Origin of the sequence: Paenibacillus sp. FSL R5-0378 (assembly GCF_038009285.1) — a bacterium.
In the GTDB taxonomy this organism is placed as follows: domain Bacteria; phylum Bacillota; class Bacilli; order Paenibacillales; family Paenibacillaceae; genus Paenibacillus_AQ; species Paenibacillus_AQ favisporus.
In genome coordinates this window covers 2,898,114-2,955,784 of record NZ_JBBPAY010000001.1, presented here as the reverse complement: position 1 = coordinate 2,955,784, position 57,671 = coordinate 2,898,114, and the positions used below count along the sequence as shown (strand labels likewise).

Annotated in this window: 54 protein-coding genes (2 of these 54 cut by a window edge); 8 read left to right on the top strand and 46 right to left on the bottom strand. The window is 54.3% G+C overall.

The window, feature by feature from the left end:
* The 15 genes from MKY74_RS13825 to MKY74_RS13755 all read right to left on the bottom strand — a co-directional run.
* Positions 1 to 455 carry the 5' portion of an OsmC family protein gene (locus tag MKY74_RS13825; RefSeq protein WP_076168781.1) on the bottom strand. 91 nt of this gene lie to the left of the window's left edge, so only the first 455 of its 546 coding nucleotides appear in the window; its start codon is at positions 453 to 455; its stop codon lies off the left edge, out of view.
* Positions 456 to 714: 259 nt separating this feature from the next.
* Entirely contained in the window at positions 715 to 903 is a 189-nt protein-coding gene (locus MKY74_RS13820; protein ID WP_076168783.1) for a hypothetical protein, read from the bottom strand.
* A 229-nt stretch (positions 904 to 1,132) separates the two neighbouring features.
* Positions 1,133 to 1,537, bottom strand: a complete 405-nt coding sequence (gene ndk / locus MKY74_RS13815) for a nucleoside-diphosphate kinase (RefSeq protein ID WP_076168785.1) — start codon at positions 1,535 to 1,537, stop codon at positions 1,133 to 1,135.
* A gap of 62 nt (positions 1,538 to 1,599) precedes the next feature.
* The gene (locus MKY74_RS13810) at positions 1,600 to 2,721 is read right to left on the bottom strand and encodes a sensor histidine kinase (RefSeq protein ID WP_076168787.1); all 1,122 of its coding nucleotides are present in this window, start codon (positions 2,719 to 2,721) and stop codon (positions 1,600 to 1,602) included.
* Positions 2,714 to 3,367, bottom strand: a complete 654-nt coding sequence (locus MKY74_RS13805; protein ID WP_076168789.1) for a response regulator transcription factor — start codon at positions 3,365 to 3,367, stop codon at positions 2,714 to 2,716. The genes MKY74_RS13810 and MKY74_RS13805 overlap by 8 nt, the downstream gene beginning before the upstream one ends.
* A gap of 34 nt (positions 3,368 to 3,401) precedes the next feature.
* Positions 3,402 to 3,848 (bottom strand): hypothetical protein, encoded by a 447-nt coding sequence (locus MKY74_RS13800; protein WP_076168791.1) that lies wholly within the window; start codon positions 3,846 to 3,848, stop codon positions 3,402 to 3,404.
* 369 nt (positions 3,849 to 4,217) lie between these two features.
* Positions 4,218 to 4,946, bottom strand: a complete 729-nt coding sequence (locus MKY74_RS13795; RefSeq protein ID WP_076168793.1) for a Crp/Fnr family transcriptional regulator — start codon at positions 4,944 to 4,946, stop codon at positions 4,218 to 4,220.
* 294 nt (positions 4,947 to 5,240) lie between these two features.
* The gene (gene pflA, locus MKY74_RS13790; protein ID WP_076168795.1) at positions 5,241 to 5,978 is read right to left on the bottom strand and encodes a pyruvate formate-lyase-activating protein; all 738 of its coding nucleotides are present in this window, start codon (positions 5,976 to 5,978) and stop codon (positions 5,241 to 5,243) included.
* A 73-nt stretch (positions 5,979 to 6,051) separates the two neighbouring features.
* Positions 6,052 to 8,322, bottom strand: coding sequence for a formate C-acetyltransferase (gene pflB / locus MKY74_RS13785; RefSeq protein WP_076168797.1), 2,271 nt, complete (start codon positions 8,320 to 8,322; stop codon positions 6,052 to 6,054).
* 109 nt (positions 8,323 to 8,431) lie between these two features.
* On the bottom strand, positions 8,432 to 9,055 hold the full coding sequence (mobA, locus tag MKY74_RS13780) for a molybdenum cofactor guanylyltransferase (protein WP_076168799.1): 624 nt from the start codon (positions 9,053 to 9,055) through the stop codon (positions 8,432 to 8,434).
* Between the two features lie 104 nt (positions 9,056 to 9,159).
* A complete protein-coding gene (gene adhE, locus MKY74_RS13775) occupies positions 9,160 to 11,766 on the bottom strand; it encodes a bifunctional acetaldehyde-CoA/alcohol dehydrogenase (protein ID WP_076168801.1) in 2,607 nt (868 codons plus the stop codon).
* Positions 11,767 to 12,026: 260 nt separating this feature from the next.
* Positions 12,027 to 12,572, bottom strand: a complete 546-nt coding sequence (gene hpf / locus MKY74_RS13770; protein WP_076168804.1) for a ribosome hibernation-promoting factor, HPF/YfiA family — start codon at positions 12,570 to 12,572, stop codon at positions 12,027 to 12,029.
* A gap of 145 nt (positions 12,573 to 12,717) precedes the next feature.
* Positions 12,718 to 13,116: a DUF3147 family protein gene (locus MKY74_RS13765; protein ID WP_076168807.1), complete on the bottom strand. Its 399-nt coding sequence runs from the start codon at positions 13,114 to 13,116 to the stop codon at positions 12,718 to 12,720.
* 15 nt (positions 13,117 to 13,131) lie between these two features.
* Entirely contained in the window at positions 13,132 to 13,494 is a 363-nt protein-coding gene (locus tag MKY74_RS13760) for a DUF3147 family protein (RefSeq protein WP_089550108.1), read from the bottom strand.
* A gap of 97 nt (positions 13,495 to 13,591) precedes the next feature.
* Positions 13,592 to 13,909 (bottom strand): hypothetical protein, encoded by a 318-nt coding sequence (locus MKY74_RS13755; protein ID WP_076168811.1) that lies wholly within the window; start codon positions 13,907 to 13,909, stop codon positions 13,592 to 13,594.
* Positions 13,910 to 14,240: 331 nt separating this feature from the next.
* On the opposite strand from MKY74_RS13755, the gene MKY74_RS13750 reads away from it, so the two are divergent.
* Entirely contained in the window at positions 14,241 to 14,519 is a 279-nt protein-coding gene (locus tag MKY74_RS13750) for a hypothetical protein (protein ID WP_076168814.1), read from the top strand.
* A gap of 24 nt (positions 14,520 to 14,543) precedes the next feature.
* Here MKY74_RS13750 and MKY74_RS13745 read toward each other — a convergent pair whose 3' ends face one another.
* Genes MKY74_RS13745 through MKY74_RS13735 form a run of 3 tightly spaced genes read right to left on the bottom strand, consistent with a single transcriptional unit; the run spans position 14,544 to position 15,398 of the window.
* Positions 14,544 to 14,723 carry a hypothetical protein gene (locus MKY74_RS13745; RefSeq protein ID WP_076168817.1) on the bottom strand — a complete coding sequence of 60 codons (180 nt, stop codon included), beginning with the start codon at positions 14,721 to 14,723 and terminating at the stop codon, positions 14,544 to 14,546.
* Positions 14,720 to 15,112: an NIPSNAP family protein gene (locus MKY74_RS13740; protein WP_076168820.1), complete on the bottom strand. Its 393-nt coding sequence runs from the start codon at positions 15,110 to 15,112 to the stop codon at positions 14,720 to 14,722. Before MKY74_RS13740 ends, MKY74_RS13745 begins: the two co-directional genes overlap by 4 nt.
* Before the next feature lie 19 nt (positions 15,113 to 15,131).
* Positions 15,132 to 15,398, bottom strand: a complete 267-nt coding sequence (locus MKY74_RS13735; RefSeq protein ID WP_076168823.1) for a hypothetical protein — start codon at positions 15,396 to 15,398, stop codon at positions 15,132 to 15,134.
* 261 nt (positions 15,399 to 15,659) lie between these two features.
* Between MKY74_RS13735 and ant(6) the strand changes: the two genes are divergently transcribed.
* Positions 15,660 to 16,514, top strand: coding sequence for an aminoglycoside 6-adenylyltransferase (ant(6), locus tag MKY74_RS13730; protein ID WP_076168826.1), 855 nt, complete (start codon positions 15,660 to 15,662; stop codon positions 16,512 to 16,514).
* Between the two features lie 70 nt (positions 16,515 to 16,584).
* On the opposite strand, the gene mmsB is transcribed toward ant(6), so the two are convergent.
* The 6 genes from mmsB to MKY74_RS13700 form a co-directional block, all read right to left on the bottom strand.
* On the bottom strand, positions 16,585 to 17,754 hold the full coding sequence (mmsB, locus tag MKY74_RS13725; RefSeq protein WP_076168828.1) for a multiple monosaccharide ABC transporter permease: 1,170 nt from the start codon (positions 17,752 to 17,754) through the stop codon (positions 16,585 to 16,587).
* Complete coding sequence (gene mmsA / locus MKY74_RS13720) at positions 17,738 to 19,288, bottom strand: multiple monosaccharide ABC transporter ATP-binding protein (RefSeq protein ID WP_076168831.1); 1,551 nt, start codon at positions 19,286 to 19,288, stop codon at positions 17,738 to 17,740. Before mmsA ends, mmsB begins: the two co-directional genes overlap by 17 nt.
* 50 nt (positions 19,289 to 19,338) lie before the next feature.
* Positions 19,339 to 20,424: a multiple monosaccharide ABC transporter substrate-binding protein gene (gene chvE, locus MKY74_RS13715; RefSeq protein WP_076168834.1), complete on the bottom strand. Its 1,086-nt coding sequence runs from the start codon at positions 20,422 to 20,424 to the stop codon at positions 19,339 to 19,341.
* A 282-nt stretch (positions 20,425 to 20,706) separates the two neighbouring features.
* Entirely contained in the window at positions 20,707 to 21,921 is a 1,215-nt protein-coding gene (locus tag MKY74_RS13710; RefSeq protein ID WP_076168836.1) for a response regulator, read from the bottom strand.
* On the bottom strand, positions 21,921 to 23,843 hold the full coding sequence (locus MKY74_RS13705; protein ID WP_076168838.1) for a cache domain-containing sensor histidine kinase: 1,923 nt from the start codon (positions 23,841 to 23,843) through the stop codon (positions 21,921 to 21,923). Before MKY74_RS13705 ends, MKY74_RS13710 begins: the two co-directional genes overlap by 1 nt.
* Positions 23,833 to 24,840: a substrate-binding domain-containing protein gene (locus tag MKY74_RS13700; RefSeq protein WP_076168841.1), complete on the bottom strand. Its 1,008-nt coding sequence runs from the start codon at positions 24,838 to 24,840 to the stop codon at positions 23,833 to 23,835. Before MKY74_RS13700 ends, MKY74_RS13705 begins: the two co-directional genes overlap by 11 nt.
* A 399-nt stretch (positions 24,841 to 25,239) precedes the next feature.
* Between MKY74_RS13700 and MKY74_RS13695 the strand changes: the two genes are divergently transcribed.
* Positions 25,240 to 25,629, top strand: a complete 390-nt coding sequence (locus tag MKY74_RS13695) for a hypothetical protein (RefSeq protein WP_076168843.1) — start codon at positions 25,240 to 25,242, stop codon at positions 25,627 to 25,629.
* Between the two features lie 504 nt (positions 25,630 to 26,133).
* Here MKY74_RS13695 and MKY74_RS13690 read toward each other — a convergent pair.
* The 11 genes from MKY74_RS13690 to MKY74_RS13640 form a co-directional block, all read right to left on the bottom strand.
* Entirely contained in the window at positions 26,134 to 26,745 is a 612-nt protein-coding gene (locus MKY74_RS13690) for a DL-endopeptidase inhibitor IseA family protein (RefSeq protein ID WP_076168846.1), read from the bottom strand.
* Positions 26,746 to 26,814: 69 nt separating this feature from the next.
* A complete protein-coding gene (gene melA / locus MKY74_RS13685; protein WP_076168848.1) occupies positions 26,815 to 28,137 on the bottom strand; it encodes an alpha-galactosidase in 1,323 nt (440 codons plus the stop codon).
* Between the two features lie 58 nt (positions 28,138 to 28,195).
* The gene (locus MKY74_RS13680; RefSeq protein ID WP_144025365.1) at positions 28,196 to 29,065 is read right to left on the bottom strand and encodes an ABC transporter permease subunit; all 870 of its coding nucleotides are present in this window, start codon (positions 29,063 to 29,065) and stop codon (positions 28,196 to 28,198) included.
* Between the two features lie 81 nt (positions 29,066 to 29,146).
* Positions 29,147 to 30,529 carry an ABC transporter substrate-binding protein gene (locus tag MKY74_RS13675; protein WP_076168850.1) on the bottom strand — a complete coding sequence of 461 codons (1,383 nt, stop codon included), beginning with the start codon at positions 30,527 to 30,529 and terminating at the stop codon, positions 29,147 to 29,149.
* Between the two features lie 22 nt (positions 30,530 to 30,551).
* Positions 30,552 to 31,496: a carbohydrate ABC transporter permease gene (locus tag MKY74_RS13670; protein ID WP_244169210.1), complete on the bottom strand. Its 945-nt coding sequence runs from the start codon at positions 31,494 to 31,496 to the stop codon at positions 30,552 to 30,554.
* Between the two features lie 172 nt (positions 31,497 to 31,668).
* Positions 31,669 to 32,457, bottom strand: coding sequence for a helix-turn-helix domain-containing protein (locus tag MKY74_RS13665; protein ID WP_076168852.1), 789 nt, complete (start codon positions 32,455 to 32,457; stop codon positions 31,669 to 31,671).
* A 186-nt stretch (positions 32,458 to 32,643) separates the two neighbouring features.
* Positions 32,644 to 34,071 carry an alpha-L-fucosidase gene (locus MKY74_RS13660; protein WP_076168854.1) on the bottom strand — a complete coding sequence of 476 codons (1,428 nt, stop codon included), beginning with the start codon at positions 34,069 to 34,071 and terminating at the stop codon, positions 32,644 to 32,646.
* Positions 34,072 to 34,173: 102 nt separating this feature from the next.
* A complete protein-coding gene (locus MKY74_RS13655) occupies positions 34,174 to 35,838 on the bottom strand; it encodes an ABC transporter substrate-binding protein (protein WP_432206595.1) in 1,665 nt (554 codons plus the stop codon).
* An 88-nt stretch (positions 35,839 to 35,926) separates the two neighbouring features.
* On the bottom strand, positions 35,927 to 36,841 hold the full coding sequence (locus MKY74_RS13650) for a carbohydrate ABC transporter permease (RefSeq protein WP_076168856.1): 915 nt from the start codon (positions 36,839 to 36,841) through the stop codon (positions 35,927 to 35,929).
* Positions 36,835 to 37,809, bottom strand: a complete 975-nt coding sequence (locus MKY74_RS13645; RefSeq protein ID WP_084203793.1) for an ABC transporter permease — start codon at positions 37,807 to 37,809, stop codon at positions 36,835 to 36,837. The genes MKY74_RS13650 and MKY74_RS13645 overlap by 7 nt, the downstream gene beginning before the upstream one ends.
* A gap of 258 nt (positions 37,810 to 38,067) precedes the next feature.
* Positions 38,068 to 40,320 carry a helix-turn-helix domain-containing protein gene (locus tag MKY74_RS13640; RefSeq protein ID WP_076168858.1) on the bottom strand — a complete coding sequence of 751 codons (2,253 nt, stop codon included), beginning with the start codon at positions 40,318 to 40,320 and terminating at the stop codon, positions 38,068 to 38,070.
* 276 nt (positions 40,321 to 40,596) lie between these two features.
* Here MKY74_RS13640 and MKY74_RS13635 point away from each other — a divergent pair, with 276 nt between their 5' ends.
* Entirely contained in the window at positions 40,597 to 41,250 is a 654-nt protein-coding gene (locus tag MKY74_RS13635) for a cell wall hydrolase (protein WP_076168860.1), read from the top strand.
* 113 nt (positions 41,251 to 41,363) lie between these two features.
* On the opposite strand, the gene MKY74_RS13630 is transcribed toward MKY74_RS13635, so the two are convergent.
* The 3 genes from MKY74_RS13630 to MKY74_RS13620 all read right to left on the bottom strand — a co-directional run bounded on the left by MKY74_RS13630 (position 41,364) and on the right by MKY74_RS13620 (position 43,249).
* On the bottom strand, positions 41,364 to 41,816 hold the full coding sequence (locus MKY74_RS13630) for an SRPBCC family protein (protein WP_076168862.1): 453 nt from the start codon (positions 41,814 to 41,816) through the stop codon (positions 41,364 to 41,366).
* Positions 41,817 to 41,964: 148 nt separating this feature from the next.
* Positions 41,965 to 42,609, bottom strand: coding sequence for an alpha/beta hydrolase (locus MKY74_RS13625; protein ID WP_076168864.1), 645 nt, complete (start codon positions 42,607 to 42,609; stop codon positions 41,965 to 41,967).
* A gap of 55 nt (positions 42,610 to 42,664) precedes the next feature.
* Positions 42,665 to 43,249, bottom strand: a complete 585-nt coding sequence (locus tag MKY74_RS13620) for a TetR family transcriptional regulator (RefSeq protein WP_076168866.1) — start codon at positions 43,247 to 43,249, stop codon at positions 42,665 to 42,667.
* 149 nt (positions 43,250 to 43,398) lie between these two features.
* Here MKY74_RS13620 and MKY74_RS13615 point away from each other — a divergent pair, with 149 nt between their 5' ends.
* Positions 43,399 to 44,169: an SDR family NAD(P)-dependent oxidoreductase gene (locus MKY74_RS13615; RefSeq protein ID WP_076168868.1), complete on the top strand. Its 771-nt coding sequence runs from the start codon at positions 43,399 to 43,401 to the stop codon at positions 44,167 to 44,169.
* A 72-nt stretch (positions 44,170 to 44,241) separates the two neighbouring features.
* Here the strand turns inward: MKY74_RS13615 and MKY74_RS13610 are convergent, their stop codons facing one another.
* The 4 genes from MKY74_RS13610 to MKY74_RS13595 form a co-directional block, all read right to left on the bottom strand.
* Positions 44,242 to 45,336 carry a Gfo/Idh/MocA family protein gene (locus MKY74_RS13610; RefSeq protein WP_076168870.1) on the bottom strand — a complete coding sequence of 365 codons (1,095 nt, stop codon included), beginning with the start codon at positions 45,334 to 45,336 and terminating at the stop codon, positions 44,242 to 44,244.
* Between the two features lie 40 nt (positions 45,337 to 45,376).
* A complete protein-coding gene (locus tag MKY74_RS13605; RefSeq protein WP_076168872.1) occupies positions 45,377 to 46,222 on the bottom strand; it encodes a sugar phosphate isomerase/epimerase family protein in 846 nt (281 codons plus the stop codon).
* A 23-nt stretch (positions 46,223 to 46,245) separates the two neighbouring features.
* Entirely contained in the window at positions 46,246 to 47,604 is a 1,359-nt protein-coding gene (locus tag MKY74_RS13600) for an MFS transporter (RefSeq protein WP_076168874.1), read from the bottom strand.
* 327 nt (positions 47,605 to 47,931) lie between these two features.
* The gene (locus MKY74_RS13595; protein WP_076168876.1) at positions 47,932 to 48,933 is read right to left on the bottom strand and encodes a LacI family DNA-binding transcriptional regulator; all 1,002 of its coding nucleotides are present in this window, start codon (positions 48,931 to 48,933) and stop codon (positions 47,932 to 47,934) included.
* Between the two features lie 257 nt (positions 48,934 to 49,190).
* Between MKY74_RS13595 and MKY74_RS13590 the strand changes: the two genes are divergently transcribed.
* Positions 49,191 to 50,168 (top strand): bile acid:sodium symporter family protein, encoded by a 978-nt coding sequence (locus MKY74_RS13590; RefSeq protein ID WP_076168878.1) that lies wholly within the window; start codon positions 49,191 to 49,193, stop codon positions 50,166 to 50,168.
* Between the two features lie 319 nt (positions 50,169 to 50,487).
* Here the strand turns inward: MKY74_RS13590 and katA are convergent, their stop codons facing one another.
* Entirely contained in the window at positions 50,488 to 51,948 is a 1,461-nt protein-coding gene (katA, locus tag MKY74_RS13585; protein ID WP_076168880.1) for a catalase KatA, read from the bottom strand.
* A 171-nt stretch (positions 51,949 to 52,119) separates the two neighbouring features.
* Here katA and MKY74_RS13580 point away from each other — a divergent pair, with 171 nt between their 5' ends.
* Complete coding sequence (locus MKY74_RS13580) at positions 52,120 to 52,665, top strand: sigma-70 family RNA polymerase sigma factor (RefSeq protein WP_244169211.1); 546 nt, start codon at positions 52,120 to 52,122, stop codon at positions 52,663 to 52,665.
* The gene (locus tag MKY74_RS13575) at positions 52,662 to 53,783 is read left to right on the top strand and encodes a DUF4179 domain-containing protein (RefSeq protein WP_076168882.1); all 1,122 of its coding nucleotides are present in this window, start codon (positions 52,662 to 52,664) and stop codon (positions 53,781 to 53,783) included. Before MKY74_RS13580 ends, MKY74_RS13575 begins: the two co-directional genes overlap by 4 nt.
* Before the next feature lie 90 nt (positions 53,784 to 53,873).
* Here the strand turns inward: MKY74_RS13575 and MKY74_RS13570 are convergent, their stop codons facing one another.
* The 3 genes from MKY74_RS13570 to MKY74_RS13560 all read right to left on the bottom strand — a co-directional run.
* Complete coding sequence (locus MKY74_RS13570; protein WP_076168884.1) at positions 53,874 to 54,962, bottom strand: Gfo/Idh/MocA family protein; 1,089 nt, start codon at positions 54,960 to 54,962, stop codon at positions 53,874 to 53,876.
* A gap of 215 nt (positions 54,963 to 55,177) precedes the next feature.
* Positions 55,178 to 56,821 (bottom strand): extracellular solute-binding protein, encoded by a 1,644-nt coding sequence (locus MKY74_RS13565; RefSeq protein ID WP_244169212.1) that lies wholly within the window; start codon positions 56,819 to 56,821, stop codon positions 55,178 to 55,180.
* A 38-nt stretch (positions 56,822 to 56,859) separates the two neighbouring features.
* Positions 56,860 to 57,671, bottom strand: partial view of a carbohydrate ABC transporter permease gene (locus MKY74_RS13560; RefSeq protein WP_076168887.1) — the 3' portion only. 70 nt of this gene lie beyond the right edge of the window; the window shows 812 of its 882 coding nt (coding positions 71-882); its start codon lies off the right edge, out of view; it ends in the stop codon at positions 56,860 to 56,862.

Below are 57,671 nucleotides of genomic sequence, written 5' to 3'. Positions count from 1 at the left end.
TCGACAGCCTCGTGCAGCGCCTGCAGCGTCTCCTCGCTTTCGTCTGATTCAATGATCAGCCGGTAGCGGATGTCATGCGGGTAGATAGGAATATGCTCGTATCCGGGTCTTCCCGCCAGCGGATGCATCTGCGCCTCCACTTCAACTTCCAGGCTGTGCAGGGACACCTCGCGTTCCGCGGCTTGAATGAGCGTAATATGCGTCAGGCAGCTGCCGAGCACGCCGAGCTGAAGTTCAGGTGACGAAGGCCCCAGGTCATAGCCGGCAAAGTCAGGCGGACTGTCGCTGATCACCCGGTAATCCCGGATCCGGATTTCGCGCACCCCGCTTCTTCCCTTGGCCGACACTTTGGCACGCAGCGTGTTGACGGCCTGCGCCGGCTCCGCTTCGGCCTTTGCTCGCCGGAGCAGCAGCGCATTCCTCTTTTGCTTCAAATACTCATTCAGATCAGCCATATTGGACTTCGCCTCCCACTGATTTTTTCCGCCATGCCACCAACGGAATTTTCTATAAATCCTATAAGAAAAGTAGTAATTATAAATATAGGGGAACTCCAGCGGCTTGTGTAATAGAAAAATCCAATTCGCGCATGCAAAATTTAAATCCAAACAAAAAAGGCCGCCGTAAACGACGACCCAATGATCTAGCCTATTTGGGACAAACCTTAATTTTGTAGCGATAGCTTTCTCACGGTGTTCACCCGCCATGCTTGGCCTAAAGTGCGTATTCCTTCAAAAGCTTTTCCGTCGTTTCCGCATCCGGCTGCTCTTCAACACCTGTATGCTGCGCCTTCCAGCAGGCCAGGCATTGCTCCTCGGTCGTGCACTCGTAAGCTTTCGGACAGGTATAGCAGCAGTGGATCATAAATGTCGTCAGGTCGCGGAGTTGATTGATCTCGGTCATCACCGTTCACCTCTTCTCGTGATAGGACTGCTCATCCAGGTCATGATGCGAAAGACTGCCAGAGTTGTGAAACACTTCACATCATCAGGCGGAAGAGGGCCGGGCCTCCAAAGTTATAATGCTTGAAAGTCCGGCATGCATGCTCTTTTCGGCTTCCCCCTGCAGTTTCATTATATATCCGAACACAAACTGAAACTGTGACCTATTTTACACTTGCGGCGTTCAAACGCTATTTTTCGAAAAATAACCGGATTTCCCTGCGCGCATGCTCCGGCGAATCGGATCCGTGGATGACATTCTCTTCAACGGCCAGCCCGAAGTCGCCACGGATCGTGCCGGGAGGCGCCTCAGCCGGATTGGTGGGACCGATGAGGGAACGCGCGTTAGCCACCGCTTCCTTCCCTTCCACGATCATGGCAAATACCGGTCCGGACGTAATGTAATCGACCAGTTCTTCAAAGAACGGCTTGTCCTGAAGATGGCCGTAATGCACGCGCGCCGTTTCCCGGGAAATTTCCATGATCTCGCCGCGCAGCAGGCGGAGTCCCTTCTTCTTAAAGCGGCTGACGATTTCGCCGACCAGCCCCCGCCGGACGCCGTCGGGTTTAATCATGACGAATGCTTTTTCGCTCATCGTTGTCATCTCCTTCTTGCCCCCATCTTACGGGTTAAGCCGGAAAAAAGAAGTGAGCTTTCTCACAGTTTCGCCGTTGATTTCGGCAGCGTCAACGTTACTGTCGTTCCGCTTCCCGGCGCGGAGTCGATCCGGAGACGGCCGCCGGCAATCCGGGCCCGCTCCGCCATACTGAAGCGTCCCACCCCTTGGGTTGGCAGAGACGGCTCGAAACCGGCCCCCTGGTCGCTGATGCGCACGGCAACCTCCTCTTCTTGCTCCCAGATCTCCACCTCAGCCTCGGAAACGTCGGCATACTTGGCGATATTGGTCAGCGCCTCCTGAATGACCCGGTAGATCACGGTTTCCTTCTGGATATCCAGACGCTTGCGCAAATTGCATTCAAAAGCAACCTTGATCCCATAATGGGATGCATAGTTTTCGATATAAGTCCGGATCGCAGGGACGATGCCGAGATCATCCAAAACGGACGGCCGCAGTTCCCAGGCGAGCCCCCGGACTTCCTCGATGACCCCCGCGACGTGCTCGCGGATCCCGCGAAGGTCTTCTTTCTCAGGCTCAGGGGAGGCAATGGCCCGGTCCAGCTGGATCAGCAGGGAAAACAAGCTCTGCCCGATGCCGTCATGGAGCTCGCGCGAAAATTTGCGCCGCTCTTCTTCCTGAATGGTCATGACCTTGGCCAGCGTTTCCTGCAGCTCTTCCTCCACCTTTTTCAGACGGGTGACTTCGTTGCGGATGGCCAAATATTGATAAGGCTTCCCGTCCTCGCCTATGAACGGGACGATCGTCGTGTTCACCCAATAGTAAGTCCCGTCTTTGGCCCGGTTCCGGATATCTCCGGTCCAGACCTGCCCGGAGGAGATGGTGCTCCACAAGTCGCGCATAAACGCTTTGGAATGCGTCCCCGAGTTGATGATCCGGTGGTCCTGGCCCAAGAGCTCGGAGCGGTCGTATTTCGAGATTTCGCAAAATTTATCGTTGACGTATTGGATCTTCCCCCGGCGGTCGGTCACCGCCACGATCGACGACTCGTCCAGGGCGAATTTGACATCCGCCAGCTGTTTCAGCGATTCCCGCAAGTCCGTGCGGAACCGGGATTCCGGGAGCTGCTCATCGAGCTGGGACAGAAGCGACTCGACATGCTCGGCGATAATCTTCCCGCCGGGTTCCGGTAGTTTACTCAAATTGCAGCAGCCCCTTCTTCATGGCGTATTTAATCAGCTCCGGACGGGTTTTCAGCCCCAGCTTCTCCATTAGATTGCTCTTATGCGTCTCGACGGTCTTGACGCTGATCACGAGCTGTTCGGCGATTTCTTTGTTGGCATAGCCCATGGCCGTCAGCGACAAGACCTCCTTCTCGCGTTCCGAGAGGCCGTCGAACAAATCGGTGCTCTCGCCCCTCCGCATCTGCTCCACATATTCGTTCATCAGCCGCTTCGTCGCCGTCGGGTACAAATAGGCGTCGCCTCCGGCGACCGTGCGGATCGCGGTAAGCAGCTCTTCATGGGGCGCGCTCTTGAGCACATAGCCCGCGGCGCCGGCATGAATCGCCCGGAACAAGTATTCGTCGTCGTCATGCATGGTCAGAATGAGAACCGCCACGTCCGGCAGCTGCTGCTTCAGCTCGGTCGCCGCCGTTAACCCGTCCTTCCCGTGAGGCATGCTTAAGTCCATCAGGACAACGTTCGGCTGATGCTCAAGGGCCATGCGGATGCCTTCATCCCCCTCGGATGCTTCAGCCGCCACTTCAATGTCGGGCGCCGCGCTCAGCAGCATGCGAAGCCCGGACCGGACCATGGCATGGTCGTCCACAATGATAATGTTGATCATGGCGTCCTCCTTTTGCTTTAATGATCTAATCATATCATTTCTTGCCGGGTTCAAAGGCGCTTCTTCCGGATAACGCGGACTTGATCCACGCCGTCTCCGTCTTGGCATATGCCCTGCCATCCCGTCTCCCTAGCAATAGAATACCGCTGCTGGCAGTGGAATGGCCAGTGGTTACCGGAAAAGCCATGCCGGAGAGCAGCTTTTCGGCGAGCATGACTGGACATTCTTCACGCATGAACGGATTCTCCCCTTCGTGAGCCGTATATACCGTCCCATGGCGCATCACCATGCCGCCCAAACCAACGCCGGGCTTGATCGTCATCTGCCGCACCCGGACATTGCTGCCCCCCAGGATGCGGTCCCATCCCATCCTGCGGGAGCTGCCGGCCGGCTGCGCGTAAGCGATGAAATCGCTTCCACTTTTCAGGCGAATCCATTCCAGCCGGCGGTCAAATTCGTCGTCTGTCCCTGCCCTTTCCATGCATATCCCCCTCTATCGAGTCGTGCGCTTCATGAACATCGATATTCCTATTTTCCCAATAGTTCTAGTTCTATTGAAAATAGAAACGTCTAGCGACATACATTCTATGAATCCAGACCGTGTTTAGTTGAAGTTTTTTTGCGAGATCAGGATGCTTAGCCTCGTCAGTTTATATTTTCTGATTTCTAATAAAAAGCCCGCTTGTTTGTATGTAAGGGGACCCCCGATTCCCGCTCAGGGAGCTGCCACCTACATATGCAAAACGTCCAGCTTGGTTTGTAATGTGGGCTCACTCCGTACGGAATGCCTGCTGCGCAGCAAAAGGAAGACCAGGCAGCAGCTGCCCGGTCTTCCCCACGCCGGTCCGGATTACATACGGCATATTTCTTTCGGACAGTTCTCGCAGCGGCAAATATCCCGCAGATAGTGAAGGTCCTTGATGATGATATGGCCATCCTCGGTTTCGATCACGTCTTCCTTTTTCAAATCGCTCAGCATCCGGTTCACGCTTTCGCGCGTGGCCCCGATCATGTCGGCCATTTCGGAATTGTTGATTTTCAAATCGATATAGACGCCTTCTTCCCGCTCCGTTCCATACGAATTCCCTAGCCGAATCAACAGCGAACAGAGCGCTCCCGTCTTGCCGAACATCATGAGATCGCGGAATTTGGTTTGCGTCAAACGATGCATCAGACCCATCCATTTCATGAACTCAACGGCCAGATCGCCGTGCTGCCAGAGCAGAACCTCCAGGTCTTTGCGCTGAATGACCCCGACCTTGGCATCCTCCATGACCTCGGCGCTGAAGCTGTGCACCGAATCCTGAAACGGATCCATCTGTCCGACCAGATCCCCTTCATGATGCAGGTACAGTGTCAAAGCCCGCCCGCTGTCCGAGGTCTTCGTCGTTCTCACCCGGCCCTCGATGATGAAATACAGCTTGTCGGCTGGATCGCCTTCCCAGAACAGGCAGCTGCCCTTTTCCGCGCTGCGCTTATACATGATGCTTTCCAGCTTCTCGAAGCTCTCTTGCGACAGCAGCGGCTCCAAGCCCTCCCGGCAATGCTTCGCCTGTGTCCCCGTCACGGTCTGCCCCATCGTTCATTTCCCCTTCCGCACATCTTTGCCTTTATCATAACCCCTCAGGATGGATTAACCTATCGGGGGATGCACTGATTTTTCATAGGGGTGACCCCCTGGTCCTATGAGGAAAATCACACCTACCGTGGTAAATCCCTTAGGTCAGTCCCTTAAACGGAACGAAGCAGCGCTCAGAAAATACTCGGACGGATTCGGATGGAACCGAGAGGCAGAGAGGATTCCGGCGAACGATTCGGAAATAGGATCGGGGGTAAGGGCTGCCGCATCCTGTTCCGGACTCTCTGCTCCCTATTATGGCCGGGACGCCGCCACCCTCCGCGCCGCCTCGATCAGCTCTCTTGCGCGCTCCACCTCGCGGTCCGTTGGCGTAGGCACGCCGTCCAACGCGTACGGGCGGCCTAACTGCTGCCATTTGTATACGCCCATCCGGTGATAGGGCAGCAGCTCGACTTTCTCCACATTGCGCAAGTGTCCGATAAATTCCCCCAGCAGCGTCAGATCTCCTGCCTGATCGGTGATGCCCGGAATCAGCACGTGCCTGATCCATACCGGTTTTCCGATGGCGGACAGCCATGCCGCAAATTTCAGAATCCGGTCATTCGGCTGGGAGGTCAGCCGCTCATGCTTCTCGTTGTTCAACTGTTTCAGATCGAGCAGGACCAGATCCGTATACTGCATCAGCTCGCCTGCATGAGACGGTTCGCAGAAACCCGAGCTGTCGAGCGCCGTATGCAGGCCGAACCGCTCCTTGCAAGCCTTGAACAGCTGCGCCACAAAAGGCGCCTGAAGCGTCGGTTCGCCTCCTGTCACCGTGATGCCGCCACCCGAGCTTTTATAGTAAGGCACATAGGGCTCGATTTCCCGGAGAACCTCCTCGACGGTAACCTGGCGTCCTCCCTTCGTATCCCATGTATCGGGGTTATGGCAAAATTGGCACTGCAGCGCGCAGCCCTGCATGAACAGGACGAAGCGGATGCCCGGTCCGTCCACCGTACCGAAGGTGTCCATGGAATGTATTCTGCCTTTCATGCGGGCCACGCTCCTCTCTTGATGACAACTTTTGATTTCATTGCTTTATTGCTCTGCGAATCGTAACGGCCGTTCAGATCTCTCCGTGGAACGTGCGGCTGATGACATCCAGCTGCTGCTCCCGCGTCAGCTTGATGAAGTTGACCGCATACCCGGATACCCGGATGGTTAGCTGCGGATAGTTCTCCGGATGCTCCATTGCATCCAGCAGCTGCTCGCGGTTAAAGACGTTGACATTCAGATGATGTCCGCCGCTTGCGGTATAGCCATCCAGCAGCGCCGCCAGGTTGCTGTGTCTGGCTGCGTCCTCTTTGCCGAGCGCCTTCGGAATGATCGAGAATGTATTGGAAATGCCGTCCAGGCTGTGCTCGTAAGGGATTTTGGCGACCGAAGCCAGCGAAGCGAGCGCCCCTTTGCGGTCGCGTCCGTGCATCGGGTTCGCGCCCGGTGCAAACGGCTGTCCGGCCTTGCGGCCGTCCGGTGTGCTGCCTGTCTTCTTGCCGTATACGACGTTTGACGTAATCGTCAGAACCGACATGGTCGGAATGGCGCCGCGGTACGTCTTATGCTTGCGCAGCCGGTTCATGAACCCTTCCGCCAGCTCCACGGCGAGCTGGTCGACCCGGTCGTCGTTGTTGCCGTATTGCGGATACTCGCCTTCGATTTCAAAATCGACCGCGATCCCTTTTTCGTTGCGAATCGGGCGAACCTTCGCGTAACGAATGGCGCTCAGGCTGTCGGCTACGACCGACAGGCCGGCAATACCGCAGGCCATCGTCCGGACAATATCCCGGTCATGGAGGGCCATTTCGATGCGCTCGTAGCAGTATTTGTCATGCATATAATGGATCACGTTCAGCGTGTTGATGTACAATTTCGCCAGCCAATCCTGGATGACGCCGAACTTCGCTTTCACTTCCTCATAGTCCAGCACCTCGGACGTGATCGGCGCGATGGCCGGTCCGACCTGGGCGCCGCTCTTCTCGTCCACACCGCCGTTGACGGCGTACAGGAGCGCCTTGGCCAGATTGGCCCGGGCTCCGAAGAACTGCATCTGTTTGCCGATCCGCATCGCGGATACGCAGCAGGCGATGCCGTAATCGTCGCCGAAGTGCGGACGCATCAGGTCGTCGTTTTCGTACTGGATCGAACTGGTCTCGGCCGACACTTTGGCGCAGAACTTCTTGAAGTTCTCCGGCAGCTGCGCCGACCACAGCACCGTCAGGTTCGGCTCCGGCGCAGGTCCCAGGTTGTAGAGGGTATGCAGGAAGCGGAAGGAGTTCCGCGTCACGCGCGTTTTGCCGTCAAGCCCCATGCCGCCGACCGATTCGGTCACCCATGTCGGATCGCCGCTGAACAGCTCGTTGTAGTCCGGCGTGCGCAAAAATTTGACGATCCGCAGCTTCATGACGAAATGGTCGATGATCTCCTGCGCCAGGCTCTCCGTCAGCGTGCCTTCCGCGAGGTCGCGTTCGATATATATGTCCAGGAAGCTGGATACCCGGCCAAGGCTCATCGCCGCTCCGTTCTGCTCCTTAATGGCTGCCAGATAAGCGAAGTAGAGCCACTGCACCGCCTCTTTGGCATTCATCGCGGGTCTCGAGATATCATGTCCGTAAGATGCGGCCATCGCCTTCAGCTCGACGAGGCTTCGGATCTGTTCGGACAGCTCTTCGCGCAGCCGGATCACGTCTTCGCTCATCGCATCGACTTCGAGCTGGAGCAGCTCCTCCTTCTTGCCTTGGAAGAGGCGGTCGACACCGTACAGCGCCACGCGGCGGTAGTCGCCGATAATCCGGCCCCGTCCGTAGGCATCCGGAAGGCCCGTGATAATGCCGGCCTTGCGGGCTGCGCGCATCTCGGACGTATAGGCGTCAAACACGCCTTGGTTATGCGTCTTGCGCAGATCGGTAAAAATGCGCTCCAGCTCCGGGTTCAATTGATAGCCATACGCATTGCAGGCATCGACGACCATCCGGATGCCGCCAAAAGGCTGAACGGCACGCTTAAGCGGTGCGTCGGTCTGCAATCCGACGATAGTTTCCTTGTCCTGGTCGATGTATCCCGGTGCATGCGAGGTGATGGTAGAGACCGTGTTCACGTCCACGTCGTGAATGCCGCCCCGCTCCCGTTCTTCCTTTAACAGCTGGCTGACCTGCTTCCACAGCTCCAGCGTGTTCTCCGTTGGCGGCGCAAGGAACTGCTCATCGCCCTCATACGGTGTGAGATTGCGCCCGATAAATGAATTGACGTCAATATTTTTCTGCCAGCTGCCTCCCGCAAAACCGCGCCATGCCTCCTCGAATCCAGCCCGGTTCTTTACTTCGCTTTCTTTCATCGCCATGATCAAGCACCTCCGTTTTCTATGCTTTCATGTTACTTTTTTCACAGGTTAAAGACAGTGATTTTTCTCACTCTTTTTACTTTTCTCACCATCTTCGCTGCCGTTATTTTTATTTGAACGATCTAGATGCTTTCCCTTCGTCAGCCAAAAATTCGGTCAGCGCATCTCCCCAAGCATCTTCGAGTGTGCGAACAAAGCCGCTGTCCATGCCTTGATACCCGAAATCTGTTTCCGCAACCGTCAGATAACGAAGCTGGCGAACCAGACCATCAGCTTCCGTATGGCCGCTCTCCAGAAACTGCCCAAAATACACGGCGCAGGAGCGATCATAAATACCGTGAAGCGGATGGAGCCTGCCTCCGATCATCGGCAGGACGGCGTCGAGCCCGTCCTCCAGCCTCAGCGCCATCAGCTCAGCGGCGTCGGCCGAGGGATACGGCATGTGGCAGCCGATAATCCACACGGCCCGGTGTTTAGATAGGGAGAGGCCCGCATGCATGCCGCCAAGCATTCCTTTTCCGACATAATAATCCGTAATGATCCGGATGTCCCGATCAACCTTGCGAAGCAGCGGCCGGGGATCGTCCGTCACGATCGTAATCTCGCCACAGCATTTCCGCATTTCACGGATCTGCCGCTGCAGCAGCGTTTCTCCTTGAATCATCCGGAATAGGGTAGGTTCGCCTTTCGTAGAACCATGATTGCCGCCTGCCAAAATAACGCCGGACAGCATATGAATCACTCCTTTCCACTGCCATCAACGCACATCACGATTCTGAGACAAGAAGGCTGCCGACGCTTTCGGTCGGCAGCCGGCTGGATCATGCGGTGCAGCTCCTAGAATTTGCCGTAGAAGGCGTTCCGGTAAACGTCCGCCAGTTCACTGACCAGCGGCATCCGCGGGTTGGCCGTCGTGCACTGGTCTTCGAACGCACGGTCGGCCAAATAATCCACTTTGGCCTCGAAATCGGCCGGGTCAAAGCCGAGATCCTGGAATTTCTCCGGAATGCCCAGCGACTGGTTCAACTTGCGCACCGCCTCGATCAGGCTGTTGACGCCTTCCTCCGTATTCCGGGACGGCAGGCCAAGCATACGGGCGATTTCCGCATAGCGAAGGTCGGCCACGAAATGGTTGTATTTCGGGAAGGACGCGAACTTCGTCGGTTTCTGCGCATTGTACCGGATGACATGCGGCATCAGGATCGCATTCGTCCGCCCGTGGGCCGTATGGTACTGGCCGCCCCACTTGTGGGCCAGGCTGTGGTTGATGCCGAGGAAGGCGTTGGCAAACGCCATGCCGGCAATCGTCGACGCGTTATGCATCTTCTCCCTGGCCAGCGGATCCGCCGTGTGGAAGGACTTTTCCAGATTTTCAAACACCAGCCGGATCGCATGAAGCGCAAGCCCGTCGGTGTAATCGCTCGCCATGACGGAAACGTACGCCTCGATGGCATGCGTGAGGACATCCATACCGGTGTCGGCCACCGCCGTTTTTGGCAGGCTGTACACGAATTCCGGGTCGATGATCGCCACGTCCGGCGTCAGCTCGTAATCGGCGAGCGGATACTTCGTATTCCCTTCCTTCTTGTCCGTGATGACCGCAAAAGAAGTCACTTCCGAGCCGGTGCCCGAAGTGGTCGGGATCGCGACAAACTGAGCTTTTTCGCCAAGGCGCGGGTATTTATAGACCCGCTTGCGGATATCCATGAACTTCTGCTTCAGCGAGTGGAAGCTGGTGCCCGGATATTCGTAGAAGAGCCACATCGCCTTGGCCGCATCCATCGGGGAGCCGCCGCCAAGTGCGATAATGCAGTCGGGCTTAAAGCTCTCCATCAGCCTCGTGCCGCGCTCTACCGTCTCGACGGACGGATCCGGCTCCACGTCGGAGAACACTTCGACTGCTACCGGGTTGACGCGTTTGCGCAGGTAGTACTCCACCTTTTCGACGTATCCCAGCTTGACCATCATCTCGTCGGTGACGACCAGCACACGGGAAATGTTCGGCATTTTCTCAAGGTACTGCGTCGCGCCCTTCTCAAAATAGACCTTCGGCGGAACCTTGAACCACTGCATGTTGACCGTCCGGTAGGCCACGCGCTTCACGTTAATCAGGTTCACCGACGTGACGTTGGACGTCGTCGAGTTGTGTCCGTACGAACCGCAGCCGAGCGTAAGCGACGGCAGGTTTGTGTTGTAGATGTCGCCGATCGCCCCGTGCGTCGAAGGCGAGTTGACGATCACGCGCCCGGTCTGCAGGCGGTTGGCGAACGCCTGGATGACGGCGTCATCGGTCGAATGGATGACGGACGAGTGTCCCATACCGCCGAATTGGACCACTTCGGCCGCGCGCTCGATGCCCTGCGCCGCCGTCTTGACCTTATAGCAAGCAAGCACCGGGCTCAGCTTCTCTGCAGACAGCGGGAAGGCCGGACCGACGCCCGCCAGCTCGGCCACGAGGATTTTGGTGTCCTGCGGCACCTGAATGCCGGACATTTCGGCGATTTTTACCGCCGGCTGGCCGACGATGACCCCGTTTACCGCGCACTTCTCGCTGTTGATGACCAGCTTGGACACGGCCTCGGTTTCAGCCTTGTTCAGGAAGTAGCAGCCGCTGTCCTTCATCAGCTTCCGGACTTGGTCGTACACCGGCTCCTCGATAATGACCGCCTGCTCGGAAGCGCAGATCATGCCGTTGTCGAACGTCTTTGAAAGAATCAAGTCGGTCACGGCCTGCTTCAAATCCGCAGACTGCTCAATGAAGCAGGGAACGTTGCCCGGTCCGACGCCAAGCGCGGGTTTGCCCGTGCTGTAAGCGGATTTCACCATCGCCGAGCCTCCGGTTGCCAGCACGAGCGCCACGTCGGGGTGGTTCATCAGCAGCTGCGTCGCTTCCAGGGACGGCGTTTCAATCCACTGCACGCAGTGCTCCGGCGCGCCGGCCGCGATTCCGGCGTCACGCAGCGTGCGGGCCGCTTCTGCGCTGCACTTTTGGGCGGAAGGGTGGAAGGCAAAGATGATCGGATTGCGCGTCTTCGTTGCGATCAGCGTCTTGAACATGGTCGTGGACGTCGGGTTCGTCACCGGGGTAACACCGGCGATGATGCCGACCGGCTCGGCGACCTTCTTGTAGCTCTCAAACGCGTTCTCCTCGATAACGCCGACCGTCTTGTCATGCTTGATGCTGTGATAGATGTATTCCGTCGCGAATATATTCTTGGTGATTTTGTCCTCGTAGACGCCCCGGCCGGTCTCCTCGACCGCCATCTTCGCGAGCGGCATGTGCCGGTCCAAACCGGCCAGCGCCATCGCCTGTACGATTTCGTCAATTTCCTCTTGATTCATGTTCAGGTACGCTTCCTGCGCCTTCCTGGCGCGGGCAACCAATCGGTTCACTTCTTCTTGGGCGGAGTTCTTTGTTTCCAGCTTGCTTTCTTTAACAGCCATCGTTTTCTCCTCCTTGGAGACCTTTGCCGGTCCCTCATCTCCTTGATGAGTTCATCCTACTGGAACCCCAGGGGGGCTAACTATGACATTACTCACATCGATCTATAAATTTTTTAAGGTCCGAAAAATGCGGTGCTTAGGCGCTTTTTGCGAAATTCTATCGTCTAAACAAAAAAATACCGAATGGAGCTATGGCTCTCCATTCGGCGCAAAGGAATAGCAGTTAGGAGTCATCAAGACTTGAAGACAACAAACCTGGCTTAATCAGCAAAGAGGTGCCCGTAAGTGCCGTCCGCCCTGCGGTAAACGACTTCCTCACGGTTGGTATCCCGGTTCAAGAACAAATGGAAGCTGTGGTCCAGCAAATTCATCTGCAGCACGGCCTCCTGCAGATCCACCGGCTTCATCACGAGCCGCTTTTCTTTTGCAATGACAAAGGCTTCCTCCGGCGCTTCCGGTTCCGGCTGTCCGCCGTCCTGAATGCCGGGGCCGACCGCGCGTCCGTGGCTGCGCAGCTTGCGGCGCGCCCGCTCCTTGTACTTGCGGAGCTTGCGGTCCAGCTTATCCGCGGCCTGGTCAATGGCGGCATACATGTCCGCATCCTTCACTTCGACCCGAAAGACCATGCCGTGATAGGGAATGGTAGCTTCAACGACATGCTCCTGTTTCCGGGCCTGCAGCAGCAGGGTGACGTGAATGGTCACCGTCTCGTCAAACCAGGATTGAGCCGAACCGATCTTCTGCTCGGCATACGCCTGGAGTGCCGGTGTCACTTCAAAATGTTTGCCATGAATGTGTGTAGCCATGGGATCTGCCTCCTTCAACGGGAAAGGACTCTTGCATGACTATATTGTAAAACGGCTGGGCACCCTGCGCTGTGAAAAATGTCACACCAACACGGAAACGTCATGCATCCCTGCGCATGACTGATCCATGACGCAGTTCGGCCATTTACACATGCTTGGTCTGTTTTCGCGGCAGCCGGTGCATGTGCTGGTTTTTTTGCACTTTCTCCCTCACCTTCAGCAGCGCAAACGAGCCGGCAAACCAGCCTATAAGTCCCAGCATCAGGCTGGGCCACCAGGCGCCGGTTATTTTCAGGGCATACCAGACCGTCACGACGCAGACAGCACAGCCGGTCATCCCGTATACCGAACCTCTGGCCACCGCGGCCGCCTTTTCCGAGCCCTGGCTTAGGCCCACCATCAGCACGGCGACGACCATCACCGCGGGAAACGCCGCAAAAATACCGCCAAGGGCCTTCCACGGCAGCAAGACCGACGCCACATAGCTCAATACGACCGCCAGGCCGCCCAACACGAACCGAAGCAGCAGCTCCCGTAATTTCATTTCCTGTTTCCCCCTTTACAAGCTGAATAGCACATAGGATATCGTGAACGAAACGAGCAGCCAGCCGCCTACGGACAAGGTCAGCCCCTTCTTCCATCCTTTGCTGGTGCACAAGTAGCCTGCCGCCGCGGCGCACGCCACATTAATCGCCATCCCGATCAAAGCGCCTTGGGACAGATCGATGGAATGGGCGACCAGTTCACGGGAACCGTAATCGAACCTCATCGTCAGCAGCGCTGCCAGAAAAACGGCGGGAAACGCGGCAAAAATGCCGCCGACAGCTCCTCCCGCGCGTTTGGCAATAAGCGATGCCGCCACCACGGCTGCGCCTCCCAGAAGGAACCGCAGCAAAATGCCTATCAGCGATAGATGAGCCAGAGCCATATCCAATCTCCCCCGTCTGTTTTGTGAAAATAATCACTAACTTAACCAAACCCATCATAGCACAGGGCTGGATCAGGTTCTGTAATCTGCATCACAGCCGTGCCCAGGACAGGAATAAACTGCATATCCATGCCAGCAGCTCTTGAATACGGAAGCTGGCGCCGAAATCGCCGATGCTCTGCCGTGACTCCGTTCCGGGCTGCTCGAGACCGTAGGCCTCTCTTAATCGCTTCGTTTCATCATCCGAAAGCTTGGGGGATACAGCCGGGCTTGTGACGACGGATACGGGTACGTGTTTCGTAAGGATCGCCCCTTCCCAGGACGATAAACCCGAAGCTTGAACTACACCCGAGTTTGCCGGTAACCAAAGGGCGCAAATCAGCAACAAGGCAAAGATTTTTGGGATCATGACAACTCTCCATTTACACAAGGTTAACGTCAGTGACGGCTGCAAGCCGCCATCTTGAAACTATTATAATCGTAGTCGGGCTCTGTGGCACACGGAATCTATGAAAAACATCGAACCCATCAGCTTTACCCCGAACGACCGCCGTATTGCCGACATAAACACTAAAAAAGATCCTTGGCATCATCGCCAGGATCTTTTAATCCACTGCTCCCTCAGGGTTTTCACAGGTTCAGCAAATTTTTGCTTGTTAAAGGCTTATCGAACTAGAGACAATCCTCATTTCATTGTGGTAACATTTAACAAAAATAGAATCGGAGGAACTCACTAATCTATGCTAAAGTACATCGCTTTACCTATCATCTTTGCTGTTTGTTTTGTTCTGATCCAAACCGGCATCCAGACAGGCCTCGGCATGTATACGACCCAAAAACATACAGCGAACATGATGGCCGTCTATGATCCAAACGGTGCGGAACCCCTGCCGTCCACAGTTAAATTCGAGGCCGACCGGCCGTGGATTACACCGCAAAAAATAACGGTGTGGTTGATCTCTCTCGTGATTTCGGCCGCCGCTGCGTTCCTGTTTCACCGGCTTGTGTTCAAAACATGATGGCGGCCTCGGCCGCGATGACGTTCAGGATCGCGCAATAGAATCGGCAAGCTGATCCTTCATCAAACGCAGCTCTTCATCGTCCGGATCCAGCGCTAACGCCAAATCAACGATGGCCGCGGCTCCGTCCGGTTCCCTCTGATTACAGGCGAGCAGGAAACCGAATAACAACATCGATGCCATCGTTAATGGAACTTTCCTCATGTCGCACTTTCCTGCTGACGCCCGGCCGATTCCGAATCCGCCAATCCGTCATGTTCAACCGTAGATAACAGCTCTTCATTTCGGACCTCTAATAGATACTCCTTATACACGCGGTCCCTTCCGCCATGCTGTTCGTACCAGTTCTGTATCCGCTGTACATGTTCCTTGTCGCTTCTTATTTTAGCCTCAATTTCCTCATACTGATCGCGGCTGTCATATTCCCAAATCGCAAAAATTTCGGTTGTGAATTCATCACGAGGCACCATCCATCTTCCGATCAGGCGAGTGCCGTGCTTCATTTGATTCGGTAAATTGGTTTCATTAAAATGACGGTTGAAAACGTCCACGAATTCATTTTTCACAATGTAAAATTTTCTGCGGTAAAACATCCGTTCACTTCCTTCCAGATTATTCAACCCATAATGCAGCCCAGATAAACAAGGTATACAACGTGACCATAACGGAAATGACACTGACCGGAATCACCCAAATCGTGTGCGTTCTAAAAGGCTGCAGCATGTCAAACAGCTTCTCTTTCCTTGATAACAGCTTGAACTCTACTTCGTTTAAAAGGGCCTCTACTTTTCGATCCTCCATATGCTGAAATTCGATCCAAAGCCGATCATACCGCTCTTTTAGCTCTTCTCGCTGCAAACTGTCTCGTAATAAGGCCATTCTCCCGCCTCCTTCGACTCGTCTAATATTATAAACGCCTCCCGAAGTGCAAACGTTATGTTTTTTTGCTGGGGCATGCCTTTTATATATGGTAAAATAAAACATTATCGTTCAAGAAACGGAGGGCCATGACTTATGGAAAAGCGGCTGGATAAGTTATAACGTGCCTCAGGCCGAGAGCGCTGTTCCCTTCGGATTCGCGGACCGCCTTCCTTCAAGGATGACAATGCAGAACTAGAATATAGGGAGGTTGAGGGCAAAATGCGAAGTGAGCAAGAAATGATGAAGCTGCTTTTGGATTATGCAAAACACGATGACCGGGTTCGATTGGTGACCCTGGAAGGATCGCGCACCAACACAAATATCCCTTCGGATGCATTCCAGGATTACGACATTTCTTATTTTGTAACCGAGATGGATTCGTTCAAGGAGCATGACGGGTGGCTAGATTTTTTGGGAAACCGCATCATGATGCAAAAACCTGAGGATATGGAGCTGTTTCCGCCGGAACTGGGCAATTGGTTTTCCTATCTAATTCACCTGGAAGACGGCAATAAAGTCGACTTGACCCTGATTCCATTCAATGAGGTGGAGAACTATTTCACCCAAAGCGACGGTTTGGTCGAGGTGTTGCTGGATAAGGATGCTTTCATTACAAATGAGGTGATCGCGGATGACCGCCAGTATTGGATTAAGAAGCCTACGGCCAGGGAGTTCGACGATTGCTGTAATGAGTTCTGGATGGGATCAACTTACGTAGTCAAGGGATTGGCGCGAAAAGAAATCCTGTTTGCCATCGACCACTTGAACGAGATCGCCCGGCCCAATCTGCTGAGAATGATGGCCTGGCAAATTGGCTCTGAGCACGGGTCTACCTTTAGCGTAGGAAAAAATTATAAATTTATCGACCGTTACCTTCCTGATGAAGATTGGAAGACTCTGCTGTCAACCTACGCGGAGAACGGGTACGAGCACATGTGGAAGTCTTTATTCACGTGTTATGAGCTTTTCAGAAAATATTCCAAAGCGGTGTCCAGCCGTCTCGGATATCCGTATCCCGATTACGATGAAGCCATTTCAAAGTATACGGAAAATGTTTATTCTGCATGGAAGTAATTGAACCACTTTTAAAAAAGGCTGGCATCCCCCGGATGCCAGCCTTTTCCGTTAAGCTGCTTCAAAACGATCACTTCAGAAAAGTCACTTTCTTCTTATTATATATATCGAAGGCTACGGCCGCCAACAGGACAAGACCCTTAATCCCCTGCTGCCAGTCAACCCCCAGACCGATGAGCGACATCCCGTTGTTGAGCACGCCCATGACGAGGCCGCCGATAATGGCGCCGAAGACCGTTCCGATGCCGCCCGTCGCCGATGCCCCGCCGATGAAGCTCGCGGCGATCGCGTCGAGCTCAAAGTTGGTGCCGGCTCTAGGCGTGGCAGCGTTCAGGCGTGCCGCAAAGATGAGGCCTGAGATGGCGGCCAGCACCCCCATGTTGACGAAGACCCAGAACGTCACCTTTTTCGTCTTCACGCCGGACAGGTCCGCCGCTTTTTCGTTGCCGCCGAGAGCGTAAATATGGCGTCCCATCACGGTTTTGTTCATGACGAACGAGTAGATAATAATGAGCACCAGCAGCAGAATCAGAATGTTCGGCAGCCCGGCGTAGATCGCAAGCATAAAGGTAAATGCGTTGATGATGGCCGCAATGACGACGAGCTTCAGGATGAACAGTCCGCCCGAAACCACTTCAAAGTTATACTTCTTTTGCGCTCTGCGGTCGCGGAGCTCGTTGACGATATAGATGACGGTGAATAGAATACCCGCCAGCACCGCCACGATATTCGTTCCGGCACTGCCGAAATCCGGAATGAAGCCGGAGCTGATCTTCTGAAATCCGTTCGGAAACGGCGCGATGGACTGCCCTTTCAGCACGATCATCGTCAGACCGCGGAACAGCAGCATGCCGGCCAGCGTGACGATAAACGCCGGGATTTTTACATAAGCGACCCAAAAGCCCTGCCAAGCGCCGATCAGCGCACCGACTACCAGGGAGGCGATAACGGCGACAACCGGATGCCAGTGCAGGTCAACCATCATAATGGCGGCCACCGCACCGACGAACGCGGCGATCGAGCCGACCGACAGGTCGATATGCCCGGTAATAATGACCAGCACCATCCCGATCGCCAGGACGAGAATGTAGCTGTTTTGCAAAATCAGATTGGTAATGTTAATCGGCTTGAGCAGCAGGCCGCCCGTAATCATTTCAAACAAAATCATGATGACGACAAGGGCGATGATCATCCCGTACTGCCGGATATTATTTTTAAACAGTTTAACCAACGTTTCCATGCTTGGCCCCTCCAGTCTTGGTCATATATCTCATCAGCGTCTCCTGCGAAGCTTCTTCACGGCTCACTTCGCCCGTGATCCGGCCAGCGTTCATCACATAAATGCGGTCGCAGATCCCTAGAATTTCCGGGAGCTCGGAAGAAATAACGAGGACGCCTTTGCCCTCATCGGCCAGCTGATTAATAATCGTATAAATTTCGTATTTGGCCCCCACGTCGATTCCGCGCGTCGGTTCATCGAGAATGAGGATATCCGGCTCGGAAAAAATCCATTTGCTCAGCACTACCTTCTGCTGGTTGCCTCCACTGAGATTCCCCGTTTTCTGCAAAATGTTCGGCGTCTTAATCTTCAGCTTCTTCCGCATTTCCTCCGCCACCAGAACCTCCTGCTTATCGTCGATCACCGTGCCCTTGGCCAGCTTGGGCAGGCCCGTCAGCGAAATGTTGCGCTTGATATCGTCGATCAGGATCAGGCCGTAATGCTTGCGGTCCTCTGTCACGTACGCAAAGCCGTTGTCGATCGCCTGCGTGATCGTGTTGTTCTGGATCGGCTTTCCGTCCTTGATCAGCGTCCCGGAAATGTTGCGCCCATAAGCTTTGCCGAAAATGCTCATCGCCAGCTCCGTCCGCCCGGCCCCCATCAGCCCGGCAATGCCGACGATCTCCCCGCGCCGGATATGAAGATTGACCTGATCCAGCATTTTGCGGTCGCTCCGCTGTTCGTCGTACACGGTCCAGTCCTTGACCTCCAGAATCGTATCCCCGATCTTCGGCGTACGCTCCGGATACCGGTTCGTCAAGTCCCGTCCGACCATGCCGCGGATAATCCGGTCCTCGTTCACGTCCCCGCCCTTCATGTCAAGCGTCTCGATCGTTTGGCCGTCCCGCAAAATCGTGATCGAATCGGATACTTTCGACACCTCATTCAGCTTGTGGGAGATGAGAATGCAGGAGATGCCCTGCCGCTTGAATTCCAGCATCAGCTGGAGCAGGTTTTCGCTGTCGTCCTCGTTCAGGGCCGCGGTCGGCTCATCCAGGATGAGCAGCTTGACCTTTTTGGAGAGCGCTTTCGCAATTTCGACCAGCTGCTGCTTGCCGACCCCGATATTGCCCACCGGCGTGTTCGGGTTTTCCTTCAGTCCGACTTTGTCCAGCAGCTCTTTCGCTCCCGTGATCGTTTCATTCCAGTTCATGATGCCGCGGCTCGACCGTTCATTGCCGAGGAATATATTTTCTGCAATCGACAGATACGGGATCAGCGCGAGCTCCTGGTGGATAATAACGATGCCGAGCTCCTCGCTGTGCTTGATATTTTTAAATTCGCAGGTTTTTCCTTTGAATAAAATCTCTCCGTCATAGGTACCGTGCGGATAGACCCCGCTCAGCACCTTCATCAGCGTCGACTTGCCCGCCCCGTTCTCCCCGCACAGGGAGTGAATTTCGCCTTCCCGGATTTTAAGGTTCACGTTGCTCAGCGCCTTGACGCCGGGAAACTCCTTCGTAATGTTCCGCATTTCCAAAATGTATTCCGACATGTGAGCTTCACCTTCCCCTCGCTTCGCTTATGTTGATTCCGAACTTCGGACTACTTCAGGCCAATTTCCGCCTTAGTGTAATAACCGGATTCCACCATCTCTTTCTCGACGTTCGTCGCATCGACCGATACCGGCGGCAGCAGATAAGCCGGCACGACTTGGATGCCGTTATCGTAAGACTTCGTATCGTTGACTTCCGCCTCCTGGCCCTTCAGGATGCTCTCGGCCATCTTAACCGCCTGCTCCGCCAGCTTGCGGGTGTCTTTGAACACCGTCTGCGTCTGCTCTCCGGCGACGATAGACTTGATGGAAGCAAGCTCTCCGTCCTGGCCGGTGATGATCGGCATCGGCTTTTTGGCCGTGCCGTAGCCGACGCCCTTCAGCGAAGAAATGATCCCGATGCTGATGCCGTCGTACGGCGACAGCACCGCGTCCAGGTTCGCGTTCGAGTAGTTCGCGCTGAGCAGGTTATCCATCCGGGATTGCGCCAAGGCGCCGTCCCAGCGGAGGGTCGCGATCTGCGCCATCGTCGTCTGCTTGCTGCGGACGACCAGCTTGCCGGAGTCGATATACGGCTTCAAAATGGACATTGCGCCGTCGTAGAAGAAATAGGAGTTGTTGTCGTCCGGCGATCCGCCGAACAGCTCAATATTGAAGGGGCCTTTGCCTTCCTTAAGACCGAGCTTCTGCTCGATGTAAGAAGCCTGAAGCACGCCGACCTTGAAATTGTCGAAGGTCGCGTAGTAGGACAGATACGGCGTGTTCCGGATCAGCCGGTCATAGGAGATGACTTTAATCCCCTGATCATGCGCTTTCTTGATGACGTCAGTCAGCGTGTTTCCGTCAATCGAGGCGACGACAATGACGTCAACTCCCTTGGTAATCATGTTCTCGATTTGCGAAATCTGGTTCTCGACCACATCCTCCGCAAACTGCAAATCGGTCTTGTAGCCTTTTTCCTGGAACAGCCGCTCCATGTTTTTGCCGTCGTTCACCCAGCGCTCGGACGATTTGGTCGGCATCGCCAGCCCGACATAGCCCTTGCTTTTATCACCGGCTCCGCTCTCGGCCAAATTGCAGGCCGTCAGGGCCATCAGCATCGCGACCATCAGGAGCGCTAACATTGCTTTCTTCATCGGTACGTTCTCCTTTCCGGTATGCCCAAGGTCGAGAGCGCTTACATCCAATGGATCGTAAAGCCTCTCTGTACTTCAAAGGATACATGCTGACCCGCGCCGGGGTCTTTCCACGGATCGAACCTTTTTTATAAATTTCAAACCTTTGTTGGGATCGTTGCCGGTGGGGCATGCCAGGATAAGACGCGGGGGATGGCTATAAGGGCAAATAAAAAACGACCGAAAAATTTCGGTCGTCGGTCGTTAGGTTTATAATGAGGCCGCCTGCTCCTCTCGGGGCATCTACACTTCCTGATACGTGTCGCCGCGCCGGTACCGGTTGGGAGAGACGCCCATCACCTTCTTGAACGCTGTGCTGAAGTAATGCTGGCTGTCGTAGCCGACCTGCTCGGCAATTTCGTAGATTGTCAGGTTCGTCGCGTTCAGCAGCTGGATCGCTTTGCGGATCCTCGTCTGCGTCAGGAAGCCGACGAAGGAAGTCCCCAGCTCCTTTTTCAGCATCCGGCTCAAATATACCGGCGATACCTGCAGGCTCTCCGCAAACGACTCCAGCGTAAGTTCGGGCCGGTCGTAATTGTCGTGAATGAGCTGCCGGGCCCGTCGCACCAGCGGGGACAGCTGCGCATCCCGGAACACCGCCTCCCGGCAGGCGTCATACGCGGCCGCCATAGCACCCGGGCCTTCCGGCACCGCCTCGATCTGGCAGTGGACGGTGATTTTCAAATATTGCTGCACCGCCGATTCAATATTCGCTGCCATTTCCAGCGGCGCGTTATTCCACAAGCAGATGCCGATCAATTCCGTATGCTCGCGGAATACCTGATGGGGCGTATCCTGCAGCAGCTCCGAGACGATGTTCTCGATCGCGAACAAATACAGCTGTCTCTCGCTCTCTTTCATCAGCGTCTGGTTTGAGGCCGTCTCCGGCCATCTGACAATCCCCAGCTCTACCGGGAAACCGGCAGGCAGGCCGAGAAATTCCAGCTGCTCAAGCGCATTACCGTCATCCACCAGCCCCTGAATCCACTCCTGGCAGAAGCGCTGCCGCAGGAGCGGGATGTTCCGCTCAATCTGCTCCGAGGCCTGCTTCAAATAGTGGCTCTGCACCTGCTGCTCATCAAGCTCCTGCTTGACGCTCTGCAGCACCTCTTGCAAATGGCCGCTGTTGACCGGCTTCAAAATATAATCCTTGACGCCGAGGCGGATCGCTTCCTGCGCGTAGGCAAATTCGTCATGTCCGGTAATGATGACAAACCGGCACGCCGGGCGTTCGGCCTTCAGCCGCTTCATCAGCGTCAAGCCGTCCATGATCGGCATATTCATGTCGACCAGAACGATGTCGACCGCTTCGCGCAGGGCGAATTCAAGCGCTTCCTCCCCGTCCTCCGCTTCGCCGGCGACCTCCATGCCAAGCGTCTCCCAATCCACCGAATCCATGATGCCTTCCCGGATAATCGGTTCATCGTCCGCAATCAGCACCTGATATCGCTTCTTCATTAACGATCTCTCCCATCTTGTACACGTTGCGCCGGGACCGTATGCAGCAGCGGATGCTCGATCATCACGCTCGTGCCCGTGCCTTCTGTACTCTCGATGCTAATTCCGTAATTTTCCCCAAAAGTCAGCGCAAGCCGCGCCTGGACGTTCAGCATGCCGTAGCTGCGGCTGGCCGGTCCGCCTTCTTCCGGTGGATGATCCATGGCCGCCAAAGGATCTTGAAGCTGGCGGCGGAGCGCATCCAGCCGCTCCTGGGACATCCCCGCCCCGTTATCCTTAACAATGAGGCGCAGGACGCCGCCCTCCACCTCAGCGGATACCCGTATGATGCCCGGGCCTCGGCGTGCCTTAATGCCGTGATAGATGGCGTTTTCAACGATTGGCTGAAGCACAAGCTTAAGAACGTACAACCCTTCCGCTTCCTTGGGCAGATCCAGCTCGTAGGTGAGCCGGTCCCGGTAGCGCGTCTTTTGAATCTGCAAATAGCTGGAGATATGCGTCCATTCGTCGGTCATCGGAATGATGTCATCTCCTTTGCTGAGCCCGATCCGGAACAGCCTGGACAGCGACTCCACCATATCGGACACATCGTCGGCCCCTTTTTTCTTAGCCATCCAATGGATCGTATCCAGGGTATTGTATAAAAAATGCGGCTTGATATGCGCCTGCAGGCTGCGCAGCTCCGCTTCGCGCTTCTGCCGTTCCCGAAGCTCGCTCAGCTTCAGCAGCTTGCGGATTTCGGCCAGCATCCGGTTAAAGCTGCGGCCCAGCATACCAACCTCGTCCTGCCTTCCGCCCCAATACCGGATCGTCAAATCCCCGGATTCGGCCTTCTGCATAAAGGCCATCAGCTGGCGGATCGGCCGGGACACGGACTGCGACAGCGTATACGAGGCCGTCAGGCCGAACATGCAGACGACAAACAGGAAGCAGATGACGTAGAAGCGGATCTCCCGCACTTCGCGGACCGCTTCGCCGCTGTCGAATACGCCGATGGTCCGCCAGCCTGTAAAAGACGAGGTGCCGTAAATAAACTGCAGCCGCCTGCCGTCGACCTCATGCCTGAACATGCCGCTGTCTTCCCGGGGAATCCAGGATGAAGGAATGTCCCGAACCAACGGTTCGTCCGGGGTGTAAATGGCCGAGCCGCCGGCATCGGTTACCATCAAATACCCGTTTTTACCGAGGGTGACGTTCCGGACCGTGCTGGCCACCGCCCGCAGTTTCAGGTCGATCAGCACGGCTCCGGTGACTTTACGCGTATCCGGATCGACAAAGGACCGCACGACCGAGATCAGCTCATCGTTGGCATAATGCACATGCGTCGTGACGTTTCGCTCAGAAGGATGCCCCAGCACTGTAAAAATCCCTTCGTGTCCCGCGGCCTCCTCATACCACGTATCCCGGGTCAAATTGGCCGGCGTCCGGGCATACATTTCGTTGCTGATGTAATCGCCGTTTTGGTTCACGACCAGGATGGCGGCAATTTCCGGATACAGCGTCGTGAAGCCCTGCAGATACTTCTTCAAGGCGTACACTTCCCCGTTTTGGTCATTAATCTGCGGGCGCTGCGCTTGTCCGGCAACTCCTCCGGTGGCACCCGCCCCTTCAGCGGCGATCTGCCCATTCAGGAACCGGTTGATAGCCGGGTCAAAGCCGATCAAATACGTAATGTTCTGCAAGTTTTCGATATCGTTATCAAGCGTCTGATTGACTTTGCCGATGAGCTGCACCGTGTTCGCCGTGACCTGCCCGTCGACGATCCGGTTGACCGTCCAGTTGACCAATGCGCCGAGCGCAATCGACGGAAGGATGCCTACCATCAGAAAAAGGATAATCAGCTTGTACCGCAGAGGCAGATCGCCGAACCGGGTCCACTGCAGCAGACGCTGCCGCCAATTGTTACGCAGTTTATTTCGCATAATAATCCTTCACATTCTCGCGGGTAACGATCGTAATGCCGGTATCCACCCTCGGAGGCAGAGGGGATACGTCGTTGCCCAGCGTCGGTGCAGGAACGGTCAGTCCATGATGAAGATGGAATAAATACTGCAGCGACCAGTAGCCCATATTCCACGTCCCCTGCGCAATCGTCGCTGAAATCGTGCCGTCGGATATCCGGTCCAGCGTCTCTTTATTGGTATCAAACCCGATGATCTTCACCTTCCCGGTCCGATTCGCTGCGATCACCGCGTCGGCCGCTCCGGTGCCGCCGCTGGCTTCCGTCACGAAAATGCCTTTAAGGTCCGGATGCTTACCCAGCATGTCCGCGGCCGCAGCCTTGGCGATCATGGCGTCGCCTTTTCCTTCCTTCACCTCAACCACCGACATCGCCGGATACCGGCTCGCGATCGTTTCCTTGAAACCTGATGTGCGGTCGCTGTGGTTTTGCTGGCCGGACTGCGTGATGATGCCGACCTCGCCCTGCCGTCCGACGATTTGCGCCATTTTATCGGCAGCCGCCACACCCGCATCGTAGTTATTGGTCGCAAGAAAAGAGTACGCCTTGCTGTCCGGTGCGTCCGAGTCGAACAGGACGACAGGAATGCCCGCGTCTACTGCCTTGTTGATCGTCGCGGTCAAAGCGTCGGAATCGATGGCCGACAGCGCGATGCCGGCAGGCTTTTTGGCAATAACCTGCTCAAGGACGGTGATCTGCTCCTGCACGTCGTACTGGGTGGCTCCGTGGTATTCGACGGACACGCCGAGGGCGTCGCCTCCATCCTCGAAGCCTTTCACAATATTTTTCCAATATTCCATTCCGGATTGGAAGGTCACCATCACATAGTTCTCCCCGATGCTGCCGTGAAGCCCGCCGTCCGGCCATGCAGAAGAACGCTTGTCATCCATCCGGTACATAAATACATAGACGCCAAACGCAATGATTAGTACCAGGTAAACCATCATCATCTTCTTCATCTGCGTTTCCCCTTATCACAGTCTGCTGAACTCTATGGAATCGGTTACATTATAGCACAAGGCAAACTTTTGGGAAGCGCAAGAACTTGCCAATATCCGATTCACTCTCCTGCATCACCACCTTTTACTGTCCATCGGCGAACCCTTGATGCTCCCCTGATTTCACCGGAATGGCCAATAGATATTTGGGGAAGCTCATGAGCTTTCCGTTGTTTTTTATCTCTAAAGTGAAACCGATCCGGGAAGCAACACGTAAAATCTTTAGGTACGGTTATAGAATCTTTAAGGTTTTCCTCAGGTTTGCTGTCTATAATGACCTTAGGCTGAAGATCTCACATACCCCATACCTGTTCACACAAATGACCCGTAACAAAATACATGAAAAGAGGATTTTTAACCATGAATATAAAGCGAGTGATGATTGTCGGAACGATGGTCGTGATCATGTCCTTTGGAAGCACCGCGTTAAGCGCCTCCATCACAAGCGCAAGCCCGGCCGCCAAATGGGCCGCTACCGGCGTAAAGGATAAAGACGAACTGCTGGAAGCTCTCCATCAGGACTCCGACGAGGAACTGTATGAAGCGCTGTATGAGGGCAAGTCCCTGCATGACATCGCTGCTGACCGAGGAGCTGACATCCAGAGAGTCATCGATCTGCAAGTATCGCAGCTGACCCGCCAGCTGGATGAGCGCCTGCGCAAAGGGAGCATTAGCGCAGATCAATATTCGGCGCACAAGGCTGAACTAAGGGAAATCGTCGAACGAAGCGTCCATACTTCATTCGGGTAACTGGAGGTACATACGACCGTCCAACGTTTTGATGGTCATCCGGGCGCTCCGATACGGATCCGGCGTTCACACATGGAGGATAACATGATTCTCCCCGGCCAACGGAAACACAATGCTCGAACGAAGTTCAAACGAAAAGTGATAACGAAATTTGTAAACCAGCCTGGACGCGTTGTCCAGGCTGGTTTTTTGATAAGAAAAACGTCTATCGACGTACCTTCAAAGAAGACAGACCGCTTCTAGAGGAGGTTTTTCTTGCGAGATCAGGAAGCAGAAGCTCCGAAACTTATACGTTCTGATCTCTTAAGAAAAACGTCTATCGACGTACCTTCAAAGAAGACAGACCGCTTCTAGAGGATGTTTTTCTTGCGAGATCAGGAAGCAGAAGCTCCGAAACTTATACTTTCTGATCTCTTAAATAAAGACCCCGCCGGCGCCCGGCAGGGTCTTTCGTCTGTTTCCTCTTCCCTCAATGCATATGGAACTTCGAAAGCAGGGATCCTTCTAGAAAATCGCATGCGGGGCGGTGCCCACTCTCCAAAATTGCCCGACTTTCTCAAACTTGACCGTCACGTATGCCGGACCCTGAAGATGCTCCGGGTAAGGAACGCTCAGCTTATACACGCGCTGCGTATCCGTCATGCTGAGCAGTTTGGCCGTCGCCTTGTCGAATTCCAGAATGTTGCCGCCATCGGCGTTCAGCTGGGCCAAACGACCATCATGAGAAATGAAATATTTGTCCACAAAATAGGCCGCTGCCTTTTCCGTATATACGGACTTCAAATAGTTCATCAGCTTCTCCCGGGTTCCGATATCATCGGACAAGTACCGGTACTCCCGGCCATCCACCTTGAATGTGTCCCCTAATCCCTTGCCGCCGCCCAGGGCATAAAAATACCGCTTCTCGGCTACTATGATTAATGGCGTGACGCTGGTATGGTTCAGTTTGCTGATCTTGGTCGCGTCGGTCACGACGACCTTCTCTACCGTTTGTGCCGGCACCTGCGCCGGAACAGTCACGCTCCCCGCCGGAGCCGCTCCGGCCGCAGCAGCCAGCAGGCTTGCTCCCATCAAACCGGTTGCTAGTGTAAATCCAATTTTTCGATTAAGTTTCATCTTGTATGATCGCCTCCACCCTGTTAAACGAATTCAGGATGGAAAAAGTTTCATTCAGGAAACGATAAGCTATGATTTGAAATGTTTAAACTGCGGCAAATATTCGCGATTGGCTTCAAACATCTCATCAACCATCGATTTGATCTCAGCCAGGCTGAGGACCGCGGAAGTCAGCGGATCGAAGCATACCGCATGGAATACTTTCCGCGGATCGCCCGTAAGCGCGCCTTCCACAGCCATTTCTTCGCAGCGGGCGCTTATATTGGTCAGGGCCGCCAGCTGATCCGGCAGCGCTCCCACATGAATCGGCTCCAGCCCTCGTTTCGAAGCCAATACCGGGACCTCAACGCAGCAGCCGTCAGGCAAATTATCGATCAAGCCATGATTACGGACGTTGCCATTGAATTTAAACAAAGTGCCATCCCCAATCGTGGCGTTAAAGATATACGCGGCGTACTCTTCGCCACGCTTCAATTCGACAGGCTCATTCATCCAGCGCTGCATCTGTTCCTTCCAGCTGCCCTGCCTCTGTTCGTAGCCTTTAATAATATACGCGTATTCACCGGGATTCCAGCCCGTGCCGTTCGTGCAGTACTTTTCAATCAAATCCGGACGCTTTCGGAACCAGGCATTGTATTCAGAGTTATGGCCGCTGGATTCCGTGACGTAATAATCCAAGTGAAGGAACATTTCATTTCGGACCTGCTCCTCGTTGTAGATGTCCGGATGATTCACCGCCTCCCGGATGAGCGGATACGCGTCTTGGCCGTTCCAGCGAAAATCCAGGTAGAACGCCTGATGATTGATGCCTGCGCAGAGATACGTGACCTCCTCTTTAGGCGCCCCGATCCACCTGGCCAGCATCGATGCCGTTCCCTGCACGCTGTGGCACAGACCTGTCACGGTCACGTTCGTTTCGCTCTGCATCGCCCTGCACAGCATCGCCATTGGATTCGTATAATTCAGAAATACCGCCTGCGGACAGTATCGCTCGATATCGCGGCAAATGTCCAGCATCACCGGAATCGTGCGGAGCGCCCTGAATATGCCGGATGGCCCGCGAGTATCTCCGACATTAATGTCCACGCCGTATTGTTTCGGAATTTCGATGTCTTTCCGCCATACGTCCAGGCTTCCCGCCAAGATCGTGCAGACGACTCCGTCCGCGCCGTCGAGCGCTCTGGTCCTGTCGGTATGCGCCTCAACTTTCGCCGGATAGCCTCCGGCCGAAATGATTTTCTCCACCGTCTTCTTCGCAAATCCGAGACGCTCCTCGTCAATGTCAACTAAAGCGATGATGCTGTCAGCGAGCGCAGGGAACGTAAGCAGGTCGCGAACGAGGTTTTTCGTGAACACGAGACTGCCTGCCCCGATAAATACGATCTTCTTCACTGCCGAATTCCTCCCTTTGATCAAGCTGCATGCGGCCAGAACCCCGGCCTGTCAGCTGTCAGCCTTTGATGCCTGTCGTCGAAATCCCCTGAATAAAGGTCTTTTGGGCAAAAAAGAACAAAATGATTATAGGCAGCGTCGCTACGGTGGAAGCCGCCATCAGCATCCCCCAGCGCGTGCCGTATTGACCGATAAACTGCTGCAGCCCAAGCGATACGGTGTACATTTTCTCGTCGCTCAAATAAATTAACGGTCCCATGAAGTCATTCCAGTTGTTCATGAACGTAAATAACGCCACTGTGGCGAATGCCGGACGGGCGAGCGGGAGGATGATCTGCCAAAAGGTCCGGAATTCCGAACAGCCGTCGATCTTGGCCGCCTCGGATAGTTCCTGCGGAATCGTCAGAAAAAACTGCCTCAGCAGAAAAATAAAAAACGCACCGCCTAAAAAAGCCGGGATAATGAGCGGTTTGTAGCTTCCCACCCAGCCGATCTTTTTGAAAATGACGAAAATCGGAATCATCGTGACCTGGGAAGGCAGCATCATCGTGCTGAGCATGATCATGAACAGTACGTTCCGTCCCGGCCATTGGATTTTGGCAAACCCGTAAGCCACGAGGGCGGAGGAAACGCAGGTGCCGACCATTGTCCATATGCAAATCGTTAACGTATTGAGGACGTAAGTACCGAACGGGACAAACGTCAGCGCCTCCGGAAAGTTCGACCATAGGAACTGATCCGGAATCCACTCCGGCGGCCATTTGAAAATTTGCGCCTCCGGTTTGAGCGCGGTGGACAGCATCCAGACAAAAGGAAAAAGAAAGGTGATGCCCAGCAAGATCAAGCAAACATGGGCGATCAGCTGTTGAAACACGCCTTTCTTTGTTCTGCTTAATTTCGTGGTAGATTGTGCCTTCATTTCAAGCATTTTGGGCCTCTCCTTTCACGGTTATAAGGCAGGAGGAAGGGGTAACCCCGAATTGGATCCCTTTCCCCCTGCCCTTAGCCGTTATTTGCCTCCGGCTTTGGCGATCTCTTCTTCGACTTCCTTCTGCAAGGTTTCCAAGGCCTGCTTCGGATCTTTGTTTCCCGTCATGACGGACTCTTCGGCTTTTGCCGCCCGGTCCCAATAATACTGCTGAACCGGAATGACAGGTGTGATCTTCGCGTTGGGGCTGCCGAGCAGATCGACGAACGTTTTTCTGGCCGGAATTTCATTCATAAAGTCCTGGTAGGCCTGCTTCTCCGTAATTTTTGGCGATGGCGGGATCCACCCGCCTTTGGTCAGCATTTGCGCCGCCCAATCTTCGTTATGGTAGCCGGTCAGCCACAGGATGAATTCCCACGCCTCTTTCGGATGCTTGGCTTTTTCCGGAATAATGTTAAAGTTTCCATTGACCCAGGTCGCGTCCGGTTTTCCGGTTCCTTCCGGGTAGGGCAGCGTCATGACGCCGTACTGAAGGTCCGGTGCATAATTTTTCAGATCCTCCAGCCTCCACATGCCGTCCATCGCGAACACCTGCTTGCCGCTGAGGAAAGACCACGCCGAGTTCACGTTGGAAGACATGCTTTTGTTAAATGCGGCGACTTTGGTCGGATCGTATTTTTTCGCGTAAGACTGAAACCATTCCAATGTGGCCAGGTTGTTCGGATCGGTTGCCGTCGGCTTGCCATCCTCATCCGCCCATTTTCCGCCGAAAGCGGTGCTCCACTGGGTAAGCCCGCTCGGCATATAGCCGACCCGCTGGATGAATCCGCGTTTATCCAGCTTCCACAATTTGTCCTGCATTGCATCCAGCTCCTGGATCGTGGTGGGCGGTTTTTCCGGATCGAACCCTTCCTCTTTCAAAATATCCTTGTTGTAATACATCGCCAGCGTATTCATCGAAAATGGGATCGCATACATTTTTCCCTTGTAAGTGCCAATTTCCTTTACCGTAGGATACATCCATTCGCCCAAATCCGGCGCGTCGGCCTGGATGTACGGATCCAGTGAAGCGATGGCTCCCTTTTCCGCCCATGAGGGAATGATCTGGTTCCACTGCGTCATGACGTCGGGCGGATCCCCGCCGGCCTGTGCCGTCAAAAATTTAGCGTTGGCATCGCCGGTAATGGAGAGCGCGGTCACATGGATGCCGGGATGCGTCTGATTGAACTCATCGACCAGGCTGTCGATCAGCTTCTTCCAGTCACTCGTCCACATATGCCAATATGTAACTTCTACGGCTTTTCCGTCGCCTTTCTTCCCGGAATCGGAAGAAGGGGCGGACGTATCTTCCTTCTTGCCGTCCTGCCCGGCCGCCGGAGTACCCGGTGAGGAACATGCTATTAGACCGGCAAGCATCAGCATGATCAGCACTATCGATAAGAACGGTTTGAGCGTTGACTTCATTCCATGCACCTCCGATATCGTTTTACCTTTCCCCGCCATAGAAAACCCAGCGTGCCGAGCTCTTAAATACCAGCAGCGTGACGGCCATAATCAGCAGAAACAAAATCCATGCCATAGCCGAGGCATACCCCATATGGAAGTAAGAAAAGGCGTTCTTGTACAGATACAGCGAATAGAACAGCGTAGAATCGTTGGGTCCGCCGGACGTAATAATGTAGGCCTGCGTAAAATACTGAAAGGAACCGATCAGGCCCATAATTAAATTGAAGAAAATGACCGGACTCAGCATCGGCAGCGTAATATAGACGATTTTTTGCCACCATACCGCCCCGTCGATCTGCGCCGACTCGTACATTTCCTGCGGAATATCCTGCAGCCCTGCGAGGTAGATGATCATCGCGCCGCCGACGCCCCACAGCCCCATCACGATCAGGGCAGGTTTCGACCATGCCGGGTCGACCAGCCACCCGGGACCCGCAATGCCGATGGCATCCAGCAGGCCGTTGATCAGTCCGAACTGCGGGTCGAACAGCCACAGCCACAGTACGGAAGACGCCACAACCGGAACGATGCTGGGCAGGTAAAAAATCGTCCGGTACAAAGCCATTCCTTTCACCTTCATGTTCAGCAGCAGCGCCAGCGCCACGCCGAAGACGATGCCGAGCGGAACCGAAAATAACGTATAGTACATCGTGTTGGTAATCGATTTCCAGAATAACGGGTCTTTGAATAACTGCACAAAATTATCCAACCCTACCCATACGGGCGAACTGACCACATCGTAGGTCGTAAAGCTGTAGTACAGGGATAGCAGAAACGGCAGCAGCGAAAAGGCGGCAAACCCTGCCAGCCAGGGTAAAACGAACAGCAGACCGTTCCGAAGATTCACTTTTGCGATTTTGCTCATGCTTCCCTTGGACGAACGGGCCTGAACAGACGGCCGAACCTCTGCACTTGAACGGGACAAGCAGACACCTCCTAGCCGATTTTTGCGGATTTAGCAGATTCCCCCTCCTTTGACAGCGTTTTCTTAAACGTGCAAGCCTATTTTATAAAGGGACGCCTTCGCTGTATTTATAAAAAACTTCACAAGTTTTACGATTATCGCTGAACATTTTCCGAAGACAGCCTTCGACTTCTCACCCGCCCCTTCTTCGCTGCTCTTTCCTCCAGGCGGTGGGAGACATTCCTGTCTGTTTTTGAAACCAGGCGGAGAAGGCATGAATATTGGGGAATCCGACCCCGCTCGCGATTTGCTGAACCGTCTTGTCGGAGAAGGTAAGCAGCATTTTGGCCTCGGACATCCGGTACTGCTGTAGATATTGCTTGGGTGAGAGACCGTAAGTCTTTTTGAAACAGGAGCGCAGCCCGCTCTCCGACATGCGGATCATCCGCGCCAGATCGGTCACCCTCATTTCTTTGTCCAGGTTGGTGCGGATATACTCGGCAATGGCGTCCAAGGTAATTCTGGAATCCTGTTGTTCGATGCGGTCCAATAAAAACAGCATAAATAACTCGACCCACGTTTTTAACAACCGGTTAAACAGCTGATTCGGGCGGACGGAGGTCATGTGGAGCCACACGCTGAACAACTTCTCAAAACGCTCCAATGCATAATGGGCCAGGGGAAACAGGTGCAGCGATTCTTCATTTGTCATTTGAAAAAATAACCGTTCGAGCTCATGCGACAAATGGTCAACCTGCAGGACGGCGAAGCGGATCGGTGTAACGGAGCTGTAGTCGTGGGGTACGCCGGGGGTGATCAGGATGACGTCCCCCTCCTGAATCGAAAAGACCTGGTCTTCAGCATAGAACACACCTCGTCCGAAAGTGACCACGCAGATTTCGAAATGGGGATGCACATGCGTGCCCATTTTCCATCCGGAAGGGTACGTTACGAGATCGGTGTACAGTGAAGATCTATCCAATACGAATATCCCACCTTCCATGATTTGAAATTGTTGGTTCGAAGTTCATTAACATTATACTGAGGCGGGAATGTCGGATAACCGCAAAAAAACTCCCCGATGGACAGACCCTATACGGGCCCGCCTCAGCGAGGAGTTTAATCAGTTCATAGTATACGATTGAAAAGAAACTATAATGGTTCCGCTCTATGGCTGCAGATAGATCCGAATGGAGGAAATCTGCGGACACCACCGGGATTCCCGGATTTGAAGCCGGATATAACGGCTCTTGACGGCGGGAAAACGGCAGATCCGCTTGTACCCGATAACCGTACCCGTGTAAGCTGTTTTCCACGTGTCCCCATCCAGATACTCGAGTTCAAAGCGCTCGACCCGCTGGCTGTACCGGTATTCCTGCAGCACGACGTGGTCAAAGGCGGTCTCCCTCTGCAGATCCAGCGTGAGCGAAGCCTGCTCCGTGCCTTCGGGCGGCGCCCAGTACGTGTCCGGTTGTCCGTCAAGAACATGGTCTGCTTGATGGCCTTCTGCCTGAACGGATGCCTCCAAAGTGGCCCCTGCCCCCAAGTCGGTGCCAAACGTGCTGCGGATCCGGTCCCCCAGCTCCTGCAGGCGCTGGACGTCCCGTTCATGAATGAGGCCGCGCCGGTCCGGCGGAAGGTTAAGAAGGAACGTCGCATTGCCGCCGACCGATCCATAATATACGTTCATCAGCTCATCCAGCGATTTGACCTTGTCATCTTCGGAGGCGTGGTAGAACCAGCCCGGACGGATCGACGTGTTGACCTCCGCCGGGTACCAGACCAGATCCTGCTCGTGCTCGATGACCGCCCGGCTGCCCAGGTCCTCGTCCTCCGACCGGTAGCTCCGGGCAAACGACGGATCGTCTTCCTGCTGCGATTTTTCCTGGATTTTCTCGTTATCCCGCAGCGACGCAGGCACGACGCTCCACTCCGATTCCCGGCAGTGGCCGGCTTCGTTGCCGCACCAGCGGATATCCGGACCGCAGACCGAAATCGCCGCCTCCGGCTGCAGCTCGCGGATCAGCGCGTAGTAAGCGTCCCAGTCGTACACCTGGCGCTTGCCGTTCGGCCCTTCGCCGCAGGCGCCGTCGAACCAGACGCAGAACACGTCGCCGTAATGGGTCAGCAGCTCCCTCAGCTGATTGGTAAAATATTCGTTATACGCCGGCGAATCGCCGTATGTAGGCTCATGCCGGTCCCAGGGGGACAGGTAAATGCCAAAGCGGATCCCTTCCCTCCGGCACGCCTCCGACACTTCCCGGACCACATCGCCCTGCCCGTCCTTCCACGGGCTGTTCTTGACCGAGTGCTCCGTATACCGGCTCGGCCAGAGGCAGAAACCGTCGTGGTGCTTGCACGTCAGAATCAGCCCCTTCATCCCGGCCGACTTGATGGCCGCCACCCATTGGCCGGCATCCAGCTCCGCCGGATTAAAGATAGCCGGATCCTCCTTCCCGTCCCCCCACTCCCGGTCCGTAAACGTATTGACCGTAAAATGAATGAACGCGTAGAACTCCATCTCCTGCACGGCCAGCTGCCGTTCGGTCGGCTGAACCTGTGCGGCGTAGCGGATCCTTTCGGTCGTTACCATCATGAAATGCCCTCCATCCTGGTTTTGATTACAGGTATGAATACCTTGTTCTCCTTGTAAAAGCCGGATACCTGCTTTACACCTCAGATATCCGGCTGCTGTCCCTTATTTCTTTAACGCTTTTTGGTAGATCGCCAAGTATTGATCCAGCTGCAATCCCTTGAAGCCGGCGATGTAGCTGTCCCAATCTTTGTCGATATCTTTGTTGCCCGTCACGAACTGCGCCAGGCTCGATTTCACATAATCAGTCAGCGACTTCTGCATTTGCGCAACCGTCATGGCGTCCGCCGGGTCAATGAACGTATCCGCAGGATAGACGACTTCCGGCTTGGCGAAAGGCTCGTATTTTTTGGCGGCCAGCCATAAGCGGTATTCATAGGCACCGTTGCCCAGCGGATCGCTTGGAGCGGCAAAGGATTCGCGGATGGAGTTAAGCATCTGCATCGTGCCGAGCTGCCACCAGAAATTGTCCAGCGTCGTTTCCCCGTTCGTGGACGGAGCCTTCGGAACCACTTCATACTTCGCCGGTTTGCCGTTGTAATCCAGCTTGCCGCTGTCGGCTTTTTTCCAGCCTTCACCTTCAAAGCCCCAGGAGGTCATGACCGTTCCCTCTTCAGACCAGAGGTAGTCAGCCAATTTGATGGCAGCGACCTGCTCCTCTTTCGTCGCCTTGTTCGTAATCACGAACGATCCGTCGCCCGCGCCAATGCTGTAGCCTGTCAGCTGGACTCCATTTGGTCCTTTCAGCGGCGGGACGACGTCATAATCCTTATGTCTCGGGTTCGAGTCGTCCACGCTGAAGGCACTGCTAAGCAGCGCGTAACCTACGGTGCCCACGGCAGCGTCCGGCTTGTTGGCCAGCTGCTTCACCGCATCGTTGTTCTGCGTAAAAACGGCTTTATCCATCAAGCCTTCGGCAAACAGCTTCCGCAAATACTTCAGGCCTTCCTTCCATTCGGGCTGCGCCGGTGAATAGATGACCTGGCCGTCCTTGATGCTTAAGTAATCCGAGGTGTTGTCATAGATAAAAGCGTTCATCAGGAACGAATCCACGCCGCCTCCCCACACGCCGTCGGATGAGGTCGTGAACGGAATTTCGTCGGCTTTGCCGTTGCCGTTCGGGTCTTTCTCCTTAAAAGCCTTCAGCACATTGTAAAACTCATCGGTCGTCGTCGGCATCGACAGGCCCAGCTTCTCCAGCCAGGAAGTATTGATCCACATCCGCTGCCCATAGGTGCAGTGCAGACATTCGTTCAGCTTCGGCAGCGCGTAAATTTTGCCGTCCGGGGCGACCATACCCTGCTTCAGGTAAGACACGTCTTCCATCGCCTTTTTAATGTTGGGGGCGTACTGGTCGATCAGATCGTTCAGCGGGATGAAGGCTCCCTGCTGGCCGTATTTGATCTGGTCCGCTTTGGATATGCCCGCGTTCATAATGACGGCCGGGTAGTCGCCGCTCGCCAGAAGCAGCAGCTTTTTGTCGCTGAAGCCGGCGTCCGGCACCGTGCTCCAATTAAACTTGATGCCGAGCTTGTCCTCGATGTACTTGGAGAACTTGTTGACGTCCATGTTTTCGATCCCCGCCTGCTGCGGAGCGAATACCGACAGCTCCACCGGTTTACTGGGATCCGTGGCGCCAGCCCCTGCGTCATTCTGCTCCTGCTTGGAGCCTCCGCATGCCGACAGCAGAAGGGATAATACCAACAACACACTTAAGCCGATAAATGCCCGTTTTTTCAAAGAAATTCCTCCTTTGGTTGAATGGCTCATATCCATGCCCCCTTACAAATGACCACTTCAAAACATCCTGCAGCGTTAACCCGGTCACACCCCCCTTACGAAATTCCGTTCACCGTCTTCATCCCTTCAGCGATCCGATCATGACTCCTTTAACAAAATGCTTCTGGACAAACGGATAAATGATCAGCACCGGCGCGCTGGAGACGACGATAAGCGAATATTTCAGCAAATCCTTCAGCCCCTGCTGTACGAGCAGGCTGTTCACATTGGTCATCATGTCGGAATTTTCCGAGTTCAGGATGAGAATGTTACGCAGGAAGATTTGCAGTGGGAACATGCTGTTGTCTTTCAGGTAAATGAGTGCATTAAAGTAAGCGTTCCAATGCCCGATGGCATACATCAGGAACAATACCGCAAGGATGGGCTTGGATAACGGCAGTACGACCTGCAGAAAAAATCTCATGTCGCTGCACCCGTCCATTTCAGCGGCCTCGGCCAGCTCGTCGGGAAGCGACTGGAAGAACGTCCTGGCGATAATGACCTGAAATACGGCCAGCGCGCCGGGGATGATCATAGCCCATCTCGTATTGACCATACCCAGGGATTTGACGAGCAGATAGTTTGGAATCAGCCCGCCGTCGAAAAACATCGTAAACACGATCACCACCATAATCAGCCCGCGGCCGTAAAACGTTTTGCGTGCCAGCGGATAGGCCAGCATCACGGTGAACGAAACGTTAATGAGCGTACCCACGATTGAATAAAAGAGCGAATTGCCGAATCCGATCAAAATATCGGAATTTTGGAATACCGCTTTGTAGCCGACCAGGCTGAAATTCACGGGCCAGAGCCACACCTTCCCGGACGTCACCGCCGCCGGCGAGCTGAAGGATGCGCTCAGCACATGCAGCAATGGAAATAAAATGACGATCAGCACCAGCGATAAAAACAGGTAGACGATGCCCAGAAACAGCCGGTCCGCTACCGCTTCGCGTATTTTCGTTGATTGCACGCTTTTCGCACCTCCTACCATAAACTGTTGGACGAGATCTTTTTGGCGATGAAATTGACAAGGATCAGCAGCACAAAGTTAATGACCGAGTTGAACAGCCCGATCGCGGCCGAGAAGCTGAAATTGGCGCCAAGCAGGCCGATCTTGTAGACGTAAGTCGAAATGACTTCCGACGTGTTCAGGTTCAGCGGATTTTGCATTAAGTAGATCTTCTCGAAGCCCAGTCCCATGATCTGTCCCAGGTTCAGAATCAGCATAATGACGATGACCGGAACGAGGCTGGGAAGGTCGATATGGACAATTTTCTGAAACCGGGAAGCTCCGTCCACCTTGGCAGCCTCGTATAAATCGGGATTGACCCCGGACAGCGCCGCGATATAAATGATGGCCCCGTAGCCGGTGAACTGCCACACATCCGAGAGGACGTAAATCGTTTTGAAGTACCCTGCCTTGCCCATAAAATCGATCGGCTCCATCCCGAGCGACCTGAAGATGTTGCTGAGGAGCCCGACATTCGGCGATAAGTTGACGATCAGAATCGAGACGATCACGACCGTTGATATAAAGTAAGGCGCATAGGTAATCATTTGAACCGATTTCTTGAACAAGCCGTTGCGAATTTCGTTCAGCGCCAGCGCCAGAATGATCGGCGCCGGAAATCCGATGGCCATGCCGTACAGCGAAATTTCGAGCGTGTTCTTAAAGTACTGCCAGAAGAACGGGGTATCGAACAGCTGCTTGAAGTACTTCAGCCCGGCCCACGGACTGCCGAGGATGCCCTGTACGACGTTGTACTCCTTAAATGCGATGATGACGCCGAACATCGGCACGTACTTGAAAATGACGATATAAAGCAGAGGGAGGAAGACGAGCAAATAAAACTGCCAGTGCTTCCTGATTTTCCGGCCGGCCTGTGACCCCGCCCTCTTCCGGCGGGCGGCCAATCCGGGGGGATGCGGCGAAGCCGCCTTGCTGCTAGTTGCTTCCATACCTGCCGACTCTCCTTTGCGCTTGAGTTGCCTTCATGTTATCGGCACGGCACGGATGCGTTCAATATACAACTTTCGCCCGGTCAACTTATTTCCGCAATGCTAATGAATCGTCGTTCCCATAGAAAAAATCTGAAGGGCTAAACCTTTTTCTCCATGCAACTTTTTTCTTACCGGCCTGGTCTATACCCAAAAAAATCCCGCAGGGATCTGTCCCGGCGGGATACGGCACCTTGAGGAACCGGCGCAAATGGCCTGTCAGAGAGCGGCTGAATCCCGCTCTGTCCGGGTGATGTGTTCACGGTATTCCCCCGGGGACAGGCCCACGATTTTTTTAAACATCCGACCAAACGAAATGACATTCAAATATCCGACCTCTTCGGCGATTTCCTGCACGGCATGGTCCGTATTCTCCAGCAGCGTCCGCGCGCGGCCGACCCGAAGCTCGATCAGATAGTCCACGAACTTCTGCCCGGTTTCCTCCTTGAACAATTTGCTGAGCGTTTTGGAGGGAAGATCGAACCGTTCACTGAGAAAATCAAGCGACAAATCCGGATTGGCGAATTCCCGCTCCATCGTTTCGCGGACCTTGCGGATCGTATCCGAATGATTCCGGGTGACCTGAATTTGCAGCAGCTGTTCATAGCACCGTTCCAGCGTCTTCATGAAGCTCTCTTCCACCTGCTCAAAGGTATCGGACGCGTGCAGCGCCTGCTGCAGGGGACGGTGCCCGGTCTCCTCCCACAGCTCCTGGTATTCCTTCGTCATTTTGCCCATTTCCCGCCCGATGGAATAGATCAAATAATCCGCCAGGCTGACGATATGGTCGCGGCTCAGCAGATGCTGCCCGATGCCTTGAATCAATTGGCCGTATTTATCCTTCCAGTCCGGCTTGCCGAGCCGGAACGATTGGGCGATCGAGTGGACCAGCTGAAAATAGTCGAACATGGCTCCCTGATCCTCTTTGGCCAGCGAATCATAGAAAATGATCCGGTTGCTGCCGAGAACCATTTTATATTTCAGAGCCTGCTGGGCTTGGGCGTAAGATTCCGGAATTTCGGCCGGGCACCGGGCTGCCGCTCCCGCACCGACCGTTACGGTAAGCTTCAAATGCTCCTGCACCCATCTTCTTGCATGGTCCAGCATATCCGTGACCCGGCCGCGGGGATCGTCCGTCTCCTCGATCTGCACCAGCACTCCGAGCCCGTCGCCGGAAATCCATTCCGTCCACACGATTCCCCCGTGCTCTTGGGCGGTTTCCTGGATGACGCTCTTCAGGGCGAACTTCATCAAGTACTGGTCCTCTTGGGTGAACTGGCTGCAAAACGAAGCAAACTTGTCGATTTCTACGACGCACACGACCTGCGGCATGTCGAGATCATTGAGCTGCATCGTGTCCCGCAAGGCTTCCCATTCTTCGGATTTCGGAAGATGCTGCCCTTCAACCAGCTGCTGGAACAAATACGCCTTCTTGACGTGCAGATCCTCGCGGAACTGGCGCTGATAGGTGTTGGACTGCTCCAGCATCTGGTTAATGGCGGACTGCAAAAAGGTAAATTCGTCCTGGCCGCTGCCCTGCATCAGGGCTGCCACCTTCGTCTGGGATAACTTCTGAACCTGGGTGACGATCCTTTCGATCGGCTTGTAATTTTTCCGTGCGGCATAGACGATCCATAAGCCGCCTGCGGCGATCATAACGATACCGAGGATGAACCAGACGTTATAGAGCTGGCTGGCTACGTCCACCCATTTTCCGTTAATCAGTCCGCTCTGGTAATCCCAGCCGGTCACGGGCGAAATCGCGCTCGACACGATGCTGCGCTCCTGCTCTGATTTACTGTTCGGAAGCACGTCTGCCCCCGATTTGTCGATGATATGGATGTAGCTGACATCCCGGCTGTACATACTCTCAATCAATTGGCTTAGCCCATTCGCCGTTACGTTCACGACCAGGAATCCCTGCCCGGTCTTCAGGAAAGGAGCCTTCAGCGCAAGGCTCACGACCCGCTTCGGCTCTTTGATGCTGAACTCCTCGAAATGGCGGACACCGCTCCAGCCCTCATCCTTCTTGGCCTGCTCGATATACGGCTTGATGAAAGGCGCATCCGGATAGTCTTCCAGGCCGGAACTGGTCGCATTGCTCAGAACAAATCCGTCGCTGGACCGGACGAGATATATGGAATCCACCAAGGGATAGGCATTTCTGAAGTTATTCATAAACTTGACGATCCGGATGTTCAGGTAATAGTCGTTTTCGGTTCCGCTTTTATAAAAAGTCGACAAATCCGGATTATTCAGCAGTTCCGTCATCAGCATCTGCTCGATCGTTTTCAGGGAAGAGTCAATGGAGCTCATCGCCTGCAGCATCAGCGTTTCATTGGCTTTTACGGCTTCCTTGCGGCTCTGATCCCCAAGCATTTGAAAGAAAACGAAAAAAATAAACGAAATGACGATCAAAAAAGCCGGCATATATGAAAAAAGCTGGCGGTAAAACCAATTTCGTTTCCCCATCCGTTCTTGCACTCCTTATGTAAGGCTCCTAAATCTTCTGTCCGCCGTCCTAGTAAAACGCTTTCATATTTGTTCAATTATAGCATCCTGCGGCTTCGAATTCATTAGTTCCAAATGCATAACGTGTAAAAAACGAACCCGCACCATCATTTTAACGCCGCCGGTTTTCCAAAATTTCGCTTAGAGCCGCAAGGTTTTACCACTTATTTTCCAGTTTATGGCTTTGCCTTGTCCGTCCTCCTCCCGTTATAATGCCTCGTGAAGGAGATGATTTCGATGACAACCAAAAAATGGGCAGTTACCTCGATCCTCGTCGTCCTCTTAGTCATTCAAAGCTTCGCGTGGAAGGCTGATCATGCCGAAGCGGCTCCCGTCCTTAAATTAGGGAGCGAGGATCCCAAAGTTTCTGATTTACAGTACCGGCTGCAGGTGCTCGGTCTCTATGGCGGTACGCTTGACGGAAAATACGGCCCCGGCACGGAAGCCAGCGTCAAGGAATTCCAGAGGGAGTACGGCGCCGTTGCGGATGGCACGGTCGGTCCCGCTACATGGAGACAGCTCCGGAAGTACACCTTAAGCAAAAACGATATGGAGATTATGGCGAAAATCATTTACGCTGAAGCCCGCGGCGAGTCCTATAAAGGACAAGTAGCCGTCGGTGCCGTCATCATGAACCGGATTCAGTCGGACGAGTTCCCGGACACGATTCAAGGCGTCGTTTTTCAGAAGAACGCATTCACCGCCGTCAGCGACGGCCAGTACGGCATGAAGCCGAACCGGACCGCCTACCGCGCCGCCATCGACGCCGTGCGCGGATGGGACCCGACCCATAACTCGCTCTACTACTATAACCCGAAAACGGCAACGAACAAGTGGATTTGGACGCGCGCCCGTACCGTAAATATCGGACGTCATGTATTTGCCATTTGATATCAACGTACATAGGCCCAAGGGATCATGCCCTTGGGCCTTTTTTAATATGGCAGTAACATTGTGAATGCCACTTTCCTTGACTGTCATATCCCGCTCTCCTTAAGCTGCGCTTAACCCGCGGTGCCGGACTTCATTTCCTCCAGCAGTTGGCCAAACCGGTCGAAATTTTCCTCATTGCCGTTGATGCACATTTGTTTGATCTGCTCAAACTGCTTTTCCTTTTTGAACGTCTGGCGAAAAACAACTTTAGTCCGGCCCTTCTCTTCTTCAAACGTCGCCGTAACACGGAATTGGGGCTCGGAGAGATGATCCAGGACGACCCGCTCCAAAGGGACAAGTTCTACAAAAACACTCTCGTTCGGATAATCCCGGCCATCCGGTCCGTGCATGGTGAATTTCCAGGCTCCGCCCGGCATGATGTCGATTTCATGGAACGTATTCGTGAACCCGTGGGGCCCCCACCAGCGGGCTAATAAATCTGGAGTTGTCCAGGCCTGATACACAAGGTGCTGCGGTGCGTCGAACACCCGAGTGGAAATAATTTCGTTCTTTCCGATCGTCATGCCAATGTCCTCCTACAGGTTGAATTTTTTAGGCGCCTATTTTTTACCGGTAGGCCCATTATAAAAGGTGACGCAGCGTCAGGTGCAAGCCACTTTTTTAAGCAAACAAAAAACCCGCTCCAAGAGCGGGCTTGAACGAAATACCGAACTAAAATGCTTCGACTTCCTTCATCACCTGTTTTAACACGTCCATCGACGCAAAAAGATCGGTTTCGTATTCCAGGCCGTGATTCACGCCGGGGATCAAGCGCAGCAGCAGATTCGGATTTGCCCGAAGCTGCTGAAATCTCTCCTCGATATAGCAGCTGTCGTTGTCGCCGATGAAGCATAGGCTTCTTTGCTTACTGTCCAACATCGCGTTCCAGACGAAATCTCTGCCCAGCAGAGGCGTAAACCAGATGACCTTGGCCTTTTGGAACAGATCACGCTGCACCTCAAACCCAAGCGCAATCGTTCCAATGGACTTGCCGATCAGAATGTAATCGTCGTAGGATGCGTTCTGCAGCACACGGTCGATTACGGCGCCGACATCGATGCGGATCGCTTCGGCCATCTCATCAAAGCTGAAATCCCGGTAGAACGGATCGTTGTACTGATAGTTCACCTGCAGCACGTCGTAGTTTTGGTTCAGATAAATCCCCATGGAGTAGTACAAAAGAGGTGCCTGTGCAGTGTATCCCTGTCCCGGAAAAATGATCGCCAAGCCGCTGGTGTTGGATTCTGCTTTAGACAATAAGGTATAGGATATTTTCCTGTCTTTATAGCCCTGCACCCAGTCTGCCATGATCTTCATCCAAAAAAACCTCCCTTTCGGACCTATCTAATGAGGGTTCCCTTTTTTATCTGGATCAGCGATTTTCCTTAGAGGCGGGTTCGCCCGCCAACCGTCCGACCGCCCTCATGATCGCTTCCCGCAGCTCATCGGTTTTGCCGCTACTAGCCGGATCGATCGATGGACCAAACGGGTTGGTGGGCATCCAGGCCGTGGCCAGAACCATGATACTGGTCAGAAGAAACGCCGGGGAAAAATCCGTTCCGATGTGCCCGGCCTCCTGTGCTTTCGCCAGCTCCGCAATTTTGCGGTTATGGGCTTCCTTCCTCTGATCCAGCTGCTCCGTCTTCTGCTCCAGCGTAAACCATGTCATCAGCCGCATCAGGTCGGGATTGGCCATCATAAAATCAAAAACCCGCGCGGCATACCCCGGAAGATCTTCCGGAGTAAAGGCAAACTCCTCGTACACTCTCGTCAGATGCATTTCCAGCACAGTCGAGAAAAGCTGCTCTTTATTTTCAAAATAAATATAAATCATGTTCTTGTTGCACTTCGCCATCTTGGCGATCCGGTCCACCCGGGCGCCGGCAATTCCGTAGGCGGAGAACTCGGCCATGGCCGCCTCCAGTATTTTCTCTTTTGTAGCTTCGGCGTTACGCATAGTGGTTCCTCCCGTGTTTTTGCATAGGATTTACTATATCACGATTTTTAAGCCATTGACAAACCGGTTAGTTAGTTATATATTATGAACTAACCAGTTAGTTAGTAAACCTGATCGCTGGGAAAATCAATGGAAAGAAGGTCTTTTGAATGACTTTACAAACCTCTGATCGAAAAATCGCACTCGTGACCGGCGGAAGCCGCGGTCTGGGCCGCAATACGATTCTTCAGCTTGCCAAGCGCGGCGTCGATTCGATCTTTACCTATCACACCAATGAAGCCGAAGCGCAGCAGGTCGTCCAGTCCGTCCGGGATCTGGGGCGGGAGGCTGTCGCCCTGCAGCTGAACACGGCAGACACCTCTTCCTTTGACGGTTTCGCCCAGAACGTCCGCCAAGTCTTGGCGGAGCTTGGGGCGAAGCGGTTCGATTACCTGGTTAACAATGCTGGAACCTCGCATCACAACTCCATCGAGCAGACAACCGAAGAAGAACTGGACCAGCTGTACAACGTCCATTTCAAAGGCGTCTTTTTCCTGACGCAAAAGCTGCTCCCCCTCATTAACGATGGCGGGCGCATCGTTAACATCTCCTCGGGGCTGACGCGCATGAGCATCCCGGGAAGCGCCGCTTATGCCTCGATGAAAGGCGCGGTCGAGGTGCTTACCCGGTACCTGGCCAAGGAGCTCGGCGAGCGCCGCATCGCCGTCAATACGGTGGCTCCCGGAGCAATCGCGACCGACTTCAGCGGCGGCATGGTGCGCGACAACGCCGAGCTGAATCAGCAGATCGCCGGCATGACGGCGCTTGGACGCGCCGGACTTCCGGATGACGTCGGGCCGATGATTGCTTCCCTCCTCTCCGAAGACAACCGCTGGGTGAACGCGCAGCGGATCGAGGTTTCCGGAGGCATGTTAATCTGACGTCCCTGCCCCAAACGAAGAACTGCCTGTCCACATCGCGGGACAGGCAGTTCTCTTCATATATAAAGATGATTACAACGTGATCGCATTGCCGGTTTCCGACGATTTGTAGATGGCCTCGAGAATCTGCGTCACTATAAGCGCCTGCTCCGGCTTAACGAGCGGCTCCCGATCTTCCAGAATGGAGTCGATCCACTGCTTCGCCTCCAGCTCGCCGGCGTTCAGCGATTCCCCTTCGTAAAAGGCGATGCCGCCCCCTACAGAAGTGCTCGTTTCGACCAGCTGCCCATACCGCGTATGGTTAAACGTCACCGTGCCTTTGTTATCCCAGGCGTCGCCGAACATTTCGGCCCCGCCCTCGGTACCGCACAGGGTGACCTGCGCTTCTTTCGCGTTGATCATGTTCAGCGCCCACGAAGCTTCCAGCGTAATCGTCGCTCCATTCTCCATCTTAATGAAGCCGAATGCCGAATCCTCCACCTTGAACTCCTCCGGATTCCACGGACCGAACATGTTGCCGTCCATCTTATCCTTCAGCTTATGGAACGCGGATCCGACGACGAGCTTCGGCTTATAGTTGTCCATCGTCCACAAGGCCAGATCCAAGGCATGCGTGCCGATGTCGATCAGCGGGCCGCCGCCCTGTTTTTCGATATCCATAAACACGCCCCATGTCGGAACCCCGCGTCTGCGGATGGCATGCGCCTTTGCAAAATAAACCTCGCCCAGATCCCCTTGTTCACATGCCGCATACAGCGCCCTCGAATCCGAACGGAACCGGTTCTGGTAGCCGATTGTCAGCTTTTTGCCTGTGCGCTTCGCCGCATCCAGCATTTGCTGTGCCTCGGCGGTATTCATCGCCATCGGTTTTTCGCACATGACATGCTTGCCGGCTTCCAGCGCGGCGACCGTAATGACGGCATGCGTGCTGTTCGGGGTAAGCACATGCACCACGTCGATCGACGGATCCTTGAGCAGCTCCTTATAATCCGTATATACCTTGGCTTCTTCCGTTCCATACTCCTTAGCCGCAAGCTCCGCACGATCCAGCTCGATGTCGCAAAACGCCGTCATTTCCGCCTTGTGCCGCTGCTTGGCCAGCGCGGGCAAATGCTTGCCCTTGGCGATCCCGCCGCATCCGATAATGCCGATTTTCAAAGTAGTCATCTGGTTCCCTCCCGGTTGGTTGTCTATCCGAAGCTGTGCCTTACTGTGCCAGCAGCCGCTGGATGTTGTCGAAGCTTTCCTTGACGCTGGCCAGCTCGCCTTTTACGGTCTGATCCTGTTCCACGATGATGTATTGAACCGTTCCGAGCTCTTCCGCTTTTTTCAAAATCGACGGAATGTCCATGACGCCTGCGCCGATCTCAGTGAAATCCTCCTGGTTTGCGGCTGAGAACACCACTTCATCCGTTAAATGCCCAGAAACCTTCTCCAGCAGATTCACCGGATTGGCCGACGGGGCCAGATCCTTCTGGTGAAGAAGCCCGATCCGGCTGCCGTACTTGTCCATAAAAGCGATGGGATCCACGCCGCCGCGCAGCGCCCAGAACGTGTCAAATTCAATCTGAACCAGCTCCGGATCGGTATGCTCCAGCAGAATGTCCATAATGGTCTGGCCATCAAACTCCTGAAACTCATGAAAATGGTTATGGAAGTAAAACTGAATGCCGGCTTCTTTGGACTTGCGTCCGGACGCATTGAGCCATTTGGCCAATTCCACCGCATCCTCCCGGTCACGGAAAAAGGCGCACGGCATAACGATGCCCTTGCTTCCGATCTCCGCGTTATAGCGGATGACCGCATCCAGATCCAGATTCGGATGATAGGCCACGTGGCTCGTGACCACCTGCAGGCCCAGCTTGTCCATCATGGCCTTCAGCTCCGCCGCCGTGTAGTCGACCTCGAACGTGCCGTCTTCCCGGATGTTATGAAATGCGAATTCGATGTTTTGGTATCCGATATCCGCTATGCTTTGTAGCGTCCCGGCGAAATCTTTAGCCAGCGCTTCCCGTACCGAAAACAGCTGCAGACCAACTGGAATTTGAATCATGTGAAATCACTCCTCTATAATATTTAGGCTTTGACCGACGATGTGCGCAGGTCCAAATCTTGAACAATCTGTTTATGCTCTTTATCCAGCTTATACAGCACCAGACAACCGATTTGCAGAATGGTGAGCAGGATCGGTCCAATGTAGAACAGGACGCGGATCATATCGGTCGCCTGCGGCGTAACCGCATCGGGATCATATCCGGCGAAACCAAGTGCATAAGCGACAACGGAGCCGCCGACGGCAATGCCGAACTTGGTGGCGAAGCTGTAAGCCGAATACAGCATGCCTTCGGACCGATGGCCGAACTTCCATTCATGATAATCCACCGTATCGGCGAGCATGGAGAAGTTGGCCGGACTGTTAATGCCGATGCCTATGTTGGCAATAAAGAAAATGACGAGATACAGAAATGGCGGACTGCTTTCCAGGAAAAACAGCACTCCGTACAGCAGCACGGCTCCGGTCAAGGCCAAGATGCTGCCGTTACGCTTACCAAGCCTTCTGAGTACAAACGGGGCGAGTGCGCCTCCGGCAAAGTTGGCGACATTCGCGAGCGTCAGGTACAGCGGGATCATTTCGGGCTGGCCCAGAACGTACTGAACGAAATACACCAGCACGCCGAACACGACGCCGATCCGCAGAAACATGAAGAGGGAGTTCAGAGCGATCATCACCCAAGGCTGATTGCGAAACATATGCTTAGCCGATGTGAGCGTGTTAAACTCTTTGGTTTTCTCGGCGCTCTCCGAGAACCGTTCCTTGCACTTGAGAAACACCACATAAAACATCACGACGGCGACGACGGTGAAAATGCCCATCGTAACCGGGAACCCCAAGCGGTCGTTCCCCCCGCCGATCCATTTCACAAGCGGGTTGGTGAGCGCCGATACCGCGATGGCCCCAATGGCCATCCCCATGATCCGGAAGCTGCTGAGCTGGTTTTTCTCCTCCGGATCCTTGGTCATCATCGGCATCAATGCGCCGTAAGGAAGGTTGACGCCGGAATACAGGATCCCAAGAATCAGGTAGGTCAAATAGGCGTAGATCAGCTTCCCGCCTTCCGACCAATCCGGCGTAATGAACGTTAAGACGCTGAAGATGGCGAACGGGATCGTCAAAAAGAGAATGAACGGCCGCGCCTTGCCGAACCGGCTGCTGGTCTTGTCGATCATGACCCCGATCACCGGGTCGATCACCGCGTCAAGAATTCTTGTAATCAGAAACAAGGTGCCGATGGCCGTGGCGGCCAGGCCGTACACATTCGTGTAAAAATAGAGCAGATAGCTTGTCGTCATCCCCCAAACGAAGTTGGACGCCAAGTCTCCAAAGCCGTAACTGATTTTTTCGCTTAAGGACAGCTTTCCCGCCGCTTGAGCCATGTCTCATCACCACTTTTTGTGTTTTACAATGCGGTTTCTCGGTTTCCTATCCTGATGAACATGCTTGCTTTTCTTCCCCCGGCGAATCCGGAAAATCAACCTTCCTCCGGCAAAATGTAATGCGTTACATTTTAAGGGATGAAAAAGAGATATTGGCCTTACTGGTTGGTTTTGCTAAGGGGTACCTTTGATTCGCGCGAATCCGGTTTCTAGAAATGTAACGCATTACATTTCAGCGGTTTTAAAAAAACGGCTGCTTGGTAACCGTTTCTTTAAGCGATATTGTAAGCGATTTCTATAAAGAGCGCAACCCCCATTTTTCACCTGTCAGCGGGAGCGCTTTGCCGTCGACTCCCGGATGACGATTGCATGGGGCAGCAGGATCGTCTTGTTCTCGCCCGCTTCTCCGCGCAAGCTTTGCAGGAGCGCCTCCATGGCGGCACGGCCGAGATCATACTTGGGCTGGCGTACCGTCGTGATAGGCGGCCGGCTCATCAGCGATTCCACCGTATCGTCGAATCCGACGACGGCAACGTCATCCGGCACCGATTTGCCCAGCGATATCGCCCCGTTGACACAGCCGATGGCTGTAGCGTCACTGGAGCAGAAAATGGCGGTCGGATGCTCCGCAGCTTGAAGCCATTCGACGGCAAGGTCGTACCCGTTCTGGTACTCGTAGTCGCTCTCCCTGATCCACTCCTGGCGCACCTCGATCCCCGCCGATTCCAGCGCTCGCCGGTACCCCTGCTCCCGGGCGGCGGAAGAACTCTTCGCGTTTCCCCCTTTAACCATGGCAATCCGCCGGTGGCCCAAAGACAGGAGGTGGGATACCGCATCAAAGGCTGCCTGCTCATTGTCGACCGAAACGCTGTAAGCGTGCTGCACCTGCTCATATTCCGAGCACTGCACGATGCTGTAATCTTTCGCCAGTTGATCCAGCTCCTCCGCGCTCAAGGTGGAAGCCACAATGATGACGCCGTCGACGATTTTTTTCTTGAGCATCTGCAGCAGCTCTTCTTCCTTATCATGGTCGTCCTCGGAGGCGCAGACCAGCACCTGATATCCGTTCTTCTGAGCTACATCCTGTATTCCCTTATACACGTCCGCCATAATTGGAAAGACGAGGCTCGGAGTCAGCACCATAATGCGGCGCGTCTCCGCTCTTCTTAATTCCCTGCCGAGGGAATTGGGCTCATACTCCAGCGCTTTGATCGTTTCCATCACTTTCTTGCGCGTCGATTCCTTGACGAGGGGACTGTTGTTCAGCACCCGGGACACGGTCGCAACGGACACGCCGGCCGTCTTGGCCACGAACTGTATGGGTCTCATATTATAGGCCGCTCCTTTACTCCGTACAATTGGGTTTATCTTTCATTTTATCATAGATTTCAAGGCCAATTCCAATTCCATGGTTGGCTGAAGCTCCATATTTTCATAGAGAACGCTGTCCGCGGAATGCCCTTGATCAGCAGGCCTGATGCCGAAATCAAACAGCTCGCCTGTGCCCAACTGGCCGATTCAGCCTTTTTCAATACTGCCATGCCATGTATAATGTATGAATACGAAAACATAAGGACGGACTGCTTATGCTGCAATCGCTGAATGCCCGACTCAACCGAATCATGCCTTTGATTACGCCGGCCAGCATCGTCATCGGCGTCTTATGCGGAGGTTTGCTGTCTTCGTATACGTTCATGTCTCCCTGGCTGTTTGCTTTTATGACATTTGCCGGAAGCATCAGCTTGAGCTTCAAGGATTTTCTCAGTGTTATGAAAAGGCCGCTGCCGCTCTTCGCCTGCCTGCTCGTTTTGCATGTGATCATGCCGTTGGTCGCCCTCGGCACGGGCAGGGTTCTATTCCCGCTCGATGCTTATACGATCACCGGGCTTGTACTTGCCGCGGTCATCCCTACGGGGGTCAGCAGCTTCGTATGGGTAAGCCTGTACAAGGGACATATCGCGCTGACATTGTCCATCATCCTGGTCGACACGCTGATCGCGCCTTTCGCCGTTCCGGGCATTCTGTCGCTGCTGATCGGAACGAGCGTTCATATGGACATCCTGCCGATGATCAGCAGCCTATTCGGCATGATCGTGGTCCCTTCCCTGCTCGGCATGGCCTTGAACGAATGGAGCAAAGGCGCCATCGTTCCGGTCTGGGGACCGCGCCTTAACCCGTTCTCCAAGCTGGCCATGGCGCTGGTCATCATGATCAACGGCTCCGTGGTCGCTCCTTATCTGTCCGACATCAGCCCCCGACTGGTCGGCATCGCTGCGGTCATCGTCTTTTTGGCCGCGGCCGGGTACCTGCTGAGCTTCGCAATCTCCGCCCTGATGGGCTGGAGCGAGCCGGAGCAGGTTGCCCTCGTCTTCAACGGCGGGATGCGCAACATCAGCGCGGGCGCCGTCCTGGCCGTCGCCTATTTTCCCGCACCGGTCGCCGTTCCCGTCGTTCTGGGCATGGTCTTCCAGCAGATGATGGCGTCTTTGGTCGGACTTCTGCTCGGCCGCCGCACACAGCTTCGAATACGGCGGGAGGAGTCGGGGAATACCCAGACATTATAAAAAAAACAATAAAGAAGCTCACCCTTCCGATTCGGGTGAGCTTCTTTTTATCTGGTTCACTTTTCCGCGAATAAACCGTCGGTATTTATTTTATCTATGCGGATACTAGCTCCGCAATGCGTTACTTCAATTTGATTTTGGTTTTGATTTTGCTCCCGCAGCCGCAAATGATCGTATGCTTCAAATTTTTGATCGGCTGGTGGCACATGGGGCATACACTTGGCTGAAGCATCATGCCGGATCACCCTCCCTTTCATTTGTTCGCACGCCTCGATCCATGCGGCTGCCGCCTTTAAGGGGCAAAACCGCTGCTGCCGCTTTACGCTTGGACGGTTAAGCCCAAACCTTCGGCAACGCGGGTTCCGTAATCCGGATCCGCTTTGTAGAAATGGGAGATCTGGCGCAGCTTAATTTCCTCCAGCTCCACCGGCTTCATCGCTTCCACGATGGTCCGGATGAGGCGGGCCTTCTCTTCTTCGCTCATCAAGCGGTACAAGTCCCCGGCTTGCGTATAGTGATCATCGTGATCGTACGCCGTTTGTCCAGCATAGCCTTCGACCTCGAACGGAGTGATCCGGGCATGCGGATCTTCCTTCGGTCCGTTGAAGCTGTTAGGTTCGTAATAGACCGATCCGCCGCCGTTCGTACCCGAATTCATGTATCCGTCGCGCTGATAGTTGTTGACCGGTACCTTCGGACGGTTGATCGGCAGCTGGTTGTGGTTCGCCCCTACACGGTAACGGTGCGCATCCGCATAGGCGAACAGGCGGCCCTGCAGCATTTTGTCCGGGGACGGTTCAACGCCGGGAACAAGGTTGCCCGGAGAGAACGTGGCCTGCTCCACTTCGGCAAAATAGTTTTCCGGATTCCGGTCAAGCACCATTTTCCCAACCTCGATTAACGGATAATCCTTCTGGGACCACGTCTTCGTCACGTCAAACGGATCGAACCGGTACGTGTTTGCGTCCTCCAGCGGCATAATCTGAACATACAGCGTCCAGGACGGATAGTCCCCTGCTTCGATCGCCTGCTGCAGGTCCTGAATATGGTAGTCGGGATTTTCACCTGCCAGCTTTGCCGCCAGATCCGGATCCAGGTTCTTCACGCCTTGGTCTGTTTTAAAATGGTACTTGATCCACACAGCTTCACCCTGCTCGTTGACCCATTTGAATGTATGGCTGCCGAAACCGTGCATATGACGCAGCGTCGCCGGAATGCCGCGGTCGCCCATCAGGTAAGTAACCTGGTGCAGCGATTCAGGAGATAAGGACCAGAAATCCCATACGGCGTTCGGATTTTTCAGGTGCGTTCTCGGATCGCGCTTTTGAGTATGGATAAAGTCCGGGAATTTGATCGCGTCGCGAATGAAAAAGATCGGCGTGTTGTTGCCGACGATATCGTAATTGCCTTCTTCAGTGTAGAACTTTACAGCAAATCCGCGCGGGTCGCGGACGGTGTCTGCGGAGCCAAGCTCTCCCGCAACGGTCGAAAACCGGATAAAGAGGTCGGTTCGCTTGCCCTTGTCATGGAACAGCTTCGCTTTGGTATATTTAGACATGTCGTTGGTCACTTCAAAATAACCGTGCGCTCCGGCACCTTTCGCATGAACGACACGCTCAGGAACTCTCTCGCGATTAAAGTGGGCTAATTTCTCCAGCAGGTGAACATCTTGAATCAGGGTAGGACCGCGATGTCCGGCCGTAATGGAATTTTGGTTGTCCCCAACCGGGGCTCCCCAGCTCGTTGTCAGTTTATTGGAATTGGAATGATTTGTACTCATTAGCTCTCCACCTTCTTCGTAAAATGATCATCAAAAACCTCATAAACAAATGATAACACTTATCAATTTAAAGTCAATATTTATTTAGAATAATTATAAATAAGATTTTTAAAACCGTTTGAATCGTTGGTCCGTCTGTACCACAGAGACAAAGAAAGGAGGGCTGCCCGCTTGGGCTCTCACGCAGAAATGAAAAAGGTCAGCATGGGACAAGCCGGAGTAGAAACCGATGTTTATGACGCCATCATGGAGCACCGGGAAACGCTGCTGAACATCGCTTACAGCTATTTGCGCAATCGTCATGATGCCCTGGAGGCGCTGCAGGAAATGACGTGCAGGGCATGGGTCAAACGCTCGACGCTGAAAGACGGCAGGGCGCTGAAGGCTTGGCTCATCCGCATTCTCATTTATGTATGCATCGATGAACAGCGGCGCAGGAAGCGGACCGTTCCTACCGTGGATGCGCAGCTTGAGGAGATTAGCCAGCCTCATGATGCATTCAAAGCATTCAACCACGATAAGGTCGCCATGGGTCCCTTGCTGGAAAAGGTGAAGCCGAAATACCGCCATGTGCTGATCCTGAAATACTACAACGACCTGACGCTCACGGAAATCGCCGCGATTCTCGGCAAACCGGAAGGCACGGTCAAAACGTGGCAGCATAAGGGGCTTGGCCAGCTCCGCAAATGGATGAAGAATCGGAGGGATTGGGAATGAACACGAACCCTGAAGAACAAGCCCTGCTTGCCGACGCGGCGCAGCTCCGGCGGGAAAGGATGCAAATCGGCGATACGGAAGCTACCGAGGCGATCCGGCGCGGATTCGCGAATAGATCGGCTTCACGGAAGCGGCGTTTGCTGCCCTATGCCGTCGCTGCAGTGGTGCTGGCCGTGCTGCTCGGCGCCGGATGGTGGCAGGGCGGCCCGATCGGCATTCCTGCACCCCATACGGCGAAGGATATGAGTTGGGGCGCATTGGAAAGATACAGGGCCCTATCCGCCAAAGACGTGGACCATGCGACACTCGAATCCGCAGTACGCAACGATTACATCCAAATCGTCAACAAGTCGGTTTCCTCCGGTCCTTACCGAATTACCCTCGACGCCGTCACGGCAGACGAGAACAAGATGCTGCTGCTTTACACGGCCACAGCCGAGTCCAGCCATGAAATCAAAGCGGTGAACAGCGTCAAAGTGACCGATTTGAATTCAGGCAGGCCTCTGAATGCTGAGCTGCAGATCAGCAATGGAGACGTACACAGCTTCTCCGCTCTGAGCACGGTGATGCTTGACCGAAGCCAGCCTTTTCCGAGCCGCATCGAGGTTGATTTTCAGGTGACCTCCGTAAATCCCGGGAAGCTTGGCGACCCGAAAACCAGAGCGGCCGCTGCGGACTTCCTTTATTCCGACCGTATGAAAATTAAAGTTGATTTAGAACCAAAATTTGAAAAGTCGCCGACCTTTGTGATGCAGCCCGATCGTTCTATCAGCATCGATGGCCATAAGGTTGTTCTCTCCAAGGTGGAAATGTCTCCGTTGTTGACGCGCGCCACCTTCGTGATCGATAACGGCAGCGAGTTGGATTTCAAAACAAAGCAATCCATCTGGGATAAGCTCCGTTACATGACCATCGTCTCCACTAACAGAAATGGTAGGGCTGTGCAGCTGAGTCCGGTAGCCGGAAACGGGACCGACGAAGGCTTCCAGCAAATATTCAGCAGCATCATGCTCGACAAGCCCCGCTCGCTTGTGCTGAAGATGTACCTCGAGTCGGATGACGCAGGCGTCCCTAAACCTCTAAAGGATCTGCCCGTCGTTGAACTGAAAATCAAATGATGGCTGTAATGAAAAGGAAAAAACCGCGATACGATCGCGGTTTTTTAGTCTTCTGCTTTATGATCCGGGCTCGGCCATCGTGATCTTCATCTACTCATCGCCTGACCAAACTTGACGTGAAGAAACGACGGTTTCTCCAGACTGAATCGCCTGCTGCATGAGCATGCCCAAATAATGATCCTGCGAAGCATCGGAGAGACTGTAGAAACTGGGGCCGCCCGCAGCGTAGACAGCCATTTGCTGCAGGCAGCAGGCAATCGCGATTTCGTCGTCGTACAGCCTTGCAGGGGCAAACGGATTGTTATACACCCACCGTTCTCCCGCCATGACCCCCTCCAGAAAGTACCCTTCCTGATTCTCGAGCTCACCCTTATTGATTCGCTTGAAGTTCAAATGTAGCGGCGTACGGAAGTCCTTCAGGACCGTCAGCCGGTCATCGAATATTTCGCCCCGCTCCCCCCGAACCGACAGGTGGTTCGAGCGGATCCAGGAACGATGCTGGTCCGCGGTGAAATCGTAGATCCCGAGCTTGCCGCCGAAATCCAGCCAGGCCAAATCTCGCTGGGACGTCACGATCTGTTCTTCCGGCGGTGGTCCGCTCCGGGTAGGTCCTGCCACCCAGTCGGACTCAAACCGCATTGCCCGAACGCGGACGTCTTCAAATCCAATACCGAGCATCTTCCGAAGCAGGGCGGCTCCGTGGTAAAAGTGTGAAATCGATACGGTTGCCTGGGTTACGTTCCCGAGCAGCCCTTCCCGAATGATGGCCATTCTGGCTTGATTCATCGGATGGAACGGATACTGCTCGGCGACCTGCACCCGCGCACCACGGCGTGTCAGCTGGTTATGCAGCCTGATCAGCCCGTCCAAATCAGGTGCAGGAGGCGTTTCCGCCAATGCGGGAATGCCATGGTCCGCAAGCTGAATCAAATACTCCGCGCAAGCCGATGCGCTGACCGACACGACCATGAAATCCGGCTGCGGGCCGGTCAACAGCTGTTCAAGCGTCCTGTATGCGGCCACCTGCCACTGGCGCTCCATCACCTGGCCTTTGGCTGCGTCCCGGACCACCATTCCCGTGACCTGGAATTTCTCTGGAAGCGCTTGCGCAATTCTTAAAAAATATTGGGCCCGAAATCCACCACCGCCGATAATGCCGAAAGTTGCAGGCCTTCCCATAACAACACCTCCTTTTTATTGAGAGCAGCCCGAAGGCGGCAGTACCATGAGCGACAGCCATGAACGAATCGCGGATATCGCCCGCTTCTCCCTTGGATAATAACTACCTTAGCACCGGCCCTGATCATTGACAATCCGCCGATAGTCAGAAGAAAGAACCGGCCGTTGGCCGGTTCATTCCCGATGAGGATGGAACCATTTTTTCTATGATTGATTTATTCCGCCTGATACCGATCATAAGCCGCCTGATATACGGACATGTACTGGTCCAATCCCATTTTCTTCAAGTTATTGACGTACCCGTCCCACTGATCGAAAGACGCGGAGCCGTTAATGAATTTTGCTTCCATTTCCGCGGTGTAATCCTCAATGTCCTTGCCGATGGAAGACATGACCTCCGTCTCCTCCGGCGTATAGTTAAAGTTATACAGGATGTTCTTCACCGCGTAAGGCTTGGCTTTTTCGGCCGCGGCCATGGAATTCGGGAGCGTCTCCGACCCTTTGAAATACTTCTCCGTCACGAAGCCGGGATAGCTTCCACCCAGCCAGGTGAAGTATTTGGCCAATGCCTGGTCCTGCGTCAGCCCGTCCGGATTGTTCGTGATTTCGTCCACGTATTTCAAACTGCCGCTCGCGTCACTGGTATACGTCTCCCCTTCCTTGCCCATGAAATACAGCTTGGCGCCTTCATCGCTGTAGAAGTAATCCATCCAGCGGATCGTAGCTTCCGGATACGGATCTTTATTGGTAATGGCAAAAGCGCCGACATGCACCATCGGAACTTTGACATGGGCATACAGCTGGTCGCCATGCGGCCCTTTCAAGGCTCCGAGTCCCGTAAATTCCTTGCGCCCCATCACGGTTTCAGGGTTCGGCACGACCGTTGAACCAAGCAGGCCGGCTTGGCCCTTGGCGTTCAAGGCACTGCCCTCGATCGTAAATATTTCGGGATCGATCAGCCCCTCCTTATAGAGCTTGCTTATGAACTGCAGCACCTCTTTGTACTGCGGCAGGGTTTTGATAAAACGAAGCTTGCCTGTCCCAGGGTCCACATCCACCAGCTTATGCCCGAGGCCGCTGGTGCCAAGCCCCCAGGCCCCTTTCATGTGGTCGATCAGGACGGTCACGCCGCCGGCGCTGAACGGAATCTCGTCATGCTTGCCGTTCCCGTTCAGGTCCGTCGCCTTGACCGCCTGCAGGTACTTGTAAAATTCCTCGGTCGTCTGTGGTTCCTCCATCCCCAGCTTCTTCAGCCAATCTTGGTTGATCCACAGCGGCGTGCCGATCAGCATGGAGAGAAGATCCGGGTCATAGAAGGACGGAAGAGAATAAATGTTGCCGTCCGGCATCGTCAGCCCTTTGCGGATGTCCGGATATTTCTCCATCAGCTTTTTGAAGTTGGGCGCGTACTTGTCGATCAGGTCATTTAACGGAATGAAGACGCCCTGCTGCCCATACCGGGCGAGCTCAGCCGATCCGACGCGCGCTGAATAAAAGACGTCCGGATAATCGCCTCCCGCCAGCGCCAGGTTCCTTTTCTCGGTCAGCGTTTCAAACGGCACCAGATTGAACTTCACCTGGATATTCGACATTTGGCTGTACGTTTTCCAAATCAGCGTATCTTCAAATTTGCTGCCGTTGGTCGGCGACTTGCCTGTGAAAAAGGTCAGCTCAATCGGTTCTTTCACGATCGGCATGCCCGTTTCGTTCAGAATTGCCAGCTTGTCGGTCTTGTTCTCCCCTTCGCCTTCCGACGCACTGCCGCTGCATCCGCTCAGCAACCCCGCAGCCATCACGAGCGACAGCGTGAGCGGTCCCCATTTGCCCCTCATCTTACGAAGCCGTTGTTGCTTTCCCATACTCCATCTCCTCCGTTAACGTTTAGATTTGAACCTGATCAGCCTTTAATCGCACCAACCATGACACCTTTGACGAAATACTTTTGCAGAAAAGGGTAAAGAATGAGCATCGGCAGATTCGTGACAATAACCGCCGCATATTTGATCGCCTCGGCATCCATCAGACTGCGGGCCAGCGTATCATCGCTGATATCGACCATCTCCTGCATCTGGTTCTGTACCAGAATCTCGCGCAGAAACAGCTGCATCGGATACAAATCCCGGTCCGACAAATAGAGCAGCGCGCTGAAGTAAGCATTCCAATGTCCGACCGCGTAGAACAGCACCATGACCGCGAGTACCGGTCCCGACAGGGGCAGTACGACTTTGAGCAAAATTTTAATATTGGAGCATCCATCTATGAAGGCCGCTTCTTGAACTTCCTTGGGGATGGAGGATTGAAAAAACGTGCGCATGATCAGAATGTTCCATACCGAGACGGCGGACGGAATAATCATGGCCCAGAACGTATTGAGCAGCCCGAGGCTTTTGATCAGCAGGTATGTCGGAATCATGCCGCCGCCAAAAAACATCGTAAACACGATCAGGAACGTAAAGAAGTGCCTGCCTTTAAAGTCCGTTCGGGACAGCGGGTAAGCCCCGGCCACGGTCATCACCACATTGAGCGCGGTTCCGGCAACTGTGTACATAACCGTGTTCATAAAGCCACGGAGCAGCTCTTTGTTCCCAAACAGGCGTTCATAACCAACGAGCGAGAACCCTTTGGGCCACAGCCATACCTCTCCCCGGATCACCGACCCGGGATGGCTGACCGAAGCGATCAGCACAAAGAACAGCGGATACAGAACGA

Bases quoted from the DNA above. Each gene is read 5' to 3' on its own strand.
- adhE (WP_076168801.1), bottom strand. From the start codon at position 11,766: ATGGCTGTTAAAGAAAGCAAGCTGGAAACAAAGAACTCCGCCCAAGAA.
- MKY74_RS13745 (WP_076168817.1), bottom strand. From the start codon at position 14,723: ATGAGGAAAGTTCCATTAACGATGGCATCGATGTTGTTATTCGGTTTC.
- mmsB (WP_076168828.1), bottom strand. From the start codon at position 17,754: ATGGAAACGTTGGTTAAACTGTTTAAAAATAATATCCGGCAGTACGGG.
- mobA (WP_076168799.1), bottom strand. From the start codon at position 9,055: ATGCTGTCCGGCGTTATTTTGGCAGGCGGCAATCATGGTTCTACGAAA.
- MKY74_RS13805 (WP_076168789.1), bottom strand. From the start codon at position 3,367: ATGATCAACATTATCATTGTGGACGACCATGCCATGGTCCGGTCCGGG.
- MKY74_RS13700 (WP_076168841.1), bottom strand. From the start codon at position 24,840: ATGAAGAAGATGATGATGGTTTACCTGGTACTAATCATTGCGTTTGGC.
- MKY74_RS13820 (WP_076168783.1), bottom strand. From the start codon at position 903: ATGACCGAGATCAATCAACTCCGCGACCTGACGACATTTATGATCCAC.
- MKY74_RS13615 (WP_076168868.1), top strand. From the start codon at position 43,399: ATGACTTTACAAACCTCTGATCGAAAAATCGCACTCGTGACCGGCGGA.
- MKY74_RS13655 (WP_432206595.1), bottom strand. From the start codon at position 35,838: ATGAGCCATTCAACCAAAGGAGGAATTTCTTTGAAAAAACGGGCATTT.
- MKY74_RS13740 (WP_076168820.1), bottom strand. From the start codon at position 15,112: ATGTTTTACCGCAGAAAATTTTACATTGTGAAAAATGAATTCGTGGAC.
- MKY74_RS13630 (WP_076168862.1), bottom strand. From the start codon at position 41,816: ATGACGATCGGAAAGAACGAAATTATTTCCACTCGGGTGTTCGACGCA.
- MKY74_RS13645 (WP_084203793.1), bottom strand. From the start codon at position 37,809: ATGGAAGCAACTAGCAGCAAGGCGGCTTCGCCGCATCCCCCCGGATTG.
- MKY74_RS13600 (WP_076168874.1), bottom strand. From the start codon at position 47,604: ATGGCTCAAGCGGCGGGAAAGCTGTCCTTAAGCGAAAAAATCAGTTAC.
- MKY74_RS13620 (WP_076168866.1), bottom strand. From the start codon at position 43,249: ATGCGTAACGCCGAAGCTACAAAAGAGAAAATACTGGAGGCGGCCATG.
- MKY74_RS13690 (WP_076168846.1), bottom strand. From the start codon at position 26,745: ATGAAACTTAATCGAAAAATTGGATTTACACTAGCAACCGGTTTGATG.
- MKY74_RS13635 (WP_076168860.1), top strand. From the start codon at position 40,597: ATGACAACCAAAAAATGGGCAGTTACCTCGATCCTCGTCGTCCTCTTA.
- MKY74_RS13590 (WP_076168878.1), top strand. From the start codon at position 49,191: ATGCTGCAATCGCTGAATGCCCGACTCAACCGAATCATGCCTTTGATT.
- MKY74_RS13710 (WP_076168836.1), bottom strand. From the start codon at position 21,921: ATGAAGAAGCGATATCAGGTGCTGATTGCGGACGATGAACCGATTATC.
- hpf (WP_076168804.1), bottom strand. From the start codon at position 12,572: ATGGCTACACACATTCATGGCAAACATTTTGAAGTGACACCGGCACTC.
- MKY74_RS13625 (WP_076168864.1), bottom strand. From the start codon at position 42,609: ATGAAGATCATGGCAGACTGGGTGCAGGGCTATAAAGACAGGAAAATA.
- MKY74_RS13575 (WP_076168882.1), top strand. From the start codon at position 52,662: ATGAACACGAACCCTGAAGAACAAGCCCTGCTTGCCGACGCGGCGCAG.
- MKY74_RS13595 (WP_076168876.1), bottom strand. From the start codon at position 48,933: ATGAGACCCATACAGTTCGTGGCCAAGACGGCCGGCGTGTCCGTTGCG.
- MKY74_RS13795 (WP_076168793.1), bottom strand. From the start codon at position 4,946: ATGGGGCAGACCGTGACGGGGACACAGGCGAAGCATTGCCGGGAGGGC.
- MKY74_RS13610 (WP_076168870.1), bottom strand. From the start codon at position 45,336: ATGACTACTTTGAAAATCGGCATTATCGGATGCGGCGGGATCGCCAAG.
- ndk (WP_076168785.1), bottom strand. From the start codon at position 1,537: ATGAGCGAAAAAGCATTCGTCATGATTAAACCCGACGGCGTCCGGCGG.
- mmsA (WP_076168831.1), bottom strand. From the start codon at position 19,288: ATGTCGGAATACATTTTGGAAATGCGGAACATTACGAAGGAGTTTCCC.
- MKY74_RS13605 (WP_076168872.1), bottom strand. From the start codon at position 46,222: ATGATTCAAATTCCAGTTGGTCTGCAGCTGTTTTCGGTACGGGAAGCG.
- pflA (WP_076168795.1), bottom strand. From the start codon at position 5,978: ATGAAAGGCAGAATACATTCCATGGACACCTTCGGTACGGTGGACGGA.
- MKY74_RS13750 (WP_076168814.1), top strand. From the start codon at position 14,241: ATGCTAAAGTACATCGCTTTACCTATCATCTTTGCTGTTTGTTTTGTT.
- MKY74_RS13800 (WP_076168791.1), bottom strand. From the start codon at position 3,848: ATGGAAAGGGCAGGGACAGACGACGAATTTGACCGCCGGCTGGAATGG.
- MKY74_RS13640 (WP_076168858.1), bottom strand. From the start codon at position 40,320: ATGGGGAAACGAAATTGGTTTTACCGCCAGCTTTTTTCATATATGCCG.
- MKY74_RS13755 (WP_076168811.1), bottom strand. From the start codon at position 13,909: ATGATCCCAAAAATCTTTGCCTTGTTGCTGATTTGCGCCCTTTGGTTA.
- MKY74_RS13675 (WP_076168850.1), bottom strand. From the start codon at position 30,529: ATGAAGTCAACGCTCAAACCGTTCTTATCGATAGTGCTGATCATGCTG.
- MKY74_RS13705 (WP_076168838.1), bottom strand. From the start codon at position 23,843: ATGCGAAATAAACTGCGTAACAATTGGCGGCAGCGTCTGCTGCAGTGG.
- MKY74_RS13660 (WP_076168854.1), bottom strand. From the start codon at position 34,071: ATGATGGTAACGACCGAAAGGATCCGCTACGCCGCACAGGTTCAGCCG.
- MKY74_RS13680 (WP_144025365.1), bottom strand. From the start codon at position 29,065: ATGCTTGAAATGAAGGCACAATCTACCACGAAATTAAGCAGAACAAAG.
- pflB (WP_076168797.1), bottom strand. From the start codon at position 8,322: ATGGCGATGAAAGAAAGCGAAGTAAAGAACCGGGCTGGATTCGAGGAG.
- MKY74_RS13695 (WP_076168843.1), top strand. From the start codon at position 25,240: ATGAATATAAAGCGAGTGATGATTGTCGGAACGATGGTCGTGATCATG.
- MKY74_RS13570 (WP_076168884.1), bottom strand. From the start codon at position 54,962: ATGGGAAGGCCTGCAACTTTCGGCATTATCGGCGGTGGTGGATTTCGG.
- chvE (WP_076168834.1), bottom strand. From the start codon at position 20,424: ATGAAGAAAGCAATGTTAGCGCTCCTGATGGTCGCGATGCTGATGGCC.
- katA (WP_076168880.1), bottom strand. From the start codon at position 51,948: ATGAGTACAAATCATTCCAATTCCAATAAACTGACAACGAGCTGGGGA.
- MKY74_RS13765 (WP_076168807.1), bottom strand. From the start codon at position 13,116: ATGAAATTACGGGAGCTGCTGCTTCGGTTCGTGTTGGGCGGCCTGGCG.
- MKY74_RS13650 (WP_076168856.1), bottom strand. From the start codon at position 36,841: ATGGTAGGAGGTGCGAAAAGCGTGCAATCAACGAAAATACGCGAAGCG.
- MKY74_RS13735 (WP_076168823.1), bottom strand. From the start codon at position 15,398: ATGGCCTTATTACGAGACAGTTTGCAGCGAGAAGAGCTAAAAGAGCGG.
- MKY74_RS13565 (WP_244169212.1), bottom strand. From the start codon at position 56,821: ATGGGAAAGCAACAACGGCTTCGTAAGATGAGGGGCAAATGGGGACCG.